At 60.2% G+C, this 56760-nt stretch carries 53 protein-coding genes, 2 pseudogenes and 1 riboswitch (2 of these 56 running past the window's edge); of the genes and pseudogenes, 28 read left to right on the plus strand and 27 right to left on the minus strand.

Going from position 1 to position 56760, the window contains the following annotated elements:
- Nucleotides 1–327: the 5' portion of an ethanolamine ammonia-lyase subunit EutB gene (eutB, locus tag ACSQ9D_RS07875; protein ID WP_436281767.1), read on the minus strand. Its footprint begins 2028 nt before the window's first position; 327 of the gene's 2355 nt are visible here — the first part of the coding sequence; it begins with the start codon at nt 325–327; its stop codon lies off the left edge, out of view.
- Nucleotides 328–444: 117 nt separating this feature from the next.
- Nucleotides 445–1467: an alcohol dehydrogenase AdhP gene (adhP, locus tag ACSQ9D_RS07880; RefSeq protein WP_436281768.1), complete on the minus strand. Its 1023-nt coding sequence runs from the start codon at nt 1465–1467 to the stop codon at nt 445–447.
- An 807-nt stretch (nt 1468–2274) separates the two neighbouring features.
- Here adhP and ACSQ9D_RS07885 point away from each other — a divergent pair.
- The 9 genes from ACSQ9D_RS07885 (at nt 2275) to ACSQ9D_RS07925 (ending at nt 11156) form a co-directional block, all read left to right on the plus strand.
- Nucleotides 2275–2646: a hypothetical protein gene (locus ACSQ9D_RS07885; RefSeq protein ID WP_436281769.1), complete on the plus strand. Its 372-nt coding sequence runs from the start codon at nt 2275–2277 to the stop codon at nt 2644–2646.
- A 98-nt stretch (nt 2647–2744) separates the two neighbouring features.
- Nucleotides 2745–4091 carry an extracellular solute-binding protein gene (locus tag ACSQ9D_RS07890; protein WP_037122064.1) on the plus strand — a complete coding sequence of 449 codons (1347 nt, stop codon included), beginning with the start codon at nt 2745–2747 and terminating at the stop codon, nt 4089–4091.
- A gap of 55 nt (nt 4092–4146) precedes the next feature.
- Entirely contained in the window at nt 4147–5448 is a 1302-nt protein-coding gene (locus ACSQ9D_RS07895; protein WP_436281770.1) for an ABC transporter permease subunit, read from the plus strand.
- 3 nt (nt 5449–5451) lie between these two features.
- Complete coding sequence (locus ACSQ9D_RS07900) at nt 5452–6294, plus strand: carbohydrate ABC transporter permease (RefSeq protein ID WP_037122068.1); 843 nt, start codon at nt 5452–5454, stop codon at nt 6292–6294.
- Complete coding sequence (locus ACSQ9D_RS07905; RefSeq protein ID WP_436281771.1) at nt 6294–7349, plus strand: ABC transporter ATP-binding protein; 1056 nt, start codon at nt 6294–6296, stop codon at nt 7347–7349. Before ACSQ9D_RS07900 ends, ACSQ9D_RS07905 begins: the two co-directional genes overlap by 1 nt.
- On the plus strand, nt 7349–8119 hold the full coding sequence (locus ACSQ9D_RS07910) for a glycerophosphodiester phosphodiesterase (RefSeq protein WP_436281772.1): 771 nt from the start codon (nt 7349–7351) through the stop codon (nt 8117–8119). Before ACSQ9D_RS07905 ends, ACSQ9D_RS07910 begins: the two co-directional genes overlap by 1 nt.
- Nucleotides 8103–9107, plus strand: a complete 1005-nt coding sequence (locus tag ACSQ9D_RS07915; protein WP_436281773.1) for a LacI family DNA-binding transcriptional regulator — start codon at nt 8103–8105, stop codon at nt 9105–9107. The genes ACSQ9D_RS07910 and ACSQ9D_RS07915 overlap by 17 nt, the downstream gene beginning before the upstream one ends.
- Entirely contained in the window at nt 9107–9922 is an 816-nt protein-coding gene (locus ACSQ9D_RS07920) for an inositol monophosphatase family protein (RefSeq protein ID WP_436281774.1), read from the plus strand. Before ACSQ9D_RS07915 ends, ACSQ9D_RS07920 begins: the two co-directional genes overlap by 1 nt.
- A 349-nt stretch (nt 9923–10271) precedes the next feature.
- Nucleotides 10272–11156: an MBL fold metallo-hydrolase gene (locus tag ACSQ9D_RS07925; RefSeq protein ID WP_436281775.1), complete on the plus strand. Its 885-nt coding sequence runs from the start codon at nt 10272–10274 to the stop codon at nt 11154–11156.
- A gap of 51 nt (nt 11157–11207) precedes the next feature.
- Here the strand turns inward: ACSQ9D_RS07925 and ACSQ9D_RS07930 are convergent, their stop codons facing one another.
- From ACSQ9D_RS07930 to ACSQ9D_RS07940, 3 genes are read right to left on the minus strand one after another with little or no spacing between them, the layout of a single operon-like run.
- Nucleotides 11208–11477 carry a hypothetical protein gene (locus ACSQ9D_RS07930; RefSeq protein WP_436281776.1) on the minus strand — a complete coding sequence of 90 codons (270 nt, stop codon included), beginning with the start codon at nt 11475–11477 and terminating at the stop codon, nt 11208–11210.
- A 47-nt stretch (nt 11478–11524) separates the two neighbouring features.
- Nucleotides 11525–12424 (minus strand): SDR family NAD(P)-dependent oxidoreductase, encoded by a 900-nt coding sequence (locus ACSQ9D_RS07935; RefSeq protein ID WP_436281777.1) that lies wholly within the window; start codon nt 12422–12424, stop codon nt 11525–11527.
- Nucleotides 12424–13506 (minus strand): alkene reductase, encoded by a 1083-nt coding sequence (locus ACSQ9D_RS07940; RefSeq protein ID WP_436283790.1) that lies wholly within the window; start codon nt 13504–13506, stop codon nt 12424–12426. The genes ACSQ9D_RS07935 and ACSQ9D_RS07940 overlap by 1 nt, the downstream gene beginning before the upstream one ends.
- A gap of 100 nt (nt 13507–13606) precedes the next feature.
- Here ACSQ9D_RS07940 and ACSQ9D_RS07945 point away from each other — a divergent pair, with 100 nt between their 5' ends.
- Nucleotides 13607–14482: a LysR family transcriptional regulator gene (locus tag ACSQ9D_RS07945; protein ID WP_436281778.1), complete on the plus strand. Its 876-nt coding sequence runs from the start codon at nt 13607–13609 to the stop codon at nt 14480–14482.
- A gap of 434 nt (nt 14483–14916) precedes the next feature.
- Here ACSQ9D_RS07945 and ACSQ9D_RS07950 read toward each other — a convergent pair whose 3' ends face one another.
- On the minus strand, nt 14917–16308 hold the full coding sequence (locus ACSQ9D_RS07950) for an amidohydrolase (protein WP_436281779.1): 1392 nt from the start codon (nt 16306–16308) through the stop codon (nt 14917–14919).
- 9 nt (nt 16309–16317) lie between these two features.
- On the minus strand, nt 16318–17541 hold the full coding sequence (locus ACSQ9D_RS07955; protein WP_436281780.1) for an MFS transporter: 1224 nt from the start codon (nt 17539–17541) through the stop codon (nt 16318–16320).
- A gap of 116 nt (nt 17542–17657) precedes the next feature.
- On the opposite strand from ACSQ9D_RS07955, the gene ACSQ9D_RS07960 reads away from it, so the two are divergent.
- The 11 genes and pseudogenes from ACSQ9D_RS07960 to sugE form a co-directional block, all read left to right on the plus strand.
- Nucleotides 17658–19589 (plus strand): helix-turn-helix domain-containing protein, encoded by a 1932-nt coding sequence (locus ACSQ9D_RS07960; protein ID WP_436281781.1) that lies wholly within the window; start codon nt 17658–17660, stop codon nt 19587–19589.
- Between the two features lie 347 nt (nt 19590–19936).
- The gene (locus ACSQ9D_RS07965; protein ID WP_436281782.1) at nt 19937–20083 is read left to right on the plus strand and encodes a hypothetical protein; all 147 of its coding nucleotides are present in this window, start codon (nt 19937–19939) and stop codon (nt 20081–20083) included.
- 430 nt (nt 20084–20513) lie between these two features.
- Complete coding sequence (locus ACSQ9D_RS07970; protein WP_436281783.1) at nt 20514–21392, plus strand: DMT family transporter; 879 nt, start codon at nt 20514–20516, stop codon at nt 21390–21392.
- Nucleotides 21393–21489: 97 nt separating this feature from the next.
- A complete protein-coding gene (locus ACSQ9D_RS07975) occupies nt 21490–22197 on the plus strand; it encodes a hypothetical protein (RefSeq protein ID WP_436281784.1) in 708 nt (235 codons plus the stop codon).
- A gap of 84 nt (nt 22198–22281) precedes the next feature.
- On the plus strand, nt 22282–24291 hold the full coding sequence (locus ACSQ9D_RS07980; RefSeq protein ID WP_436281785.1) for an acetyl-CoA carboxylase biotin carboxylase subunit: 2010 nt from the start codon (nt 22282–22284) through the stop codon (nt 24289–24291).
- 100 nt (nt 24292–24391) lie between these two features.
- The gene (locus ACSQ9D_RS07985) at nt 24392–25660 is read left to right on the plus strand and encodes a hypothetical protein (RefSeq protein ID WP_436281786.1); all 1269 of its coding nucleotides are present in this window, start codon (nt 24392–24394) and stop codon (nt 25658–25660) included.
- A 133-nt stretch (nt 25661–25793) separates the two neighbouring features.
- On the plus strand, nt 25794–26921 hold the full coding sequence (locus tag ACSQ9D_RS07990) for an S-(hydroxymethyl)glutathione dehydrogenase/class III alcohol dehydrogenase (protein WP_436281787.1): 1128 nt from the start codon (nt 25794–25796) through the stop codon (nt 26919–26921).
- Between the two features lie 104 nt (nt 26922–27025).
- Nucleotides 27026–27604, plus strand: coding sequence for an S-(hydroxymethyl)glutathione synthase (gene gfa, locus ACSQ9D_RS07995; RefSeq protein WP_436281788.1), 579 nt, complete (start codon nt 27026–27028; stop codon nt 27602–27604).
- Nucleotides 27605–27708: 104 nt separating this feature from the next.
- Nucleotides 27709–28176 carry a YaiI/YqxD family protein gene (locus ACSQ9D_RS08000; RefSeq protein ID WP_436281789.1) on the plus strand — a complete coding sequence of 156 codons (468 nt, stop codon included), beginning with the start codon at nt 27709–27711 and terminating at the stop codon, nt 28174–28176.
- A complete protein-coding gene (fghA, locus tag ACSQ9D_RS08005; RefSeq protein ID WP_436281790.1) occupies nt 28173–29006 on the plus strand; it encodes an S-formylglutathione hydrolase in 834 nt (277 codons plus the stop codon). Before ACSQ9D_RS08000 ends, fghA begins: the two co-directional genes overlap by 4 nt.
- Before the next feature lie 132 nt (nt 29007–29138).
- Nucleotides 29139–29450 (plus strand): annotated as a pseudogene (gene sugE, locus ACSQ9D_RS08010) (quaternary ammonium compound efflux SMR transporter SugE); the annotation flags it as partial.
- Between the two features lie 10 nt (nt 29451–29460).
- Here sugE and ACSQ9D_RS08015 read toward each other — a convergent pair.
- From ACSQ9D_RS08015 to crcB, 7 genes are all read right to left on the minus strand, one after another.
- On the minus strand, nt 29461–29847 hold the full coding sequence (locus ACSQ9D_RS08015) for a DoxX family protein (protein ID WP_436281791.1): 387 nt from the start codon (nt 29845–29847) through the stop codon (nt 29461–29463).
- A 126-nt stretch (nt 29848–29973) separates the two neighbouring features.
- The gene (locus ACSQ9D_RS08020) at nt 29974–31506 is read right to left on the minus strand and encodes an acyl-CoA carboxylase subunit beta (RefSeq protein WP_436281792.1); all 1533 of its coding nucleotides are present in this window, start codon (nt 31504–31506) and stop codon (nt 29974–29976) included.
- A 32-nt stretch (nt 31507–31538) separates the two neighbouring features.
- Entirely contained in the window at nt 31539–31994 is a 456-nt protein-coding gene (locus ACSQ9D_RS08025) for a hypothetical protein (protein ID WP_037069776.1), read from the minus strand.
- A 70-nt stretch (nt 31995–32064) separates the two neighbouring features.
- Nucleotides 32065–32850 (minus strand): ATP12 family chaperone protein, encoded by a 786-nt coding sequence (locus tag ACSQ9D_RS08030; RefSeq protein ID WP_436281793.1) that lies wholly within the window; start codon nt 32848–32850, stop codon nt 32065–32067.
- Nucleotides 32843–33511, minus strand: a complete 669-nt coding sequence (locus tag ACSQ9D_RS08035) for an HAD-IA family hydrolase (protein ID WP_436281794.1) — start codon at nt 33509–33511, stop codon at nt 32843–32845. The genes ACSQ9D_RS08030 and ACSQ9D_RS08035 overlap by 8 nt, the downstream gene beginning before the upstream one ends.
- Nucleotides 33508–34503 (minus strand): RluA family pseudouridine synthase, encoded by a 996-nt coding sequence (locus tag ACSQ9D_RS08040; protein WP_436281795.1) that lies wholly within the window; start codon nt 34501–34503, stop codon nt 33508–33510. Before ACSQ9D_RS08040 ends, ACSQ9D_RS08035 begins: the two co-directional genes overlap by 4 nt.
- A 90-nt stretch (nt 34504–34593) precedes the next feature.
- Nucleotides 34594–34971: a fluoride efflux transporter CrcB gene (gene crcB, locus ACSQ9D_RS08045; RefSeq protein WP_436281796.1), complete on the minus strand. Its 378-nt coding sequence runs from the start codon at nt 34969–34971 to the stop codon at nt 34594–34596.
- Nucleotides 34972–35090: 119 nt separating this feature from the next.
- On the opposite strand from crcB, the gene ACSQ9D_RS08050 reads away from it, so the two are divergent.
- From ACSQ9D_RS08050 to ACSQ9D_RS08070, 5 genes are all read left to right on the plus strand, one after another.
- Nucleotides 35091–35360, plus strand: coding sequence for a hypothetical protein (locus tag ACSQ9D_RS08050; protein ID WP_037119185.1), 270 nt, complete (start codon nt 35091–35093; stop codon nt 35358–35360).
- Between the two features lie 114 nt (nt 35361–35474).
- Nucleotides 35475–35566: riboswitch (glycine riboswitch) on the plus strand.
- 154 nt (nt 35567–35720) lie between these two features.
- Nucleotides 35721–36857 carry a glycine cleavage system aminomethyltransferase GcvT gene (gene gcvT / locus ACSQ9D_RS08055; RefSeq protein ID WP_436281797.1) on the plus strand — a complete coding sequence of 379 codons (1137 nt, stop codon included), beginning with the start codon at nt 35721–35723 and terminating at the stop codon, nt 36855–36857.
- Between the two features lie 24 nt (nt 36858–36881).
- A complete protein-coding gene (gene gcvH / locus ACSQ9D_RS08060; protein WP_436281798.1) occupies nt 36882–37244 on the plus strand; it encodes a glycine cleavage system protein GcvH in 363 nt (120 codons plus the stop codon).
- A complete protein-coding gene (gene gcvP, locus ACSQ9D_RS08065; RefSeq protein WP_436281799.1) occupies nt 37244–40108 on the plus strand; it encodes an aminomethyl-transferring glycine dehydrogenase in 2865 nt (954 codons plus the stop codon). The genes gcvH and gcvP overlap by 1 nt, the downstream gene beginning before the upstream one ends.
- 100 nt (nt 40109–40208) lie before the next feature.
- Complete coding sequence (locus tag ACSQ9D_RS08070) at nt 40209–40478, plus strand: DUF982 domain-containing protein (RefSeq protein WP_436283791.1); 270 nt, start codon at nt 40209–40211, stop codon at nt 40476–40478.
- Nucleotides 40479–40534: 56 nt separating this feature from the next.
- On the opposite strand, the gene ACSQ9D_RS08075 is transcribed toward ACSQ9D_RS08070, so the two are convergent.
- The 10 genes and pseudogenes from ACSQ9D_RS08075 to ACSQ9D_RS08120 form a co-directional block, all read right to left on the minus strand.
- Nucleotides 40535–41317 (minus strand): alpha/beta hydrolase, encoded by a 783-nt coding sequence (locus ACSQ9D_RS08075; protein ID WP_037119189.1) that lies wholly within the window; start codon nt 41315–41317, stop codon nt 40535–40537.
- Between the two features lie 629 nt (nt 41318–41946).
- Nucleotides 41947–42572 (minus strand): annotated as a pseudogene (locus ACSQ9D_RS08080) (NAD-dependent epimerase/dehydratase family protein); the annotation flags it as partial.
- A gap of 90 nt (nt 42573–42662) precedes the next feature.
- Entirely contained in the window at nt 42663–43280 is a 618-nt protein-coding gene (locus ACSQ9D_RS08085) for a LysE family translocator (protein WP_436281800.1), read from the minus strand.
- Between the two features lie 136 nt (nt 43281–43416).
- Nucleotides 43417–43809 (minus strand): Fe-S cluster assembly scaffold SufA, encoded by a 393-nt coding sequence (sufA, locus tag ACSQ9D_RS08090; protein ID WP_436281801.1) that lies wholly within the window; start codon nt 43807–43809, stop codon nt 43417–43419.
- Between the two features lie 135 nt (nt 43810–43944).
- The gene (locus ACSQ9D_RS08095; RefSeq protein ID WP_016554095.1) at nt 43945–44325 is read right to left on the minus strand and encodes an SUF system Fe-S cluster assembly protein; all 381 of its coding nucleotides are present in this window, start codon (nt 44323–44325) and stop codon (nt 43945–43947) included.
- An 11-nt stretch (nt 44326–44336) separates the two neighbouring features.
- Complete coding sequence (locus ACSQ9D_RS08100) at nt 44337–45578, minus strand: cysteine desulfurase (protein WP_436281802.1); 1242 nt, start codon at nt 45576–45578, stop codon at nt 44337–44339.
- Nucleotides 45579–45590: 12 nt separating this feature from the next.
- Entirely contained in the window at nt 45591–46865 is a 1275-nt protein-coding gene (gene sufD / locus ACSQ9D_RS08105; protein ID WP_436281803.1) for a Fe-S cluster assembly protein SufD, read from the minus strand.
- A gap of 23 nt (nt 46866–46888) precedes the next feature.
- Nucleotides 46889–47644, minus strand: a complete 756-nt coding sequence (gene sufC, locus ACSQ9D_RS08110; protein ID WP_436281804.1) for a Fe-S cluster assembly ATPase SufC — start codon at nt 47642–47644, stop codon at nt 46889–46891.
- 72 nt (nt 47645–47716) lie between these two features.
- Entirely contained in the window at nt 47717–49186 is a 1470-nt protein-coding gene (gene sufB, locus ACSQ9D_RS08115; RefSeq protein ID WP_368515040.1) for a Fe-S cluster assembly protein SufB, read from the minus strand.
- Nucleotides 49187–49329: 143 nt separating this feature from the next.
- On the minus strand, nt 49330–50496 hold the full coding sequence (locus tag ACSQ9D_RS08120) for a cysteine desulfurase family protein (RefSeq protein ID WP_436281805.1): 1167 nt from the start codon (nt 50494–50496) through the stop codon (nt 49330–49332).
- Nucleotides 50497–50701: 205 nt separating this feature from the next.
- Here ACSQ9D_RS08120 and ACSQ9D_RS08125 point away from each other — a divergent pair, with 205 nt between their 5' ends.
- Nucleotides 50702–51379 (plus strand): alpha/beta hydrolase, encoded by a 678-nt coding sequence (locus ACSQ9D_RS08125; RefSeq protein WP_018902229.1) that lies wholly within the window; start codon nt 50702–50704, stop codon nt 51377–51379.
- On the opposite strand, the gene ACSQ9D_RS08130 is transcribed toward ACSQ9D_RS08125, so the two are convergent.
- Both ACSQ9D_RS08130 and ACSQ9D_RS08135 read right to left on the minus strand, forming a co-directional pair.
- Entirely contained in the window at nt 51376–51900 is a 525-nt protein-coding gene (locus ACSQ9D_RS08130) for a GNAT family N-acetyltransferase (protein ID WP_436281806.1), read from the minus strand. The genes ACSQ9D_RS08125 and ACSQ9D_RS08130 overlap by 4 nt on opposite strands.
- Nucleotides 51900–53018, minus strand: a complete 1119-nt coding sequence (locus tag ACSQ9D_RS08135) for an anhydro-N-acetylmuramic acid kinase (RefSeq protein ID WP_436281807.1) — start codon at nt 53016–53018, stop codon at nt 51900–51902. Before ACSQ9D_RS08135 ends, ACSQ9D_RS08130 begins: the two co-directional genes overlap by 1 nt.
- 116 nt (nt 53019–53134) lie before the next feature.
- Between ACSQ9D_RS08135 and tyrS the strand changes: the two genes are divergently transcribed.
- The gene (tyrS, locus tag ACSQ9D_RS08140) at nt 53135–54391 is read left to right on the plus strand and encodes a tyrosine--tRNA ligase (RefSeq protein ID WP_436281808.1); all 1257 of its coding nucleotides are present in this window, start codon (nt 53135–53137) and stop codon (nt 54389–54391) included.
- A 52-nt stretch (nt 54392–54443) separates the two neighbouring features.
- Here the strand turns inward: tyrS and ACSQ9D_RS08145 are convergent, their stop codons facing one another.
- On the minus strand, nt 54444–56760 hold the 3' portion of the coding sequence (locus ACSQ9D_RS08145) for a hypothetical protein (RefSeq protein WP_436281809.1). 1076 nt of this gene lie beyond the right edge of the window; only the last 2317 of its 3393 coding nucleotides appear in the window; its start codon lies off the right edge, out of view — the gene reads right to left on this strand; its stop codon occupies nt 54444–54446.

Consider the following 56760-nt stretch of genomic DNA (forward strand, 5'->3'; position numbering starts at 1 on the left):
CTTCGTGTTTGCGAGGAGGGCGCGGGCGTTGCTTCGCGTCGCCTCGTTGTCGGCCCCCACACCGATCGCCTGATCTCCTTCCTTGAATTCGTTGGCAGCGCCGATCACCTGCTGGTAGGTCGTCTGATCAAAGCTGCCTTTGACCCTCTCGATGTAGGCAAAGACGTCCTCGTCCTGTCTGACCTCGTCGATCGTGAAGGTACCCGCGGTCGTCGCGGCCCCGGCGATACTATGATAGTTCGCGAGCGTGGCGGCGGCCCCCGCCGCCAGCAGGAGATTTCGACGGGATAGGCCGCCGGTGCGATCAGAGAACGGGCCCGTGTTCATGACGACTTCCTTTCTGATTACCGGGCGACGCTCGTCGCGTCTGTCAGCCAAGCGCTGCCGCGTACTGCGGTGATTGCTCGATGTCACATTCCGCCGAACGCCTGTTGGCGCAGTCTCCTACATCCTCAACACTATTCGACCATCGATCTTGCCCGCTTCCATGCGATGGAAAATGTCGTTGATGTCCTCGAGCTTCTCCCACGAGAAGTGCGGCGTCACCTTCCCTTCCGCCGCAAACTGCAGCGATTCCTCCAGGTCCTGGCGCGTGCCGACGATCGATCCCCGGACGGTGATGCGCTTCAGGACGGTTTCGAACACGGGCAGCGAGATCATGCCCGGAGGCAGGCCGACGAGCGCCATAGTGCCGCGCGATCGCAGGAAGCCGAAGGCCTGCTCCATGGCCGCAGGGGACACGGCGGTCACCAGAGCTCCGTGGACGCCGCCCGTGGCCTTCTGCACCTGCTCGACGGCGTCCTTGTCCTTGCCGTTGACCGTGACGTCAGCGCCTAGCTGCTTTGCCAGTGCCAACTTTTCGTCGAAAATGTCCGCGGCGACGACGTGCATGCCCATCGCCTTCGCGTATTGGACGGCCATGTGGCCGAGGCCACCCACGCCCGAGATGGCGACCCATTCGCCAGGACGGACTTCCGTTTCCTTCAATCCTTTGTAGACGGTCACGCCAGCGCACAGGACCGGAGCGGCGGGGCCGAAGTCTAAGCCATTCGGGAGATTGCCGACGAAATCGGGATCGGCGAGCCCGTATCCGGCAAACGTTCCATCCACCGAGTATCCGGTGTTTGACTGCGACGCACAGAGGGTTTCCCAACCGGTCCGGCAATGCGGGCAGTAGCCGCACGCGCTGTGGAGCCATGGCACGCCGACACGGTCGCCCTCCTTCACTCTCTTCACACCGCCGCCAACTGCTGCAACAAATCCGACGCCCTCGTGTCCCGGAACGAACGGAGGGTTCGGTTTCACGGGCCAATCGCCGTTGGCCGCGTGCAGATCGGTATGACAGACACCTGTCGCTTCATATTTGACAAGTATCTGCCCTGGGCGAGGAGTCGGCACAGCCATCTCCTCGATAACCAGAGGTGTCCGGAACTGTCGAACGACAGCCGCCTTCATCGCCTGCGCCATGAGTTGCCTCCAACTGCCAACACTCGAAGATGCGTTGCGAAATTCGATTGGATTGAAGATGCGTAGTAGTCCTGGAAGATGCGCGGGAGAGTCGAAGTGCCGCGCCTTGAACCGGGCAAAGAAAGCCGTAGGTAACGCCCCGATTTCAGAACAAAAGTATACCTGATTTATGCCAATCAACAACCATGAAGCGTCGTCCGCCCGCAACTATGCTGGTTCTTGCCACTCCGCAGCAATCGGAGCATCTTGGCGAGGGATGCAAACTCGGATCCGGTACAGATCCCGTGACGAGCGGTCGCCGTGGTTGTCCAAGAAACTTGCTCCGCTACATTCCGTCGGCAGGGTTGCTCGATTTTTTTCTCAGTTCATCGGCAGAGTATCGCAAGCCCCCAAGCATCCATGCTGATTCCGTTTGCGTCTCTGCTGCAGCCTGCGCGCTAGCAGGCGATCGGTGGAACCATGGAACGGAAATACGCGCACCAGGGCCCCTGGAACGAATGCGTATTGTTCGGACAGCAGGAGAAGGCCAATTGGAATTCATAGGCACCTCGAAGCGCGCCCGTGGCCCCCGAGGCGTGCCAAGACGGAAGGGACATGATTTGAACGAACGGGGGACAAAGGGACGATGTTGCAAGAACCATATCGCCTTGGACGATAGTTTTCGGCGCGATCTTTTCTCACGGGAAGCAGCAACAAGGCGCCGAAGTCCGCTGCGCGGCAGACGGCGCCCACGCAGGTTTCGATCGTCGCGGTCAGGCTCGGGACAATCCCCGTCGTCAGCGAGCTTCCGGCCGCATAGTGCCGACGATGATGACGGACGTCCGGTCACGGGTAACGGGGATCGTGCTGAAGCGGATCTTCCAGCAGGGTTCAAACGTGGAGCAAGGAGACGTTCTCTACCAGATGGATCCCGCGCCGTTCAGGGCCAAGGTCCTTTCAGCCGAGGCGATACTGGATTCGGCCGGGGCGGCTCAGAAGCTCGCCTCGCAGAAGGCTGACGGCCAGCTCCAGCTCCAGCGTGGCAACGTCACCACGCAGCAGGACACAGAGAGCGCGGCCGCCGTGCTGGAGCTGGTCCAAGGTATTCAATGGAGTGGGTTGCAATCTTTTCTCTGTCGCCATACACATTTTTGCACACGTGCTCAATTTTGTCATTCGGCCGTTACGTTGCCCCCCTAAAGCGGCACTCGTTCGCTTTTCACGGAGCTTGCGAAGCGGTCATCATCAGGTGATGGCCCGCCAAGAGGCTCACGCCGCTCTTCTAGGGAGACGAAGAAATGACTATTCTGCCGACATTGAAGTGCATGACGATTGCGGCCGCCATCCTGGCCTCGACGAGCGCCCTGTCCTTTGCCAAGGATGTCACCATCACCGTCTGGGCCGGCGGCACCGGGCCCAACGACGTCTATCGCCTCGACGCAATCGATATCGCCGCCCAGCAGCTTCAGCGTGAAGCTGCAATCAAGGGCGAAGACCTCAAGATCAAGGTCGAGAAGAAGGCCTATAGCGGTTGGGAGGACTTCAAGCAGGCGATGACGCTTGCCGCCGAGGCCAAGACCGCTCCGAATATCGTCGTTACCGGCCACGAGGACATCGGCCCATGGGCGCAGTCGGGCCTGATCGTGCCGATCGAGGACTACGTCGATCTCGACTCCTGGCCGCTCAACGACATCTATGAGAACCTCCTGGATATCGCCTCCTTCAATGGCACGGTCTACGGGATTCCGCAGGATGCCGAATCCCGACCAATGTTCTTCTGGAAGCCCTACATGAAGGCCATCGGCTACAGCGATGCCGATCTCGACGCGCTGCCGAAGAAGGTTCAGGACGGCGGCTACACGATGAAGAACGTGCTCGAAGACGCCAAAAAGATGCAGGACAAGGGCCTCGTCCAGGCGGGTTACGGGTTCTATCCGCGCAACTCCAACGGCCCTGATTACTGGCAGTTCTACACCAGCTTCGGCGGCACGATGGAAGAAGACGGCAAACTCGTCTTCGACAAGGCGGCGATGCAGCGCACCTACCAGTTCTTCGCCGATGCCGTGAAGGATGGCGTTACCAAGAAGAACCATATCGGCATGCCCGGCGACCAGTGGTGGAAGGAAGTGGCCTCCGGCAAGGCCGGCATCTGGCACGGCGGTACATGGCACTATGCTCGCTACGTGAACCAGGAAGGCCTGAAGGACTTCTTCGGCAACGTCGTATTCACGCTGATCCCGGCCGGTGACGGCGGCAAGGCCAATACGCTGACGCATCCGCTCGTCTACCTCCTGACCTCCGGTCACGACAAGGATTCGACCGACGTCGCCGCTCAGTTGATCAAGATCGCTTCAGAGCCGCGGATCAATGTGCTGCATGCGGTCAAGTCTGCGCACCTCGGCATTTCGAAAGCCGAAACCGAGATAGAGCTCTATTCCTCCGATCGCTGGACGCGTGAAGCCACCGAGCGTCTATTGCCCTACGCCGACGCGATGCCCAACAACGCCGATTTTGGCACTTACTGGAACATCATGTGGAAGGGCCTCGAAGCATCCTGGACAGGCGCCAAGACCCCAGATGCCGCCGTCAACGACGTCGAAAGCGAGCTGAAGAGCACGCTCGGCGACAAGATCGTCATCCGCTAAGCACAGGCAACGTCCGGGCGGGCCAGTCCGCCCGGATACTTTGCGGAGACTTTCGATGAGAACGTCCAGAACGCTCGGATTGGTGATGATTGCGCCTGCAGCGGTGATGATCGTGCTGTTTTTCCTGATGCCGGTCGTCCTGACGGCCGTCTTCTCCTTCACGAACATGACGACGGCCACGGGCATTTCGGGCGGCGCCTTTCAGATCGCGCCGAATGCGCTTGATGCGCTTAGGCGCGAAATGCCGGATGTCGCGCAACAACTGACCGAGCCGCGCTACGCGATCGACGAGGAAGGCATCAAGAGCGTTGAAGGCCTCGGGCTTGATCCCGGCATACCCCGGGAACTGCGCGAGAAGCATCTCGGCGAGGTCTTCCAATCGCGGCGCGACGCTGAGCGCATGATTAAGGATCTCCAGGACCGGCCCTCGACCCGAGATGTCAAGCAGATTTCCGAACAGTTCAACCGCTCCGCGGCAAACCTGCGTTTTGCGAGCAAGGACGACCTGTTCGCCTCTCTCGACAAGTTCGGCTTCAAGCTGACGGCGGGGCAGAAGGAGGGCCTGGCAAAGGCAACCTATACCGGCTGGAACTGGACGAGGGAGAACTTCTCGCGCATCGCCTCCTCTCCGGATATGGCGCAGATACTCCTCAACACGCTTCTCTACGTCGCCCTTGTGCTCGTGTTGTTCAACACGACCTACGCGATGGCGCTCGCGATCTGGACGCACTACATGCCGGACATGCAGGCGACGATCTTCCGGTCAATCTGGCTCCTACCCCGCATCACGCCTGTCGTCATCTACGTACTGATGTGGAAGTGGCTGGCATGGGATACCGGCTTCATTTCGGTGCTGATGGGCAAGTTCGGCTTCCCGCCGAAGAACTATCTTCTCGATAGCGCCTACCACGCCTGGTTCTTCGTGGTGCTGATCAACGGCTTCATCGGCGCCTCCATGGGCATGCTGGTCTTTTCATCCGCGCTGCGGGGGATTCCCAAGAGCCAGTTCTTTGCAAGCGAGGTGGATGGTGCCAGCCGCTGGCAACAAATCCGCTACATCATCCTGCCGCAGATGCGCTGGCCCATCCTCTTCGTCACCTGCTACCAGACGCTGTCGCTGCTCGCCTCCTTCAACGAAATCCTGCTTTCGACGCGCGGCGGCCCCGGCAAGGCGACCGAAGTCTGGTCGCTTGCCGCCTATCACACGGCGCTCAACAACTACGCCGGCAACCTGGAATACGGGCTTGGCGCAGCAATGGCGCTGGTCCTCGTGGTCATCGGCATCATTCTGTCGCTCGCCTATCTGCGCGTCTTCAACTACGCCACGCTGGTTGCGCGGCCGCTCATCGAGGACTGATCCATGGCGGAAAAATCGCAACCCTCTGCAAACTACCGCACCTGGCCGGTTATCCTGGCGCTGGCGATCGTCAGTCTGCCGCTGGTGCTGATGTATGGCTATCTCTTCATCGACACGATCACCGACAAGCAGCCCGCGTCGCTCATTCCGGATTCGATCACATTTCGCCACTGGTCGTTCCTCTGGCAGACGCCGCCCGCCAGGCCCAACATCTGGCTGGTGACGCTAAACACGCTGATCTTTACGGCAAGCACCACGGCTGTCGTGCTGCTTGTCTCGTCGATGGCGGGCTACGTGCTCTCGCGGCTGAACGTCCCCGCCCGCGGTTTCTTCCTCGCCGGTGTCATGGTGTTGCACGCCTTCCCGTCGGTGACGCTCATCATTGCGATCTTTATCGTGCTGCAGATGGTCGGGCTCTACAATTCTCTCATCGGCGTCATCCTGGTGAAGGCAGCCATAGATCTGCCGCTCGGCATCTGGCTGATGAAGGGCTTCTACGACGCTGTCCCCTGGGAGATCGAAATGGCCGGCGTCGTCGACGGTGCTTCGCGGTTCCGTGTGTGGCGCAGTCTAGTGCTTCCACAGGTGCGTCCGGCGATCATGGCGCTAGCGCTCTTTTCGTTCCTGTCGGCCTGGGGCGAGTTTATCCTGCCGCAGGTGCTTGCCCCAGGCAGCCAGGTCCAGGTGCTGTCGGTCTATCTTTCTGGGCTAATCGCCGACGACAACAATTTCAACTTCGGCACTTTCAAGGCAGTCGGCGTGTTTTACGTGATCCCGGTCCTGCTGCTTTACGGATTCTTCCACAAATATCTCATGAACATCTATGGCGGCGGGAACAAGGGCTGATGCGTATCCTCCTCGACAACTTCTCGAAAAGCTTCGGCTCCACAAAGGTGATCGAGAACATGAATCTCGAAGTGGCGCATGGCGAGATGCTGGCGCTGCTCGGCCCTTCGGGCTGCGGCAAATCGACGACGCTTTTCGCGGTGTGCGGCATCCATCGCCCGACCGGGGGCCGCATTATTTTCGGCGACCGCGACGTGACCGATCTTCCGAGCCAGGCGCGCAATGTCGGCGTGGTTTTCCAGTCGTACGCACTCTACCCGCACATGACGGTGGCCGAAAACATCGGCTTTCCGTTGAAGGTCAAGGGAACGGCCTCCGCTGATATCCGAAAGGAAGTGGACAGCATCGCTGGCCTCGTACAAATCGGCAATCTGATGGGCCGCCGCCCTTCCGAGCTTTCCGGCGGCCAGCAGCAGCGCGTGGCGCTCGCCCGCGCGCTCATCCGCAAGCCCGACGTCCTGCTTCTCGATGAGCCACTCGCTAACCTCGACGCGAAGCTCCGGCTGGAGATGCGCTCGGAAATCCGCCGTATCCAACGCGAGACAGGCATCACGGCGATCCTTGTTACACACGACCAAGTGGAAGCGATGAGCATGTGCGACCGGATCGCTATCATGAAAGAAGGCGAGATCGTCCAGATAGCAACACCGGCCGAGATGTACAACGATCCGCGCACTGCCTTCGTCGCCGGTTTCCTCGGCAACCCGCCAATCACATTCCTACACGGGGTGGCGTCGAACGGCGCCTTCTCCGTTCCCGGCAGCCAGATCGAAGTTCCGTTGCCGGCCTCGGTAAACGCCGGCGAAGGTACAAAGCTGATGCTCGGCGTGCGGCCGGAACACTATAGTCCGACAGGCGACGTCCATGTGACCGGAACCATAAACTTCGCCGAAACCCAGGGCCGCGAAAATCTCTATGACGTGCGGCTGGCAGGTGGCCCGCTGTTGCGGTCTATCCAGCCGGTGCGCCAAGACATCGCGGTCGGCGACGAGGTGACGTGGGCTATCGATAGTCGCAACGTGCTGGTCTTCGATGAAAGCGGAAGGAGGCTCTGATGCGGCGCGATTTCTCGATCTTCCTCGAGCGCTACCACTGGCCGACAGACAAGGGCCAAATCCCCTTCTGCATCGGACACCGCGGCGCCAGCGGGCGTGTGCGCGAGAACACGCTTGCCGCCTTCCGCCTGGCGGCCGAGCTTGGAGCCGAGATGTGGGAACTCGATACGCAGATCACGAAAGATGGCGTTGTCGTCGTCTCTCATGACGACCACCTCGAGCGCGTCTTCGGTGTGAACCGCCGCATCTCGGAAATAGCTGCGGCCGAACTTGCGGCATTGGACGTGGAGGTGCCGACCTTCGAAGCTGTCGCAGCTCTCGCGCGTGAGACCGGAACAGGCCTCTATATCGAGCTGAAGGCGCCGGGAAGTGGTCTACGCTGCTGGCATCACCTTAGGGAACACGACCAGCGTTTCGCCTGCCTCGGTTCATTCGACACAGCACAAGTCCGCGAGCTTCGCGAGGCGGGCTGCGATTATCCGCTTTCGGTTCTTGTCCGCGTCGGCGACGATCCGCATGCCAAGGGTGACGAGGCGCGTGCGGATATCTTGCATCTCTGCTGGGAACGCGCCAGCGATCAGCCGCAGGATCTCGTCACCCCGGCGCTGACAGACCGTGCGTTTGCCGAAGGCCGCGAAATCGTCCTTTGGCACGAGGAAAGGCGGTTGGTCCTGGATGATATAATGAAGCTGCCGGTTCTCGGTATCTGCACAGATTTGCCGGACATGATGCGAACGGTGGAGAGTTCGGAAAGTGTCAAACAGGGATAAGCCACAGCGCAGAGCGACCTCCTTCGATGTGGCGCGCGTGGCAGGCGTTTCACGCGCGGCGGTTTCGCGCGCTTTTTCTCCTGATGCAAGTGTTTCGCCGAAGACGCGCGAAAAGATCTACCAGGCCGCCAAGGAGCTTGGCTACCGCGTCAACTATGTTGCGCGCAGCTTGACGAACCAACGTTCCGATCTGGTGGGCCTCGTCGTTGCCGGTCTAGACAATCCGTTTCGAAGTCTCCAGATCGAACATTTGGCACGGGCGCTCCTTCTACGCAACTTTCGGCCGATCCTGTTGCCGACGTCAAAGGAAGCCGACACTTCAGCCGTGATCGGCCAGCTTCTTCACTACCCAGTTTCGGGGGTTATTGTGACGTCGGACGCCCCTCCGACGGAAATCTGCGAACAGTGCGCCGCAGAGGGCGTGCCAATCGTCTTGATCAACAAGGGCGACGATATTCCCTTCGTCGACCGTATCATTTCCGATGACCGCACCGCAGGCCATCTGGCCGCCGACCACCTGATCGACGTTGGTTGTAGGAGATTGGCAGTCATGGCGGCTTCGAGCGTGTCCTACACGGCCCGCCGGCGCAGCGATGCGTTTCTATCACGCAGCCGTCAACGAGGTGTCGAAGCGCAGCTCATTACAGTTCGAGTGAATGACTATCGATGCGGCTTCGATGCGGCTCCCGAGCTCGGCGCCTTGTCGGCGGACGGGGTCTTCTGCGCGAATGACTACATGGCCTGTGGTGTGATCGACAGGCTATCGCCAAATCGCGGCAGCCCTGATGTGCCTCCTATTCGCATTGTCGGCCATGATGATATTCCGCAGGCGCAATGGGATGCCTATGGACTCACGACGATCCTGCAGCCCTGCGGCCTGCAGGCAGAGCAGACTGTCGAAATGCTGGTCAGCCGGATGGCGAATTCCGATATGACGGCGCGTGTCGAGTTCACCCCCGTCGAGTTGATTAAAAGAAAGACTTCCTGATGAGCTCTAAATTCCATCCAGCTACGCTTGAAGCCCGCGGTGCCGCAGCGATAGAAATCGCTCGCCGCGTGGGTCGTGAGGCTGCCCGTTTTCGCGCAGAAATGGGGTCGCGATTGAATGTGGAGAACAAAGGTCTCCAGGACTTTGTAACGATTGCGGATCGCAATGCCGAGCAGACGATCTACAAGGAACTGCTTTCGCTGTTTCCGCAGGATACGTTCGTCGGAGAAGAAACTGGCGGGAAGGCTGGCGCGGCTGGAGCCTGGGTAGTCGACCCTATCGACGGCACCACCAACTATATCCGCGGATTCAGTCATTGGGGCGTCTCGATCGCCTTTTGTTTCGAAGGCCGGGTGGAGCTAGGTGTCGTGTATGACGCCGCCAAGGACTCGGTCGTGTCGGCAATCCGTGGCAGGGGTGCATTTCGTGAAGGCGTCTCATTGCAGGCCGCTTCGACCGTCGATCCAACCAATGCGATCTGTGTCCTCGGGCACTCTCGCAAGACAAGCTTCGACGAGCATCTCGTCCTTCTAAACCGTCTGCACGAACGAGGCATGGACTATCGCCGCATGGGCGCCGCCGCAATCGACCTCGTGCGCGTCGCCGAGGGAGCATCAGACCTCTTCTACGAACAGCATCTGAACGCATGGGACATGCTGGCAGGCGCTCTGATCGCCTCAGAGGCGGGAGCGATTGTGGCCATGCCGACGTTGACACAGCTTCTGTCGGAAGGCGGACCTGTCGTGGCCTACTCCCCGGGGCTTGCCCCGGAGTTCGAATTCATTCTTGAGATCGGGGGCCTGAAATCAGTTTAGGGCTGACTGACTCGTTCAGTGAATGCGCCCTCGGTCGCTATGGCTTCGTCCGTTGTCATCTGATCAGGCTTGAGGGCCATCAGAACTGAAAATTCCGCCACTCCTCGTCAGTGAACGTCGTCCGGTTCGGCCATGGTGAAGGTCCAGCTACGAGACGACATTCTGGCGTTCAAGGACCGGACCTTCCTTCGGGCAGATCTCTGCCGCATCATCCTTCATTCACGTGGGATCATTGAAACCCCGTTCACGCACCACATTCTCTTCACAAGAAATCGAGGTGACTGCGGTCGGATCCTGCGCGTAAGAATACGGCTGCCTAAAACCTTCATGTGATGAAAAGGAATTGGTCATGCTCACCCCCAGAGCTCACTCCGCCGTCTGCTTCGTCTTCGCCACCACGCTAGCCACTTCTGTGTCCGCGCAGATGCCCCCGCAGCAGCCAGATGCAAAAGCGTTCAAGCTCGGCTCATTCGACATTGTGGCCTTGCATGACGCTCAGTTTGTTAGACCGAACGACAGCAAGATATTCGGCGTTGGCCACAGCCCTGAAGACGTCGGAGAAGTGTTGAAGGCGGCTGGTGCGCCCACGGATACCGTGACGCTCAGCGTCGACGCGCTGCTGGTCAAGGGGCCGAAGCGGCTGATCCTCATCGACACCGGCGTGGGCGGTGCGCTTCAACAGTCTCTCGCTCAGGCTGGCTATAAGCCGGAGGACGTCACGGACGTGCTGATCACGCATTCGCATCCCGATCACATCGGCGGCCTCGTCAAGGACGGCAAGCTTGCTTTTCCCAAGGCCACCATCCGCATGTCGTCGCCCGAGTGGGCGTTCGCCAAGAAGAACGACCAGCTCGCAGATATCGTCAAGACAATCGACGGCCACGTGAAGACCTTCAAGCCGGGCGCCAATGTCGCCTCCGGCATTACCTCGGTCGGATTGAAAGGGCATACGCCCGGCCATGTCGGCTACCAGATCGTATCCGGCAAAGAGAAGCTGTTCGACATCGGCGACACCGTCCACAGCTCGATCATTTCGCTTGCCAAACCGGGATGGCCGGTCAGCTTTGACAACGACGTGGCCGGCGGTGAAAGGAACCGGATCGATACTTTGAAGAAGCTCGCGCAAACGAACGAGCTCATCTTCGCCCCACACTTTCCGTTCCCAGGCGTCGGCCATATCCAGTCCGACGGCGACCACTTCAAATGGGAGCCGACCCTGACCTCGGGGCAGTGACAAGCACCGGGCGCGGCGCGCTTGCCGTCGCCGCGTCCTCTGCCACATCGATCAAAGGAATCCCTTTGCGGCCATTTGTGCCCTCGCCTCGTCGCTCTTCTCCGGCGAAACGCCGAGGGCGTCGAAGTGCCGGCTCGTGTCGGGAGGTCGCGACCTGTCCCGGCTCAGTGCGAGGAACTGGTCGCCCATATCGATGAACGCCATATCCTTGTCTCCAGAGTCGTCCCTATGTGTTCCCCGCAGTTCGAACGAGAAGACCTTGTCATGGAAGCGGAGCGCTTCGTCGATATTTCCAACTTCAAGGGCAAATGTGGTTGACACCAACGGCTCTTGGCTTCTGATCTTTCATCGGGTTCTCCCCGCGGTACCTACGTTCGTCGATCGGTCGTCAGGATCGATCCCACCAGTCTGTCCGACGCGCCGACAACGGCGCGGATGTAGGATGGGTCGGCGACGTTCTTGCTCGGTAGGATCGCCTCCGCCTGGTTGTTGAACATCGCCGCGCTAAGCCCTTCCAGATCCGGCGACACGAGCATGGGTGCAATTCTTGTCGAGTAGACCTCCGGGTCGATCGTCATGAAGCCGGTCAGTCCCTCGATGATCTTTAGAATAAGCTTGTTGGACCCGAAGAGGTTCCCCCGGATGCCCGTTTTTACGAAGCCTGCGTTCAGTCCGAAGACGTCGATGTCGGGAAAGCGCCGTGCAACGTCCAGCACCAAAGCCTCGTTGCCTGCGACCGTGTTCATATGGGCCTTCATGCGGCCGTAGCGTTTCTCCGAATTCAGGTCCGCCTCATCGGCCGACTGGCCCGAACCGGGAAAGCCCATAACGAACACCCGTGGCTTCATGCCCGGTTGGGAGCGAGCCTTCCCAAGGCGTGGGGCGATCGCGTTGAGGATGACGTACCGGCTGAGGTAGCTGACTGCCAGGTCGCGTTCTATGCCCTCTGCCGTGACCTCTCTCTTCGGGCCGGCCATGATCCCCGTCGTCATGACGACGAGGTCAAGCTTCTCGACTGGCATTTCATCCGCGACACGCTTCGCGTCCACGAGGAGACTGAGATCGGCCTTCAGAAAGCTGATGTTCTTCGTCTTCGCGTCCCTGAAAGTCTGTCCCACGACCAGAACATCGCCGCCCTGCTTGGCAAAGTCCTGGGCCAACGAGCGGCCGATACCGCCTGTCCCCCCTATGACGGCCACGTTAAGTCCAGTCAGATCCAGGGAATTCTTCTCGACGCGACGCCACGTGATCGAGCTGTCGCGCTTCATCAGACGGCCTCCTGCGCTGCGGCATCGGCCAAGGTGGGGTAGTCCGTGAAACCTGTCTCCGTCCCACCGAAGTACGTGCTACGGTCAGCCTCGTTCATCGGCGCGCCAACCTTCAGACGATCGATGAAGTCCGGATTCGCCAACACCATCTGGCCATAGGATTCGAGATCGGCCAATCCTGTGGCTATGTCTGCGCCGATCTGATCCCGAGGACGTCCGGGTCTATTGATGATCAGGGGCCGATGCCAAAGTCCGCGGACGTCCGCCAACTGCTCCTCGGCGCCGCTGTGCATGATGTGGAGGTATGCCAGTCCTAGCGTGTCGAGTTCGCCGACCAAGTGCTGGTAGAGGGCGGGTCCTTCGACGCCCTCGTCGATACCCCACATCGTGATGCCGGGCGACAGGCGGATGGCGGTGCGGTCGGCGCCGATCTCTTCCGCGATCGCTTTCGCGACCTCCACTGCGAAACGGGAACGGTTCTGGATGGAGCCACCGTATTCATCGGTGCGGGTGTTGGCGCTGGGGGCTAGAAACTGTTGAATCAGATAACCGTTCGCGCCATGAATTTCGACGCCGTCCGCTCCGGCCTCGACCGCGCGACGGGCGGCGAAACGGAAGTCGGCCACAGTCTGACGAACCTCATCCGTTGTCATGGACCGGGGTGCAGGAATGTCCTGCATGCCCGTGGGCGTGAACATGGGAACGCCCGGTGCAATGGCCGACGGCGCTACTCCCTGACGATGATGCGGCGTATTGTCGGGATGCGACATGCGGCCCGCATGCATGAGCTGAACGAAGATGCGTCCACCCTTGTGACGGACGGCGCCGGTGACCTTCCTCCATCCTTCGACGTGGGCGTCCGTGTAGATGCCCGGCGTCGTAAGATAACCTTGCCCATCGTCGGAAGGTTGCGTGCCTTCGGTGACGATCAGGCCCGCGCTTGCCCGCTGCGCGTAGTACTCGGCGGCCAGTTTGCTCGGGGTCCCGTCGGCGTTCGCACGTGACCGGGTCATGGGAGCCATGACGAGTCGGTTCTGAAGTTCAATGCCGCCCAGGGTGACCGGTGTAAAGATATCGCTCATTGCCGTTTTTCCTTCGTTGGTCACCCTCATATGGACTTGCTCATCCAGCGGGATAACCATAAGAAAATGAGAATCATTATCCATCCAGTGGAGCAATGTTTTGGATTACCTGAACGACATGGCGCTGTTCGTCGAGGTGGTGAAGACACGGAATTTCCGCCGTGCTGCCGACGCTCTTGGAATGCCGAACTCGACCCTTTCGCGTCGGATCGCTCTCCTCGAGGAAGGCATCGGACTGAGGTTGCTCAACCGAACCACCCGCAAAATCGAACTTACCGAAGCCGGGCAGCTCTACTACGAGCGCTGCAGCCGCATCGTGGAGGAAGCTCGAATTGCCTATGAGGAGTTGGGCGACATGGTCGCGCAGCCTACGGGCGTTCTGAAGGTTTCGTTGCCGGTAGATTTCGCGACGACGTACATCGCGCCGTTGCTACCGGAGTTCGCGGCGCTCTACCCTGGGATCAGCTTCGACTTCGATCTGACCCCGCGCAATGTCGACCTCGTCGGAGAGCCGTTCGATCTGGCGATCCGAATGAGAGCGCCCGAAAACGCAACGCTCATCAGCCGCGTTATCACGCGGATCTCCGCACAGTTCTACGCTGCACCCGGATATCTTCAGGTCAACGGCGAACCCTCGACACCCGCTGATCTCGAGCAGCACCAGTGTCTGACGATGCCCACCATGCCTCGCTGGCCCGTACATTCCGCTACGGGCACCGCCGATCCCAAGGTCGGCAGCCGCTTTCGTGTGAACAGCGTCTCGATGATCAGGCAGCTAGCGGTTCTGGAGATGGGAGTTGCATTCCTTCCCGAACGGATTGTCGCCGACGACGTTGCTGCTGGAAGACTGCAGCGAATCTTGCCGGAGTGGCAGGGCATGGCGCAACCGATCTACGCGGTCACGGAGACACGGTTGCTACCTGCGAAGACCCAGCGCTTCATAGACTTCGTCAAGGAAAGGCTTCGGGAAATCTGACCGGGATGGCGTCGGCCAATACCATATGTCGCCGATCTCCGACCGTAGCGGGCAGAAAGTGTTGCAAGGGGTCGACGTCGGCGGCACGAAATTGCCGCGGCTCTCTCGCAACCACCGGCAACGAATAAAATCGGAACAACGTCCTAGCTCTTTTTCAAGCAGCACGAAGGTCCAGTACCGTTCGTCCTCGCCGAAGTGGAGAAAGACCAGACGATTGAGCTAACGACCTCGCATCCGGATGCGGGAGAGGAGAAACTCGAACCTGACGAGTACGGACTTGTGGCAGACAGTCTCGTTCGGCTCCGGGTGGAAACTCACCGATAAATTAGGAGGACGAATGATGAATAGAAAAATGTGGCCGTGGTCGCGACGACGGCGGTTCTCGCAGGCTGCAGGTGGTTTCGGGCTCCTACTCGTCAGTATGGCCCATCGTTTCAGCGCAGACGTTGCGGTGTTGCGTCCGCGGGAATTAGCGGGACATAGCTCGCCGCGCCCACTTGCTCGCGATGCTCGACCTTGGCGGCCGAGATCAATAGCGGATCGGTGAGCGCCCGCAGCGCGGACGCCGCCAGCACCTTACCAGCCTGCAGCATTCCCTTGTGGGCATAGCCGGAGGTCCCCTGAGCCACGATCTGCCACGTATGCGGCGGAGTGCCATATGCCTCCGTCGCGACATAGACCTGCCCGGTTGGAACCAGCCAGCTCACGTCGCCCACGTCCGTCGACCCGTGCAGGAACGTCGGCTTCTCCTGAAAGGCATTCAAATCCTCGGACATGATCTTTCCGCGATTGGCGATCCGCGCCTGCACCTCTGCGGAGAAGGTCTGCTGAATGGCCGCCGCGAAATCCTTCTCACTGTTCGAGAAGCTGACGACGCCGATCTTCTCGAATTCCTCGTGCATCATCCTGGCGAGGGTGACGTTCGGGACGAGGTCGGCCGAGGCCGCATCAAAGGTGATTGCCAGTTCGGTTCCCGTCATCAACGCGGCACCGCGTGCGACGTCCTTCACCCTTTCGGTGATGTCGCGAACCTGGTCCATTCGAGGCGCGCGAACCTTGTAGAGCACCTGAGCGTTCGACGGGACCACGTTGGGCGCGCGCCCGCCCGTGTCCGTGATCGCATAATGGATGCGGCCATCCTGAATGATGTGCTCGCGCAAATAGTTGCAGCCGACGTTGGTCAACTCGACCGCATCCAGCGCGGAACGACCCAAGTGTGGCTCAAACCCTGCGTGGGCGCTTGTGCCCTTGAAGGTGAAGTAAACCTGGTTGGTGGCCAGCATCCTCGCGTTGTAGGCGAGGTTCTCGTCCCATGGATGCCAAGTGAAAGCCACGTCAACATCCGAGAACAAACCCGCCCGCGCCATGAACGCCTTGCCTCCACCGCCCTCTTCGGCCGGGCAGCCGTAGTAGCGAATGGTGCCTCCAAGATTCAGTTCGTCCTTGCAGGCTTTGAGCGCCAGCACCGCGGCTAGCGCTCCTGTGCCCAGCAGGTTGTGACCACAGCCGTGCCCATTTCCACCTTCGACGATGGGATCGTGACTTGCGACGCCACCCTTCTGGCTGAGCCCGGTCAGGGCGTCGAACTCGCCGAGGATCGCAACGACAGGATGGCCCTCCCCGTAGCTGGCGACGAATGCAGTTTCAATGTTGCCAGCGTTCCGGCTAACGACGAAGCCGGCCTTCTCCAGTTCGTCGGCCAGAAGCGTCGCGGATTTCGTCTCCTCGTAGCGGATCTCCGCGAACGACCAGATCGCGTCCGATACGGATGTCAGGTTGGCGGCGTGCGCGGCGATTGCCCGCTCGATAATGTCGATATAGGTCATGGTCTTCCTTTAGGCGGTCTGTTCGACTGGCTTCTTGCCTTGGATGGCTGGAAACGTGGCGGCAATGGCGCAGACGATCACTGCGCAGCCGACGAGGACCGAAAACGCGATGCCGTAGTTCTGGCCGGTCGCCGACAGCACCGCACCGATGAGCATTGGCGAGATGAACGAACCGAGCTGAGCCAGCGAGTTGATGAGGCCCGTGGCCGTGCCAACGGAGTTCTGCGGGAAATGCTTCATGATGCTCACGAACACGCTGATCGAAATCGCATTCAGGAAGACGTTCGAGACTGAAAGGTAGGCGAAAGCCAGCGGAATGGATTGCGCGTTCGCCATCAGGTAGATGAACACTGCGGACACCGCCGAACCGATGCAAATGAGATATTTCTCCTTCTGGTGGAAGAAGCGGTCCAGGAGCCAGCCGCAGGTGAGGAACGAGACGAACCCGAGCGCCGGCGGGATCATGGAATAGGCGCCCATCTCCACCATGCTCATGCCCTTCACCTTCACCCAGTAGGAAGGCAGCCAGGACTGGAGGCCCCAGAACACGATGTTGGTGAAGAAGTAGACTGCGGTGACCTTCCAGGTCAGGGAATTCCTCAACAGCGCGCCTACGCGCTTCTTTTCCGAGACCTTCTGCCTTGCGTCCTTCGCGACCCTGGGCGCGGATACCGGCTTCATGATGATGTAGAGTGCGGCGGAGAGGACAAGTCCGACGACGCCAAGTACGAAGAACATCATGCGCCAGCTATGAGCCGCGATCAGTGCGGTGATGACGATCGAGCCGACGGCGAAGCCAACCGAGGCTCCCGATTGCAGCACCGACTTCGCGCGAGCCATCTGCGATTTCTCAAAGTGCTCAGTGATGGCAACCGATCCGCCTGCGGGGAATACCGCTTCGCCGGCGCCAGTCGCGGCACGTGCAGCCGCCAATCCGATGGCATTGGTTACGACGCCGGACGCCATCGTACCCAACGACCAGATTGCGACGGCCGAACTAAGGACTCGGCGAGAACCGAACCGGTCCACCAGATAGCCGCCGATCAACTGGGTCATCGAGTAGGTCAGGAAGAACGCGCTGATGATCATGCCCTGGTGGTCGGAGCTAAGGCCGAACTCTTCGCTGATTGGAATAATTGCGATGTTGATCGCAGTCTTGTCTATGAAGCCGACGACCCAGCAGACAAACAGCATTCCTATGATGATGTGGCGTCGTTTTATGCTTGATAGCATGACGTAGTTCCCCTTTTTGATCTTTACGCCTTTGTGACACCACCTCCCAAATATCCTATGTTGAAGTACACATATTTGTCGGAAATAAAGTGTGTTCTCTTCCATGGAGGATCGCATTGAGGATCGATCTGCTTTCACACCCGGAATTATCTGAACTCGCACGGCCATACGGGTTGCGCGTGCAGGATGTCGAGGCCGACGCGGACGATGCGCCCGCCTCGATCAGGCACTCAATAGAACGCGTCGGCGACGTACTTCACCTGGTCGTCGATCATTCCTATTTCACGGCAAGACGATCGAAGTTCGAAATCTGCGACGATGAAGGAGATCGGGCGGCTGTGCGTATTCTACAGGCCGTCCAAAGCGCCGTGATCGAGCTTCAGACCGAGACCTTCAGGAAGCTCGCATCGGTCAATTCTGCGGTGATCAATTCACTGGACGAGAACGAGATCGTCCACAACGTGCTTCGCGAAGTGATGAATGTGCTACCGCATTGCGATGCCGGCGTCTTTCGGTTGTTCGACGAGGAAAGCGGCTATCTTGTTCCCGTCTCGCATGAAGGCCTGTCTGAGGACTACACGCACTATCGCCTACAGCCGAACGAATCCGTTTCTGGCGAGGTGTTCACGACCGGTCGGCCCGCCCTGCACAACGGCAGGCAAAACATCATCGATGCCCATCGCGTAATGCGTCCGGAAAGCCAGTCCTTCATGGAGCGGTCCCAGATCGCGAACGCGCTACTCTGTGTGCCGGTGGTAGTCGAAGGGAAATGCCTGGGCACGTTGACGACACTATCCTTCTCACAAGACGGAGCCTTTTCGGCCTTCGATCGGACCGTTCTTGAATCCCTTGCAGCGCAGATCGCAGTCGCCTATCAACGCTCGCTGGCCTATAAGAACGCCGTCGAAACGTCGCGTCGACTCGAACAGATGCGCAGCGATCTCGCACGAAAGAACGCAGAATTAGATCGCGCCGTCGAGTTGCACGAGGCGCTGCTGCGCATCTTTTCCACCGGCGACGGACTGATGGAGCAACTCCGCGCCGTGTCCGAACTGTTCCATCTAGAGTTCCGGTTTGAGAACGTGCTGGGCGTCGACTATCGATCCCCCGATTGGACCGACGGGGATGAAACGCTGTGCCAATCGGTGGAAGTCGCGGAGGCGCCGGTCGGCCACTTCCACTTTCGACATTCAGGAGATTCAGGCTTTCATCGCGCGCTTTTCGGTACGCTGGGTGCATTCGTCGCGCTGGATTTCGTGCGGGACATGTCGCGGATGGACATTTTGAACGCGCGCAAGAAAGCGCACTTCGAGGCCCTGTCGACTGGGCTGGAGTCCGAGGGTCGCGGGACTCATTTCGGGTTCAGGCTTGACCGCCTCCACCAGATCTTCGTCGCTCCGGCCCCTCGAATAACGGATCAGACCAACACCGTCTTATCGTTGTACAAGCTGGAATCCGATCTGCAGCAGGCGATGACCACACCGAATGCGCTGATCTTCCACGAGAACGAACAGGTGGTCATGCTTGTCTCCGCGTCCACCACCGCAGCGCTCGAACGCAATCTCAACGCAGTCTCGAACGTGGCGACCGGGCTGTCGATCTCCATTGGAGCGAGTGAGATCTATGACGCAAACGAGCATCATTTCAATTCGCAGGACCTCGCCTCGCAGGCCGCCGAAGCGCTTTCACGCCGTGGCCGTGCAGGACTTCTCCGATACCGCGAAATGGGACTGGAGCTACTTCTGAAAGGACAGGCGCGGCAGGACGTCCTTGCCTTCGCCCACAACATCCTAGCGGCCCTCGTTTCGGACCCGAGGCATCGCGTCCTTCGTGAAACCCTTTTGCGTTACGTTCAGGAGGGAAAGTCGGTAACGCGTAGCGCTCAGGCTTTGGGCATTCACCCGAACACCCTCTATCAACGCCTTCAGCGTATCGAAGCGGTCACGGGCCGCAACATCGCCGATGCGAGCGACTTCACGCTACTCAGTCTCGCATGCCAAATCCACGCCGAATATTTAGGGGAAACGACGTCTCCCGAGAGCGCATAGTGCCTAGGTGCGGCGGAAGGCGACGTGGTTTGAAACGCCCTCAGGCTCAGGCAACGGCACCGGATCGCGTTGTCGCTCGTCTTAAATCCCTCGAAGAAAGGGCGGCTGTCGATCCTCGAGACCGGCAGGGTCCGACCTATTTGCAACGGGCGTTACAAGTCGATGCCGCTGATATGTGTCGAACACGTTCCCGGCCGCAATTCCCCGGGTCAAGGGCCGAGATCGCGCAGGCTTTCACCGACGTCCTCGAAAGCTCGCCGGTATAAAGCCCGTCTGCAGAGGTGCAGCCTCGCGATTGGGTTGTCGCAGGCAAGCATGTGGCGCGCAGGCGCCGAAGGAATGACCGGATGACCGGCGGCTCCGACAGATCGACGCCGATCTGCTGCGAAGAGCCGAAATCGCTGCTCGCCAAGATCTTCGTTCGCTTCGGTGTGTCTCAAGCGAACGCGGCATCCTCGCAGCGAACTTTGCAGGACGCGAGCGCGACGGCCTAGCCACGGTGGCCGTTGACCTCGCAGACGTACAACGCGGCGTTGGTCACCTTGGGAATACTCTGCCGTCAAACAGCTTCCGCGCCGTTCTTACCGTGCCCGCTGCCGGACTGCACCTATCGATTGATCTGAATTTGTAACGCGAACATCGCGTGTCATGGCTTGACTGACTTGCAGGGAATTTCCCTCCGTTTGCATCGAGGCCCTAACCAAGGCGATACTGCGACGCTCCATCAGGCGTTTGTTATTGTCGCTCCGGGAAGGCTCCACCCGACATCCGCAGGGGGACTATGCACCCGGCTTCGGTTCCTTCGGCTGATTCCGCCCCTTCACCAAGCGGGTGACTTTCGGTATAGCCCCCTGAACCGAATGTAGAATCTCACCGATGCGCAATCCTCCGGAACACCAAAATCCTCTTCAGGGAATGGCCCTGATGGTGGGCGCGATGCTCGTGCTGCCGGCGATGGACGCAATCGCCAAATACATGGCGACCTTCGAGGCAATGTCGCCCGGCCAGGTGACATTCTACCGGTTCTTTTTCCAGCTCGTCTGCACCCTGCCGTTCCTGTTCTTGATCTTCGGCCGTAAGGCACTGCATGCAAAGCGGCCCTGGATGAATCTTCTGCGCGGGGTCCTCCACGGAGCAGCCAGTCTCCTCTTCTTCGTTGCCGTGAAATACATGCCGCTCGCGGACGTCTTCGCGATCTATTTCGTCGAGCCCCTCATGCTCACCGCGCTGTCGGCGATCTTCCTCGGCGACAAGGTCGGCTGGCGTCGGTGGATGGCGATCGCCGTCGGTTTCGGTGGCGCAATGATCGTCATCCAGCCGAGCTACGAGATTTTCGGCCTGAAAGCACTCTTGCCTGTTTTCTGTGCCTTCCTCTACTCGCTTTATCTCTTTCTGAATCGGGCGATCGGCGATGCCGATTCACCGCTGACGATGCAGACGATGGCGGGTATCGGCGGCACCGCCTTCATGGCCGCCGCATTGACCATGGGCAATGGGCTCGGCGTCGGCGATTTTCACCCCTCCTTGCCTTCCTCTACGTGGGCGCTTGCTTTGCTGCTGATCCTTGGGACCATTTCGGGCTATGCTCATATGGTCATCGTACGAGCTTTCCGGCTGGCACCGCTGTCGCTACTCGCACCCTTCCAGTATTTCGAAATCATTTCCGCAACGGTGCTCGGCTACGCGCTGTTCGGCGATTTTCCGAACTTTTCGAAGTGGATCGGTATCCTGATCATCGTCGCTTCCGGTCTCTTCATCATCTGGCGGGAGCGCGTGCAGGCGCGATCGTTAAAAACGTCGTGACTGATTGAGCGCGCCGTTAACACTGCTTCTTGAGGGATCATCAATTCGCTCGCGGTAGAAGGGCCTTCGGCCTCATGATGAGGTTTGGAGACAAAAGATGAGCGAATTCCGTCTTGCTTTTCCGGCATGTGTGATTGCCGGGAAGCATCGGCTGACGGCCGAAGACATAAGTCTGCTGCGCAAGCACACCTTCCCGGAAGGCATCCGCACCGCGGACGACGTGGTCGCCATGTTGGCGCTGAACAATTCCTGCCCCGAAAAATGCCCGGAGTGGAACTCCTTCTTTGTGGAGCAGCTCGCCGGTTTCATCGTCAACTACACCTATCCTCAAGGGTCTCTCGACGAGATCAATGTGGCCTGGCTCATGCGCATGGTCGCAACCGATGGCGTGGTCAATTCGGCGATCGAGCTCGAATTGGTTCTGCACGCAATGGAGATCTCGGCGAACGTGCCGGATGAGCTGCGCGCCTTCGCGCTCGACCAGTTGCGTCTTGCCCTGGTGGAAAACATCGGTGGCTACAAGCTATCTCGTGCGATCGATCGAAAGGGCATCACCCGCCAGGACATCGACTACGTGATGCGGGTTCTGCGCGGCGTAAGCGATGCCGGCGTCATCAAGGCACCGCCCCTCACCTGGAGCGTCCTGATGCAGGTCGCCGAGGCGACGCTGCCCGTCGGTAATCACCCGCGTTGGGCAGACATTCTCTCGGCGCTACAACTCGTTGACTATGCCGAGCCCCCCCGCCGCAGCCGCTGGCTCAGGATCGTGGATGATAGCTTCGAAAGCGAAACCGCGGTCGCCTGATGCCCGCCGATATTTTTTCGGCTGATTGTGCGTTCCGGTGTTTATGCGTAAAACTCCGGAACGCATGTTTTGGGTGGAGTCTCCATGTTCAAGAAAATCCTGATCGCGAATCGCGGCGAGATCGCTTGCCGCGTTATCAAGACCGCGCGCCGTATGGGAATTGCGACGGTCGCGGTCTATTCGGATGCGGATCGGGATGCACTCCATGTGGAAATGGCTGATGAGGCCGTTCATATCGGACCTGCGACGGCCGCCGAAAGCTATCTTGTGACGGATAAGATCATCGCTGCCTGCAAGCAGACGGGTGCGGAAGCCGTCCATCCCGGCTACGGCTTTCTGTCTGAACGGGCATCGTTTTGCGAGGCACTCGAGAAGGAAGGCATTGTCTTCATCGGTCCAAAGCCGAAGGCCATCATGGCGATGGGCGACAAGATCGAGTCGAAGAAGTTTGCCAACGCCGCCAAGGTCTCCACCGTCCCTGGCTACCTCGGCGTGATCGAGGATGCATCGCACGCCGAAAAGATCGCCGCCGAGATCGGTTATCCCGTCATGATCAAGGCGTCGGCCGGCGGCGGCGGCAAGGGCATGCGCATTGCCTGGAACGAGGCGGAAGTGCGCGACGGTTTCGATCGGGCTCGTTCGGAGGCGAAGAGCTCATTCGGCGACGACCGCGTCTTCATCGAGAAATATGTTGTCGAACCCCGTCACATCGAGATCCAGGTACTCGCGGACGCACACGGCAATGTGGTCTATCTCGGTGAGCGCGAGTGCTCGATCCAGCGCCGCAACCAGAAAGTTGCCGAAGAGGCACCCTCGCCCTTCCTCGATACTAAGACCCGCACGGCGATGGGTGAGCAATCCGTCGCACTCGCCCGCGCTGTGGAATACCAAAGCGCCGGCACCGTGGAGTTCATCGTCGATCGTGACCGCAATTTCTATTTTCTGGAAATGAACACGCGCTTGCAGGTCGAGCATCCAGTCACCGAACTGGTTACCGGCATCGATGTGGTCGAGCAAATGATCCGCGTTGCTTCCGGTGAGAGGCTTCCGTTTGCGCAAAGCGACATAAAGCTGAACGGCTGGGCCGTCGAGAGCCGTTTGTACGCCGAGGATCCCTACCGCAATTTCCTGCCGTCTATCGGGCGCCTGACGCGATACCGACCGCCTGCTGAAGGCAAATCCGGAAGCGCCATTGTGCGCAACGACACCGGCGTCTTCGAGGGTGCCGAGATCTCGATGTATTACGATCCGATGCTCGCAAAGCTCTGCACCTGGGCGCCGACGCGCCTGGAGGCGATCGAAGCGATGGGCGAGGCACTCGACGGCTTCGTTGTCGATGGGATCGAACACAACGTCCCCTTCCTTGCTGCACTGATGAAGCATCCTCGCTGGCGCGAAGGACGTCTGTCGACTGGTTTCATCACCGAGGAGTACCCGGACGGCTTTGCCCCGGTGGCGCCGAATGCGGGTCAGGAGGCCCTCCTGGCGGCAGTCGCTGTTTCAGCGTCTCTCATTGAAGCCAACCGCAGGGAGCGTTTCGCCGACAGGTTGCGCCCCCCGTCGGGCGCGAGCCGGGCGGAATGGACCGTCAGGCTCGGTGACAGCTACGTGGATGCGCGTTTGGTGGACGGGCTCGTGACGATCCCGTTCGACATGGACATCGAGATCGGCGGCAAGATTTTTAACGTCGTCACCGACTGGAGACCTGGCGACGCCGTGTGGCGCGGCAATGTCGCGGGCCAGAGCGTGGTTGCGCAGATCCGTCCTATTCTCAACGGTCTTCGGCTGGACTGGCAAGGAATATCCCTGAAAGCCAAGGTGCTGACGCCGCGTCATGCCGCGCTCGAGAGACTGATGCCGGTCAAGCTGCCACCGGATACGTCGAAGCTGCTGCTCTGCCCGATGCCCGGTCTCGTCGTTTCCATCGCCGTAGTCGAGGGGCAGGAAGTCAAAGCCGGTGAAACGCTTGCCGTGGTCGAGGCCATGAAAATGGAGAATGTTCTCCGCGCCGAACGCGATCTCGTCGTCAGCAAAATAAACGCCAAGCCGGGAGAGAGCCTAGCTGTCGATGCCGTGATACTCGAGTTTGCGTGACGAACGCCGATACTGCCGGCAGTCGCGCCGGTTAAGTTTTGTTAACCGCTGATTGCCTATCGTTGCACCTCCCCGGTCGGATGCTGGATGGAGGTAGCAAATGTCGGCGCTGCAATCGGCGGTCCTCTTGCTGATCATAAATCTTGGCCTTCTCTGGCTTTTGATGCGCGCTCCGCTGGGGCGTAGAACCATCTGCCTTGGCCGGATCTATCGATGCTCCCCCGATATACTCTGGAAGGCGATGAATCCCGCCGGTCCCGATGCATCCTGGCACCACTCGGTCATCAGCAGTCGCGCGCTCGCCAATCGCCGTGGCATTGTGGAGCAAACCTACCGGCATCTCGACAAGAACGGCGCGCCGTCACGCAGACTTCTCGCACTTGAACCGCTGCCATACGTCGCGAAGAACGCCCGCGGGTTCCAGTCTCGCATCATTGATGACAGCACGCTGGACCCCGCATTCTGGAATGACTACCGGGAGCGGCGCATCATTCGACCGACATCGGATGGTGCCTTGCTGGAGGTCGAGCAGACCGACCGCTATCGCGGACTGGCTTTCCTGATGTTTCGCTATTTTGTCCTGCGCCGTGAAATGCAGGCGCTGGACGGATGGTTGAAGACGGGCGAATCCCTGCCGCAGGGTTACTTCGAGCGACCGCTGGTCCAGGGCGGTCTTGCGGTTCTGTCGAGTCTGCTGCTCTGGCCGTTCTTCGGGCTCAATGCGAGTGGCCTGATGCTGTCGACGTTCCTGACGATGGTCATAGCGCTGCACGAGCTGGGCCATATGGCCGCTTATCGCATGTTCGGCCATGCATCGGTCAGGATGATCTTTGTGCCGCTGCTTGGCGGCATTGCGATCGGCGGCAGGCCGTACCGGTCGTTGTTCGAAGTGGCAACCTGTGCGCTGATGGGCGCGGGAATGTCGGCCTTCCTGGTCCCGATCCTTGCCGTCGCCACGCAGCTTTCGGACGCGGGCCTGCTGCCTTCGCCATCACGGCCGCCTCTGCTCGTTTTCATGTTGATCCTCGGTGCTTTCAATCTGCTGAATTTACTGCCGATGCATCGCTTCGATGGAGGCCAGGTCCTCCGGCAGATTTTTCGTACGCCAAGGTCGCAGATAGCCGCCAGCTTCGTGGTAACGCTCTGCATTCTCGGCATCGGATTCGAGATCGGTTTGCCCGCGAAAATGCTGTCGACGGGCTTGCTCGTCTTCACGCTTGTCAGTCTCGTCAGCGGCGGCTCGGTCAAACCGCGCCAGATGCTCGACGAGATGAAGGATGGCGAGCGCATGCTCGTTGCCTTCGGTCTCTATGCGGCTATTGCCATGCATGGCTATGCCATTATTTTCGCAACCGAAAAGCTCTTCTGACGCAAGCCGCGCAGTGGCTGGCGCAATCAGCGTATTCGAGGCTGAAACTCTCGCTCCCGGACAGTTTTTCCTTGAGCCGGCAGCGCCGTGCGTGCAAAGGTCCGCGCAATCAAATCAGCAGGAGACACCTGACATGGACGTTCGCGCCGCCGTTGCCGTACAGGCTGGCAAACCGCTCGAAGTGATGACCGTGCAGCTGGAGGGACCGCGGGCCGGCGAAGTGCTGGTCGAGGTCAAGGCGACGGGCATCTGCCACACCGACGACTTCACGCTGTCTGGCGCCGATCCGGAAGGTCTGTTTCCGGCGATCCTCGGCCATGAGGGCGCCGGCATCGTCGTCGATGTCGGTCCCGGCGTCACCTCGGTGAAGAAGGGCGACCATGTCATTCCGCTCTATACGCCGGAATGCCGTGAATGCCCCTCCTGCCTGTCGCGCAAGACCAATCTGTGCACCGCGATCCGCGCCACCCAGGGCCAGGGCCTGATGCCGGATGGCACCTCGCGCTTCTCGATCGGCAAGGACAAGATCCACCACTATATGGGCTGCTCGACCTTCGCCAACTACACGGTGCTGCCGGAGATTGCCGTTGCCAAGGTCAATCCCGACGCTCCCTTCGACAAGATCTGCTACATCGGCTGCGGCGTCACCACCGGCATCGGCGCGGTGATCAACACTGCCAAGGTCGAGATCGGCGCGACCGCCATCGTCTTCGGTCTCGGCGGCATCGGCCTCAACGTCATCCAGGGACTTCGCCTTGCCGGCGCCGACATGATCATCGGCGTCGATCTGAACAACGACAAGAAGGCCTGGGGCGAGCGCTTCGGCATGACGCATTTCGTCAATCCGAAGGAGGTCGGCGACGACATCGTTCCCTATCTCGTCAACATGACGAAGCGCGGTGCCGACCAGATCGGCGGTGCCGACTACACCTTCGACTGCACCGGCAACACCCGCGTGATGCGCCAGGCACTGGAAGCTTCGCATCGCGGCTGGGGCAAGTCGGTCGTCATCGGCGTTGCCGGTGCCGGCCAGGAGATCTCCACCCGGCCGTTCCAGCTGGTCACAGGCCGCAGCTGGATGGGCACGGCCTTCGGCGGCGCCCGCGGCCGCACCGACGTGCCCAAGATCGTCGACTGGTACATGCAGGGCAAGATCGAGATCGATCCGATGATCACCCACACGATGCCGCTCGAAGACATCAACAAGGGCTTCGAGCTGATGCATTCCGGCGAAAGCATCCGAAGCGTGGTACTTTATTGACGAGAAGACGACGGAATGCGGCGCGACTTTGAAATGGCCCGCGGCTTTTTCGCAAATTGATCCTGATTTGGGAGCCGTGGGCAGCTAAGGAGGAGGAGCTGAACATGCCAAGTCAAGTATCGATACACCCCGCCCTCGACGGCGGCGTGAAGAGAGGCCAGGCAAATTTCAATGGCGGCACGCTGGTCTGCGCTTGCACCGACCGCCCCGTGAAGGTCGCGATCAAAGGCACCATCGCCCATAATCACGCCTGCGGTTGCACGAAATGCTGGAAGCCGAAGGGAGCGGCTTTTTCAGTCGTCGCCGTGACCCCGCATGAAAACGTCACCGTGCTGGAAAATGGCGACAAGCTGCACGTCGTGGATCCGGATGCATTGATCCAGCGCCACGCCTGCAAGGCCTGCGGCGTCCACATGTACGGACCGGTGGAGCGCGACCATGCGTTCAAAGGGCTCGACTTCATCCATCCGGAACGCTTCCAGGAAGGCGGCTGGCCGGAGCCGACATTTGCGGCCTTCGTCTCCTCGATCATCGAGTCGGGCACGCCGCCTTCGGCGATGGCAGGCGTACGCGGCCGCCTCAACGAACTCGGCCTCACGCCCTATGACTGCCTGAACCCGACGCTGATGGACGTCATCGCAACCTGGGTGGCGAAGAAGGCAGGCACGCTGACGGAAGCCTGACGTCTTGAACGCATGGCAGCCGTCAGATTATGAGACCCGAACGAACCGCCGCTACGCGCCCGTCAGGTGCCGCGTAGCGTTTCAGCCAAAGCAGATTGAAATTCATGATTTATGTCGATGCAGACGCCTGCCCAGTGAAACCGGAAATCCTCAAGGTCGCCGAGCGCCACGGCATCGAGGTGACCTTCGTTGCCAATTCCGGCCTGCGCCCCTCGCGCGACCCGATGGTGCACAATGTCCTCGTCTCGGCCTCCTTTGATGCCGCCGACAACTGGATTGCCGAGCGTGCCGGCGCCGGTGACGTGGTCGTCACCGCAGATGTCCCACTCGCGGTCCGCTGCGTGGCGACCGGCGCGCTTGTCAGCGGTCCGACGGGACGGGTTTTCGATGACACGAATATCGGCATGGCCAGTGCCATGCGCGATCTCGGTGCTCACTTGAGAGAAACCGGCGAAAGCAAGGGTTACAATGCCGCCTTCAACCCGAAGGATCGCTCGCGGTTCCTCGAAACTTTCGATCGCCTGTGCCGCAGGGCCAAGGCGCTAACTCCAAAAACGAACGGTAAAGAATGAACATCATTTCACAGACGACCGCCTTTGGCGGCATGCAGGGTGTTTTCACGCACGAATCCGAAGCCTGCAAGTGCGATATGACCTTTGCAGTCTTTGTTCCGCCGAAGGCAATCAAGGAGCCTTGCCCGGTTGTCTGGTACCTCTCTGGCTTAACCTGCACGCATGCCAACGTTATGGAAAAGGGCGAGTATCGGCGCATGGCCGCCGAACTCGGTCTGATTATCATCTGCCCGGATACAAGCCCGCGCGGCAATGATGTCCCCGATGAGCTCACCAATTGGCAGATGGGCAAGGGCGCCGGCTTCTACCTCGACGCGACCGAAGAGCCCTGGTCCGAAAAGTACCAGATGTACACCTACATTACCGAAGAGCTTCCAGCGCATGTCAGCCAACACTTCCGCATGGACATGAGCCGCCAAGGCATCTTCGGCCACTCGATGGGCGGCCATGGCGCTATGACCATTGCGCTCAAGAATCCGGACCGTTTCAAGAGCTGCTCGGCTTTCGCACCGATCGCGGAGCCATCGACCGCCGATTGGTCGGCTCCGGCGTTCGAAAAATACCTTGGCCCAGACCCTGCGGCCTGGCGTAAATACGATGCTTGCGCCTTGGTAGCAGACGGCGCACGTTTTCCCGAGTTTCTGATCGACCAGGGGAAGGCCGATGGTTTCCTGGAGAATGGCTTGCGCCCTTGGCTCTTCGAAGAAGCCGTCAAGGACACCGATATCAAGCTCACCCTGCGCATGCATGAGCGCTATGACCATTCCTATTACTTCATCTCGACGTTCATGGACGACCATCTGAAGTGGCATGCGGAACGGCTTGCCTGAAGGGCGCGCAAGAAACGGGTGGTAGCGCCGCCATGTGGTTTCCTACCTGAATTGAACCGCTATCCCAAGTCAGCGGCGCCCTATCTGGAGCTCGCTGCATGGGGGACGTCTTCGCTCGGGATGGAGATAACGATGGCTTGGTTTCTGCTTTTTCTCGCCGGCCTTTTCGAGTGCGGCTGGGCAATCGGCCTAAAATACACCGATGGATTCACGCGCCCGCTACCCACGACGTTGACTGTCATTTCGATGGTTGTCAGCGTCGTGCTGCTGGGCATCGCCGTGAAGACGCTGCCAATCGGGACGGCTTATGCTGTTTGGACCGGTGTCGGTAGTGTTGGCACCGTGTTGCTCGGCATTTGGCTGCTCGGCGATGCTGCCACCGCCTCGCGTCTGCTCTGCATTTCACTGATTGTCGCCGGGATTGCCGGTTTGAAGGCTACGGCGTTTATCGCTGTTAGGCGGTGGCCTTGCGCTGGTCGACCGATAGAGCACCAGGTCCGGCGAAGAAGATGAACAGGAAGATGAAGCAGAACAGAATCGCTGCGTCGCCACCGTTCAGTGCCGGCCAGAAGGCTTTCGACCCGTGCGCCATGAAGTAGGCCACGGCCATCTGTCCCGACAGAATGAAGGCGACCGGACGCGTGAACAGGCCGATCAGGACGAGAAGGCCACCGACGACTTCGATCAGAGCGGCGACCAGCAGCAATGGCGGCAGCGGCCCCTCCATTTGTGCGGCCGGAAACGCGAAAAGTTTCATTGTTCCGTGTTCGATGAACAGCAGCGCTGCAATGACGCGCAGGGCGGCAAGCGCGTGGGGCTGGTATGCGCTCAGTCGTTCCATGTAGACTCTCCTTTTGAGTAAAGACAGCGGAGCGTTAGCCGCTTCGCCAAAAGGAATGAAGACACGGATCGCTGACGGGCGATCACTTCCTGTTGATTTTTCTTAGCTTTCCCCACTCTAGTCTCCTCAAAGCGGAATATTGTCGTGCTTCTTCCAGGGATTGCTCAGGTCTTTATTGCGAAGCATCTTGAGGCCACGTGCCAGCCGCCTGCGCGTAGAATGCGGCATGATCACTTCGTCCACATAGCCGCGCTCGGCAGCCACGAAAGGTGAAAGGAATCGGTTCTCATACATTTTCGTGTGCGCGGCGATCTTTTCGGGATCGGCGATGTCCTTCCGGAAAATGATTTCGACGGCCCCCTTCGCGCCCATCACAGCGATTTGAGCCGTCGGCCAGGCATAGTTCAAGTCACCCCTTAGATGCTTCGATGCCATGACATCATAGGCACCGCCGAACGCCTTGCGCGTGATTACCGTCAGCTTCGGCACCGTCGCCTCCGCGTATGCGAACAACAGCTTTGCACCGTGCTTGATCAGCCCGCCATATTCCTGCGCAGTTCCCGGCAGGAAGCCTGGCACGTCCACGAACGTCACGATCGGGATGTTGAAGCAGTCGCAAAAGCGGACGAACCGTGCCGCCTTTCGCGACGCATCGCTGTCGAGCACGCCGGCGAGCACCATTGGCTGGTTTGCCACGAAGCCGACTGTCGATCCCTCGATCCGCCCGAACCCGCACACGATGTTTTTGGCGAAGCTCGCCTGGATCTCGAAAAAATCGCCCTCATCCACCGTCTTCAATATCAATTCCTTGATATCGTACGGCTTGTTTGCGTTCGCAGGCACCAGCGTATCCAGCGATGCATCTGTGTCTGTCACCGACTGGTAACATTCGATTTGCGGCACCGGCGAGGTGTTCGATTGCGGCAGAAGATCAATCAGCCGGCGGACCTGCAACAACGTCTCGACATCATTGTCGTAGGCGCCGTCGGCAATCGAGGATTTGGTCGTATGCACCGATGCGCCGCCGAGCTCGTCCGCGGTGACGGTCTCGTTGGTCACTGTCTTCACCACATCCGGGCCGGTCACGAACATGTAGGACGTGTCGCGGACCATGAAGATGAAATCGGTCATCGCCGGCGAATAGACGTCGCCGCCGGCGCATGGCCCCATGATGACGGAGATCTGCGGAATGACGCCGGACGCCAGCACATTGCGCTGGAACACCTCGGCGTAGCCGCCAAGCGCAGCAACGCCCTCCTGGATGCGAGCGCCGCCGGCATCATAGATGCCGATGATCGGCGCCCTGTTTTTGAGCGCCATATCCTGCACCTTCATGATCTTCTCGGCATGCGCCTCGGAGAGCGAGCCGCCGAACACCGTGAAATCCTTGGCAAAAACGAAGACGGTTCGTCCGTTCACCGTTCCCCAGCCGGTGACCACGCCATCGCCGGCAATTCGGGTCTTGTCCATCCCGAAGTCGTTGGACCGATTCTCGACGAACATGTCGAACTCCTCAAAGGAATCTTCGTCGAGGAAAAGATCAATTCGCTCGCGCGCCGTCAGCTTGCCGCGCTGATGCTGGGCATCGATACGGGCCCTGCCTCCGCCAAGCCTTGCAATGCCGCGGCGACGTTCAAGTTCTTCGAGAATTTCCTTCATGGGTACCCCTTGCCGCGGATCCCGCGGCCGGTTCAAGCGCGTCCGGCGCGCAGCGAGAAAGCGGAACGAATGCGGGCGGCGATATCCTCGGCAAGGATCTCGTCGGCTGCCGTGGGACTGTTGGAGAAGCTGGTCACTTCGAACGAACTGACAGCGATGACCGATCCATCCTCGACGGAAGCGGCGTCGATGCTGACCTTCGCGACATTCCGGCTCTTGTCGAAGCCCTGGCCCTTTTCGACGTAAAGGATCCGGATCGTCAAAACGACACGCGGATAGACTTCGGTTCGCACCGTAGCGTTGATGGCGGCATTTACGCGATCACCGACGCCGGCAAGGATTGCCGGCGGTATCTTCTGTGGGCTGACAACGACGGCGCTTCGCACGTCATAGAGGGGTCCGGCCTGCTCCTTCGCGAAGATCGAGCACGAGGCCAGGGCGATGCAGATAAGCGCAACCCGAAAAAAGCACGACTTGAGCCAGTTCATTCAGAAAATCCGCGTCCGCCCCCGATAGAGTCGCAGATTTTCGCGATAACCAGTCTCAAAGCAATATGTTTCAGCCTTTCATGGCCAAAAAAACGTCAGCGGCTGCATTGAAGTCCTCGAAGCGCTTCTCGCGCCGTTCCTCGGATTCTTCGTCGCTTCCCCAATGCTCGATCGTCCAGTCTTCGTCGAGATGCGCGAGCGACCAAACCTTCTTTGCCGGCAGGACGCCTTCGGCAAAGGCAAGCGCTAACAGCGCGGAGCCGGTCAACGTCGTGATAGTATGCAGGGCAGCCAGGACAGTCGCATTGTCGTGCCGTCGCAATGCCGCGGAAAACGCGGAAATAGCTTCGCGCGGCTGGTCGCGATGCATGACGCCCTCGATCAGGATGAAGCGCGCGCCGAGAGAATTGCCAGCCCAATCGAGCACTGGATCCCAAAGCTCCTTCTGACGCTCGACGAGAGCTTGCGGCGCATCGGCGCGATAGCAGATGAGATCGCTCGAAGAGAAGCGTAGAATGTCTTCGAAGACGGCCTGCTTGTCGGGTGCAACCCCATCGATAGCGGTGTTGACGAGCCGCGTCACGGGCATGGTCGAAGGGTCGATGAGGTCGGCCTGCGCATCCCATTCTCGAACTAAAAGTTCCGCAAGCGGCTTCGTCGCGACGACCAGCAGCTTGCGGGCTGGCGTGCGGATAGCCTTGCCGTCCAGCTCGATGGCAAGGCCTTCGTTGAGTTCCCCGACTGTGACCGTCTTATAGAAGCGCTTCGGCAATGGCTTCTTCATCTGGATCTGGGCGCGACGGATCGGGTCGGGATGGCTCAATCCCTCTGCTATGTCGTTCAACAGATCACGCATGCTTCACCTCAGGAAAGTGCTTCAAAACATCGCTCGGGTGGCAAACAATGCTGTCGGCACCCGCACCCACCAGGTCGTCCACACTGGCATAGCCCCACGAGACACCGACGGCCTTGGCACCTGCGGCTTTCGCCATCTGCATATCGTAGACGGCATCGCCGATGACGATGGCATCGGCGGGACTCATGCCGGCCTCGCTGCAGCACTCCATTACCATAGCTGGATGTGGCTTCGATGGGCAGTCGTCTGCAGTGCGCGAAACGATAAAATGTGGTGCAAAACCGTGTGTTTCGAGAACGTGGACGAGACCGCGACGCGACTTGCCGGTTACCGCACCGATCAGAATGTCATCATTCCGCGCCAACTCATCGATCAGCGGCTTGATGCCACTAAAGAGCGGTACGTCCATTCCAGGTTCGTCACGAACGCCGACATAGATCGCCTTGTAGTGCGCCGTCATTGCGATCGCTTCGTCGTCGACGTGAGGCTTGCCCTGCATCCGCGCAATCGCGATATCCAGCGTCAGTCCGATGATCGACTTCGTCAACGAGACATCAGGCCGGTCATAGCCGAAATGCACGAATGTCCGCGCCATCACCTCATGGATCAGCGCGGCGCTGTCGACCAGCGTCCCGTCGCAATCGAAGAGTGCGAGCCTCATTCTTCGTCTTCCCTTTCCTGGGATGCGAGATCGAGGCCGAGCAGGTTCCAGGTCTGCACCATATGCGGCGGCAAAGGTGCACTGACGCGCAGTCGGCCGCCGGAGGGGTGCGGAATGTCGATCTTGCGCGCATGCAGGTGCAGCCGCTTCTGGATACCGCCCGGGACATCCCAGTTCGGATCCTCGATGAAATACTTGGGGTCGCCAATGATCGGGTGACCGATATGAAGCGCGTGAACGCGAAGCTGGTGCGTCCGTCCGGTATAGGGTTCCATCTCAAGCCAAGCGAGGTTCTGCGCGGCGGTTTCCAGGACGCGATAGTAGGAAATCGCGTGATCGGCTCCGTCTTCGCCGTGCTTGGCAACACGCATCCGGTCGCCATCGGCGGTCGCTTCCTTCACCAGCCAGGTCGAGATTTTGTCCTCGTGCTTGCGCGGAACGCCTCTTACCAGCGACCAATAGGTCTTTTTGGTATCACGCTCGCGAAACGCTGCCGTCAGTTTCTGTGCGGCGCCTCGGGTGCGGGCGATGACAAGGACGCCGGATGTATCGCGGTCGAGGCGATGCACCAGCCTCGGCTTTTCGCCCTTCGGGCTGGTCCATGCTTCGAGCATCTTGTCGATATTCCGCGTCACACCAGACCCGCCCTGCACGGCTAGACCGGCCGGCTTGTTCAGGACGATCACCTTGTCGTCTTCATGCAGCACCATGCGCTGCAGAAGCTCGTAATCGCCCCCGTGTTTCAGATCATGGCCGGCGATCGGCGTGTTTTTCGACTTGGCGTCGACATCGAGCGGCGGCACGCGCACCACCTGCCCTGGCTGCACGCGGGTATCGCTTTTCACGCGTCCGCCATCGACGCGGACCTGACCCGATCGCAGAAGCTTCTGGAGTGGGCCGAAACCGAGCCCCGGGAAATGCACCTTGAACCAGCGATCGAGCCGCATGCCCGCCTCGTCCAGCTCCACTTTCTTGTGTTCGATACCCGCCATACGTCATCTTTCGGAAAATGGTCTTAGGCGCGCTGTGCGGCCTTTGCGGCTGGCTTTAGAGCATTTTCGCTGAAAACGGAAACCGTAATCTCACAAGGTTGCGCGCATGAGCGCCAGTCCGGCGATCACCGCGGCCATCGACAGGCCGACGCTGGCGACGATATAGACTGCGCCGGAGACCGCCGCGCCACGCTCGAAGAGCGAAATGGCATCCAGCGAGAATGCCGAGAAGGTCGTGAATCCGCCGAGAAAGCCAGTGATCAACAGCAAGCGCATCTCCGGCGACGCATCGAAGCGCCGCACTATCATCTCCGCGAACACGCCGATGACAAAGCATCCGACGACATTGACTGTCAGCGTCCCCCACGGAAAGGCCGGGCCAGCAAGCCTGAGGGCCCATTGGCCGACATAATATCTGAGGACGGAACCGATTGCGCCGCCGACGGCGACAAGGAGGGCTTGAATCATGGATTTGCTCTAAAGCATCTCACGGAAAATTCCAGTCATCCACAGGGAAGATCCAGATGCATAAAATGCTGGCAGTTAATTTAGCCAGTTAAGAACATCCGACGTTTTATTCTGGCCTCATGACAGTCCTGGTCGGCACCATTTCCGCGAGCACCGCCGCCGCAGCGTTCGAAACGCTCCGGATTCCGCAGCGTGTGTCCGCAAGCACGGCTGCAAAAGAGGCGCGCCGGACTGCCGACCGTCAAACCAGGGTTGCGAGCGGCCAAGATGTGGAAGAGCCGGCCAATATCATCCAATCGACGGAAGTCGCTTTGGACCTGATGACGATGGGGCAACGGCAGCCGCAGGCCGGGTTGAAACAGGCACTGGAACTCTATAGCGACAGCTAAACGTCGCCCGGTTCCTCTCACCCGTAGCCGTCTATCCTCAAGACCACGCGACAAAAATTTGTTCGGCGGCGACATTCCCCCTTGCCAAGTACAGCCATGGCCAGATAATTGCCCCCGACCTTGTTGGGAGAAGCTGGTCATCTGCGACCAGTGCCGAAGGAGCAACCGCCCCGGAAACTCTCAGGCCAAAGGACCAGCAAGGGGCAGACGGAACTCTGGAGAGAAGCGTTCTCGAAACGCTCGCCGAAGGGATAACAATCTCAGGCACAGGGACAGAGGGGGCTCGAAATGCAAGGCGCAACCGCGTCTGAAGATTTGAGCCCGCGCATGGAATTCCAGGCGCAAACCCCGGAGGCGTCGTTGGACGATACTACTGCCCTCAAGAAAACTCCGCTTCACGCGCTGCATCTGTCGCTCGGCGCCCGCATGGTTCCCTTCGCAGGCTATGACATGCCGGTGCAATATCCGGCTGGCGTCATGAAGGAGCACATCCAGACCCGCACGTCGGCCGGCGTCTTCGACGTGTCCCACATGGGCCAGGTGGTCATCAAGGCAAAATCGGGAAAGTATGAGGACGCCGCGCTTGCGCTGGAACGCCTCGTTCCGGTCGATATCCTCGGTCTTGCGGAAGGTCGCCAGCGCTACGGTTTCTTCACCGATGACAACGGCGGCATTCTAGACGACCTGATGATCACCCATCTCGACGATCACCTCTTTGTCGTCGTCAACGCCGCCTGCAAGGATGCCGATCTTGCTCACCTACAGAAGCATATCGGCGACACCTGCGACATCATCCTGCTCGATCGTGCGCTGATCGCCCTCCAAGGACCGCGCGCCGTCGAAGTGCTTGCGGAACTCTGGGCCGATGTCGCCGCGATGAAATTCATGGACGTGCGCCATTGCCGGCTGCACGACGTATCCTGTCTGGTTTCTCGCTCCGGCTATAGTGGCGAGGACGGCTTCGAGATCTCGATCCCGACCGACAAGGCCGAGGATGTCGCCAAGCGGTTGCTCGAGCATCCGGACGTACAGCCGATCGGGCTCGGTGCCCGCGACAGCTTGCGCCTCGAAGCTGGCCTCTGCCTTTATGGCAACGACATCGACACCACGACGACGCCCGTGGAAGCAGCGCTTGAATGGGGCATGCAGAAAGCCCGCAAGGCAGGCGGCGCAAGGGCCGGCGGTTTTTTCGGCGCAGACCGCATCTTGGCGGAGCTGGAAAAGGGTGCAGCTCGTCGCCGCGTCGGTCTGAAGCCTGAGGGTAAGGCTCCGGTTCGCGGCCACTCGAAGCTTTTTGCGGATCCAGAAGGCAAGTCTGAGATCGGCGAAGTGACTTCGGGCGGCTTCGGCCCCTCCGTCGAACATCCCGTCGCAATGGGCTATGTCAAGGTCGCCCAGGCGGCCGTTGGAACGCAGGTTTACGCCGAGGTGCGCGGCAAGTACCTGCCCGTCACCGTCAGTGCCCTTCCCTTTATTACACCGACCTACAAACGCTGAAACATTTTTCCGGAGAGAACAATCATGCTGAAGTTTACCGAAGAACACGAGTGGCTGAAGATCGAGGGCGGCGTCGCGACGGTCGGCATCACCACCTACGCCGTTGAACAGCTCGGCGATCTGGTTTTCGTCGAACTGCCGGAAGTCGGTGCCACCTTCTCCAAGAACGACAATGCCGCAACCGTCGAATCCGTGAAGGCTGCCTCCGACGTCTATTGTCCGCTTGACGGCGAGATCACCGAGGTCAATCCGGCCATTGCTGCCGATCCGTCGCTGGTCAATTCGGACCCGCAGGGCGCCGGCTGGTTCTTCAAGCTCAAGCTTGCAAACGCCGCCGATGCCGATGGCCTGCTCGACGAGGCGGCCTACAAGGAGCTCACCGCGTAATGACGACGCCGACAGAATTCCAGTTCACCGACTACCAGCCCTATGACTTCGCCAACCGTCGTCACATTGGCCCGTCTCCTGCCGAAATGACGGATATGTTGAAGGTCATCGGCTATAACAGCCTCGACAACCTGATCGACGCCACCGTGCCGCCGTCCATCCGCCAGAAGGCGCCGCTCGTCTGGAGCGCGCCGATGACGGAACGCGAGGCGCTCGACAAGCTGCGCGAGACCGCCAACAAGAACAAGGTCCTCGTCTCGTTGATCGGCCAGGGTTACTACGGCACGATCACACCGCCGGTCATTCAGCGCAACATCCTAGAAAATCCGGCCTGGTACACGGCGTATACGCCTTACCAGCCGGAAATCTCCCAGGGCCGACTGGAAGCGCTGCTGAACTACCAGACGATGATCTGCGACCTCACCGGCCTCGACGTCGCCAATGCCTCGCTTCTCGACGAAGCGACTGCGGCCGCAGAAGGCATGGCCATGGCCGAGCGCGTCTCCAAGTCGAAGGCCAAGGCCTTCTTCGTCGACGCCGCCTGCCATCCGCAGACGATCGAGCTGATCAAGACCCGCGCCGAGCCGCTCGGCTGGAGCGTCGTCGTCGGCAACCCCTTCACCGATCTCGATCCGGTCGACGTATTTGGCGCCATCTTCCAGTATCCGGGCACGCACGGCCACGTGCATGATTTCACCGGCCTGATCTCGCGTCTGCACCAGACCGGCGCGATCGCCATCGTTGCCGCCGACATCCTGGCACTGACACTCTTGAAATCGCCCGGCGAAATGGGCGCCGACATCGCCATCGGCAATTCGCAGCGCTTCGGCGTTCCGGTCGGCTACGGCGGCCCGCATGCGGCCTACATGTCGGTCAAGGACGCCCACAAGCGCTCCATGCCCGGCCGTCTCGTCGGCGTCTCGGTCGATGCCCGCGGCAACCGCGCCTATCGCCTGTCGCTGCAGACCCGCGAGCAGCACATCCGTCGCGAGAAAGCCACGTCGAACATCTGCACCGCGCAGGTGCTCCTCGCCGTCATGGCCTCCATGTATGCCGTCTTCCACGGCCCGAAGGGCATCAAGGCGATCGCCCAGCAGGTCCATCAGAAGGCCGTGCTGATGGCCAAGGGCCTAGAAAAGCTCGGCTACACCATCGAGCCGAAAACCTTCTTCGACACCATCACCGTCGATGTCGGCCACATGCAGGGCGTCATCCTGCGCGCGGCCGTCGCCGAGGGTGTGAACCTGCGCAAGGTCGGCGCCACGAAGATCGGCATGAGCCTTGACGAGCGCACCCGCCCGGCAACGCTGGAAGCCGTCTGGCGCGCTTTCGGCGGCAACTTCGCCGTTGCCGATTTCGAGCCGAGCTATCGCCTGCCGAAGGGCCTCGCCCGCACCAGCGAATACCTGACGCATCCGATCTTCCACATGAACCGCGCCGAAAGCGAGATGACCCGCTATATTAGGCGTCTGTCGGACCGAGATCTGGCGCTCGACCGCTCGATGATCCCGCTCGGCTCCTGCACGATGAAGCTGAATGCCACGGCCGAAATGCTGCCGATCACCTGGCCCGAGTTTTCCGACATTCACCCCTTCGTGCCGCCAGACCAGGCGCTCGGCTATCGCGAGATGATCGACGATCTCACCGAAAAGCTCTGCGCCGTCACCGGCTATGACGCCTTCTCCATGCAGCCGAACTCCGGCGCGCAGGGCGAATATGCGGGCCTCTTGACGATCCGCAACTACCATATCGCCAACGGCAATGGTCACCGCGACGTCTGCCTGATTCCGACCTCGGCCCACGGCACCAACCCGGCCTCGGCCCAGATGGTCGGCATGAAGGTCGTCGTCGTCAAGGTTCGCGAAAACGGCGATATTGACCTCGGCGATTTCCGCGCCAAGGCCGAGCAGTATGCGGACAATCTCTCCTGCTGCATGATCACCTACCCCTCGACGCACGGCGTCTTCGAGGAAACCGTCAAGGAAATCTGCGACCTCGTGCACAGCCACGGCGGTCAGGTCTATCTCGACGGCGCCAACATGAACGCCATGGTCGGCCTGTCCCGCCCTGGTGACATCGGCTCCGACGTTTCCCACCTCAACTTGCACAAGACCTTCTGCATCCCGCATGGCGGCGGCGGTCCCGGCATGGGCCCGATCGGCGTCAAGGCACATCTGGCGCCCTACCTCCCCGGCCACCCGGAAACGGACGGACGCTCAGGCGCGGTCTCGGCGGCGGCCTTCGGCTCGGCCTCGATCCTGCCGATCTCCTGGAGCTACTGCTTGATGATGGGCGGCGAAGGGCTGACGCAGGCGACCAAGGTGGCAATCCTAAACGCCAACTACATCGCGGCACGGCTCAAAGGCGCCTATGACGTGCTCTACAAGTCCGAGGCCGGACGTGTGGCGCATGAGTGCATCATCGACACCCGCCCGCTGGTCGAAAGCGCCGGCGTCACCGTCGACGACGTCGCCAAGCGCCTGATCGATTGCGGCTTCCATGCGCCGACCATGAGCTGGCCGGTTGCAGGCACGCTGATGATCGAGCCGACGGAATCGGAAACCAAGGCCGAACTCGACCGCTTCTGCGAAGCGATGCTGGCCATCCGCCAGGAAGCCCGCGACATCGAGGAAGGCCGCTCCGACAAGGCCAACAATCCGCTGAAGAACGCCCCGCACACCGTCGAAGACCTCGTCGGCGAATGGGATCGTCCCTACAGCCGCGAACAGGCCTGCTTCCCGCCCGGCGCCTTCCGGGTGGACAAGTACTGGTCCCCGGTCAACCGCGTCGACAACGTCTTCGGCGACCGCAACCTGATCTGCACCTGCCCGCCGGTCGAAAGCTACGCGGAAGCGGCTGAATAACGACACCTCTCGGTCCCCTTCCCCTTGTGGGGAGGGGTTGGGAACGCGTAAGCATCGGCACCACCGAAAACCCGCGATGCAAACACAGGTCACCCACCCCATGGCAAAATCCGACAGCGATATCACCCAGGCACTCTGGCCAGAGCCAGTGCTCTTGGCGCTGGAAGAACCCGGCCAGTACGTGACCATTCAGACAACTCAGGCCGCCTCCTGGGCGATGATCGAGGACTGGCCGACCGAAGACGGGCCGGCACTCGACAAGGCCCTACTGGTCTGCGCCGACGTCATCAAGGGCAAGCGCACCAACGAGGATGCCCGCAAAGCCTTCATCGCCGCCGCTGTCGAGGCCGGCATCGACATGAAGAGCTGACCGCTCGGTTGCGCTTTCATTGTGTCGGCGTTCGGAGGCGGCAGCGGAGATCTTCGCTATGCCTTCTGTTGGCCCGCTGCCGCCAGGATCAACCCTGCAATGGCGTCCGGGTGCGAAATCAACGATAGATGGCTGGATTTCAGCTCGATGGTGTTGGCGCCCATACGCTTGGCCATGAAGCGTTCGAGGTCTGGATCAATCGTTCGGTCTTCGGTGGAAACGGCATACCAGCTGGGTTTTGAGCGCCATGCAGCCTGCGTCGTCTTACCCGTGAGTAGCGCCTTGTGGAACGGCTCCTGGACCGCATAGAGCACTTTCGCCTTCGCCTCAGGAAGATCTCCCGCAAAGTCACGCAGGAATGCCGCTTCAGTCAGTCGTCCCTCGTCTCCATCGAAAACGATGCCTGCGGAAGCTGGTGGTGTCGGAAATGTCTTGGCAAGGGTCGTGTAGTCTTCGCCGGCATCAGGTGCACGCGCAGCAACATAAACAAGTGCAGATACGCTCGGATGCACGCCCGCTTCGGTCACCAGCATGCCGGAGAAAGAATGCCCGACCAGAACCGTCGGACCATCCTGCCGGTCGAGTACGCGCTGCACTGAGGCGACAGCCTCCGGCAGTGTCGTCAGCGGATTCTGCACAGCCGTGGCATTGAGCCCCGCGGCCTGCAGGCGCGCAATGACCTCCGTCCAGCAGGAGCCGTCGGCAAACAGCCCGTGCGCCAAGACGACGTTTCGTGCCTTCGCCGGCGCGGCGGGCGCGGCCATGCCACGGGTGGAGATGAGGGAAGCGGCAGCGCCTGCAACGAGTGCCGCTGAGAAAGTCCGTCGGTTCATCATCATGATCGGTGTTCCCTGAGCGTTGAACAATCAGTTATGCGCGCGCAAGCCTCCGGCTCCGCACAAAGCTGGCTTGTGAAAATCTGCGTGGTTGGCTTTCCTGTCGTTGCCCCTGTAGCGTCACTGGCGCGCTGTGCGGCCTTACAAAACGACCAGTTCACAAGGCGCTCCACAAGTGCTTTGCGCATGGGGGTCGTTTCACAGATGAATCTATTCGCCACCCGCCGCCCGGTCAATCGGGCACGCGCTACACATAGGTATAGGTGGCGTAAGGAAGGGAATAGAGTTTCCGCGCAAGGCATTCGATGGCCCAACCGACGGGCGCTACCGCCGGTTCCTGCGCCGACGACAGGTAAGCCGCCCTGCCCCGCAGGAGGCGGTAGCAATGGCGTCTGCCGGTCTGGCTTTTTGGCGCCGCTCGCCATATGGATTGGATACCAGGCATCGGCTGCAGCGCGACATCGACATGACATTCTCGCACATCTTCCTCCGCCTATCGATCTCAAGGAAACGATGACGTACGCTACTAGCCTCAAGCCGTTTCGCCTCTATAACACGTGGAAGGTCGGTCCATATTTCAGGCGCGAGTTCGAACGCGTTGGCGCTGGGTCGCCACAAATCCGTATCGCCTATCGCGTTCCATCGCCATAGATCGTGATATCGCGGCCCGATAGTGCCTGAACGATAAAGGTCGCAACGACCCGACCATCGGCCGGATGCATATGGGGACCGTAGGTATTGAATATGCGAACGACTTTGATCGGTAGCTTGTACTGCCGGTGATAGTCGAAAAACAAAGTCTCGGCGTTGCGTTTTCCTTCATCGTAGCAGGCGCGCGGTCCAATGGGGTTGACGTTGCCCCAGTAATCTTCGGACTGCGGATGGACATGCGGATCACCATATACCTCCGATGTCGAGGCCTGCAGGACCGGGATGTTCGTCCGCCTTGCCAGTTCGAGCACATTCAGCGCGCCTATGACACTTACTTTAAGTGTGCCGATCGGATCGGCCTGATAGTGAACAGGCGAGGCCGGACAGGCAGATTGTAGATTTGGTCGACACCAACGGCGACAGCCTCGGTGACATCATGCTTCAAGAGGGTAAAGGCCGGATCGCCGAGAAATGCTTCTATGTTGTCCACGGAGCCCGTGGAAAAGTTGTCCATACACACAACGCGGTTCCCCTCGTCGAGCAGTCGCTTGCAGAGACGTGAACCCACAAACCCTGCGCCGCCGGTAACAAGAATGCGTTTAGTCATAATGGCTCGCACCGTTTCCCAAAGCCTGCACGCATATCGCGAATGTTTTCTATCTTCAATCTGCCACAGCCGTGGGCTACAGAGGCGTATTTAAAGGAGCGAATAGCCTCCGGAAGCGAGCGCTACGAGGCCGAAGAGGATCAACAGGTAGCTTGTTCCCCGTACGAGCTTTGTTGTGAAATCCCTTGGCAATTTGTTCCTGGCAAGGCTGACCGTTCCGCTCAGAAAGAACCACCAGGCAAGCGATCCGCTGAAGACACCACCTACGATGACGGCCGAACTGAAGCGCCGTGTCTCTTCTGTCAGACCGAAACCCGCAAACAGCGCACCGAAGGAGAGGATCGTGGCCGGATTGGAGACCGTCAGCAAAAACGTCGCCAGCGTTGTGCCGATGAGGCCGGCCGACCTGATATCGGCCGCCTGGACCGGATCGTGCGTCAGTCCTCGATAACCCAGCGCGAGAAGCAATAGACCTCCGACGATCGCCAAGGGCAGTCTCGCTGCCGACATCGTCTCCTCGAAGACAGCGATGCCGGTGACCGCTGCCAGCGCATAACTGGCATCGCCGACCGCGGTCCCAAGGCCGCAGGAAAGACCCGCAGGAAAGCCGCGCTCCAGTGTGCGTTTGATACAGAGCATTCCGATCGGCCCGAGTGGCGCGGTGATAATGACACCCAGCAGAGCGCCCTTCGCAAACAGCAGTAGCATCGTTCAGTCGATTCCCTTCCGCAGGGGCAATCCCGCGGACTTTCAAAGAGAGCCCTTAAGGCGCTATCGCGATGAGGTAAAATGAAAAGGCCGCCGAAACCGGCAGCCTTCTCGAGAATTCGAACGATTGTGACAATCAGTGCGCGGGAATGACGGCGTTGCCCTGCGCGGCGAGCGCCGCAAGATCCGCCGGCTTCAGTTCGACGGATTCACCGCAGCCGCAGGCCGAGGTCTGGTTCGGATTGGTGAAGGTGAAGCCGGAGCGCAAGGTCGTGCTCTCGAAGCCCATTTCTGTGCCGAGCAGGTAGAGCACCGCGGACGGTTCGACCCAGACCTTTGCGCCTTCGCGCTCGATCAGGTCGTCCTTCGCATTCGGATCGGTCACGAGGTCGATGGTATATTCCATCCCTGCGCAGCCGCCCTTCTTGATCCCGACGCGAATGCCCTTGGCCTCCGGTCCGGAGTTTTCGACGATCGCTTTCACGCGGTCCGCTGCAGCTACCGTCATGCTCATGATTGCAAAGCCCATCGGCTTCTTCTCCTTCCGCGCGCGGATTCAAGGTCCGGCGTTTCACGATTCAAATGTAGTGCCAGCAGCTTAACCGATCAATACCAGCCTGCACTATGAGCCTGTCGGAAAAGTCTGCAACTTTTCGCCGTCATGCTAGTACCAGCCGACGGCGACCTGCGCCTCTTCCGACATGCGGTCCGGCGTCCACGGCGGATCGAAGGTCATTTCGACCTCGACACCGGATACACCCTCGACCGCGCCGACAGCATTCTCGACCCAGCCGGGCATCTCGCCGGCTACCGGGCATCCGGGCGCCGTTAGCGTCATCATGATCTTCACCATACGGTCGTCTTCGATATCGATCTTGTAGATCAATCCAAGTTCGAAGATGTCGGCCGGGATCTCAGGGTCGTAGACGGTCTTGAGCGCCGAAATCACATCGTCGCTGAGCCGCGCTAGTTCATCGGCCGGAATGCTGGAATGCACGATGCCTTCGCGCACGTCGATCTTCTGTTCGCTTTCGTCCAGGCTCATTCGGACACTCCTTAAGCAAAGAACTTGCGCGCATATTCCAGCGCATCGGCCAAGGCATCGACCTCGGCGCGTGTATTATACATCCCGAAGGATGCCCGGCATGTGGAGGTGACGCCGAAGCGTTTCAAGAGCGGCATGGCGCAATGCGTGCCTGCGCGCACTGCAACACCCTGGCGGTCGATCACCATCGACACGTCATGCGCATGCAGACCGGCTAGCTCGAAAGAGAAGATGCCGCCCTTGCCCGGCGCCGTGCCGAAGACCCTCAGCGAGTTGACCGCCTGTAGGCGCTCTGCGGCATAGGCGGCGAGATCCGCCTCATGGCGGGCGATCGCCTCGCGGCCGACCTTGTCCATGTAGTCGAGCGCATAGCCGAGCCCGATCGCCTGCACGATCGGCGGCGTCCCGGCTTCGAAGCGATGCGGCGGATCATTGTAGGTAACGGTGTCTTCCGTCACCTCGAAGATCATTTCGCCACCGCCCTGGAAGGGCCGCATCTCGCGAAGCCGCTCCTTCTTGCCGTAGAGCACGCCGATCCCGGACGGGCCATAGAGCTTGTGGCCGGTCATCACGTACCAGTCGCAATCGATGTCTTGTACGTCGACAGGCATATGGACTGCTCCCTGCGACCCGTCGACCAGAACCGGAATGCCACGCTGATGCGCGATGCGGCAGATTTCCTTGACCGGAACCACGGTGCCGAGCGCATTCGACATATGCGTGATGGCGACGAGCTTCGTGCGCTCGGTCAGGCTCTTTTCGAAATCCTCGATATGGAAGGCGCCCTCGTCATCAACAGGCACCCAGACCAGCTTGGCGCCCTGCCGCTCCCTGATGAAATGCCAGGGCACGATGTTGGAGTGATGCTCCATGATCGAGATGACGATCTCGTCGCCCTCTCCGAGCTTCGGCATGCCCCAGCCATAGGCGACCGTATTGATTGCCTCCGTCGACGACTTCGTGAACACGATGTCGTTGACATCAGGCGCGTTCAGGAAGCGCCGCACCTTTTCGCGTGCGCCCTCATACGCGTCGGTCGCAACGTTCGAAAGGAAATGCAGACCACGGTGAACGTTCGCATATTCACTCGAATAGGCGTGCGAAATCGCGTCTATAACCGCCTGCGGCTTCTGCGCGGAGGCACCGTTGTCGAGATAGACCAGCGGCTTGCCGTAGACTTCCTTCGCAAGGATCGGAAAATCCTTGCGAATGGCTTCGACGTCGTATGAGGTTGCCGGAACTATCTTGTCCATGACGCTATCCGATCAGGCGTGTTTTTCGAGCCAGGCCGAAATGACGCTTTCCAGCGACTCGACCAGGGCTTCATCATCGAGTTCTTCGACGATCTCGGCGACGAAGGCATTGACGAGCATTGCACGCGCCTTGTTCTCCGGAATGCCGCGCGCCATCATGTAGAAAAGATGGTTGTCGTCGATGTCGGTAACCGTCGCACCGTGGCCGCACTGAACGTCGTCAGCGAAAATCTCGAGCTCCGGCTTCATCGAGAATTCAGCGTCGTCGGACATTAGCAAAGTGTTGCACGCCATCTTGGCGTCGGTCTTTTGCGCATCGGGGGCGACACGGATCATGCCTTGGAAGATGCCCTTGGCACGGTCGAAGACGACGTTGCGAATCACGTCGGTGGAGCCCGTATGCGGAACGTTATGGCCGACAACCATGGTAACGTCGGTATGGGTTTCAGCGCCAAGCAGGTTGATGCCACGAAGCGTCAGGTCGGCGCCCTCGCCCGTTACCTTGATGTGCAACTCCTGGCGAACCAGCTTGCCGCCGGCATTGATGACGAAAAGCTTCAGCTTGGCCTCCGCGCCGAGATCGACACGGATCTGGCCGAGGTGCGTATCCGCTGCGCCCTGCTGCTGGATAATGATCCAGGTGAGTTCCGTACCCTCGCCAACCGTGACGTCACTGACGTGAGACACGAAGGCGGCATCGGAGGTCACTGCAAGGTGACGTTCAATCACCGTCGCCTTCACGTTTGCCCCGAAGCTCACCGGCAGGCGTGTATGCGTCTGGCCGCCAGCGTGAACGAACTGGATCTCGAGTGGTTCCTCAAGCGCAGTTTCGGCGGCGACGTCAATGACGTAGCCATCCCGCACGAAGCTGCCGTTGATGCGGCCGATCGCATCGTCACTGCCGAGGGCACCGAGGCCGGTGGCAGCCGTGCCGTTCGAAAGCTGGGCCGCGTAGCCCGAAATGTCGAGGCCATCGACCGAAGCCTTCAGATCCGGCACACCCTGAATAACCGAAAGAACCGAGGATTCCTCAACCAGCGGGTCGCGGGCTTCTGAGCCGGCGTCGCCTGCCTGTTCCGGAATGGCGCGCAACAGCGTCTTGAGGTCGGTATAGTGCCAGGCCTCGATGCGGCGCGTCGGCAGGCCGGCCTTCTTCAGGTCGTCAAGCAGCCTGTCTCGGATGGCGATGACCGAACCGTCGCCCGGCAATTCGCCGATCTGGTTGTTGAAAGCCTCGATGAGCGCCGCTTCCGCGGCGGTCTGGCGGCTCGTCGTCTGCATGTTCATGAGACTCGTCCTTTCCGCCTAGATCAGGCTGCGGCGCCGATGATGTCGGCGTAGCCGTTGGCTTCCAGCTCATGCGCCAGTGTCTTGTCGCCCGACTTGATCACCTGCCCCTTGTAGAGAACGTGAACCGTATCCGGAACGATGTAGTCGAGCAGGCGCTGGTAGTGGGTGATGACGATGACGGCGCGGTCCGGCGAACGCAGCGCGTTGACGCCGTCGGCAACGATCTTCAGTGCATCGATGTCGAGACCACTGTCGGTTTCGTCGAGAACGCAAAGCTGCGGCTGCAGCAGCGCCATCTGCAGGATTTCGGCGCGCTTCTTCTCGCCGCCGGAGAAGCCGACGTTCAGTGGACGCTTCAGCATTTCGGTGTTGATCTGCAGCTTGCCGGCAGCGTCCTTGACGAGGCGCATGAAATCAGGCGTCTTCAGCTCATCTTCGCCGCGTGCCTTGCGCTGTTCGTTCATCGCGACTTTGAGGAACTGCATGGTGGCAACACCGGGAATTTCGACTGGGTACTGGAACGCGAGGAAGATGCCCTTGGCGGCACGCTCGGCAGCATCGAGTTCCAGGATGCTTTCGCCGTTGTAAAGGATGTCGCCTTCGGTGACTTCGTAGTCTTCGCGGCCTGACAGGATGTAGGAGAGCGTCGACTTGCCAGAGCCATTCGGGCCCATGATGGCGGCAACTTCGCCAGCCTCTACCGTCAGGTCCAGGCCGCGGATGATCTCCGTGCCGTCTTCAGCGATGCGGGCGTGCAGGTTCTTAATTTCAAGCATGGTGTTGTCCCATAAAAAGCAATCGGAAAAAGGCGCGATCCACGCGCCCTCGCGCATTCATATCGTGTTGCGTCAGCCGACGCTGCCTTCGAGCGAGATGCTGATTAGCTTCTGCGCCTCGACGGCGAATTCCATCGGCAGTTCCTGCAGGACTTCCTTGACGAAGCCGTTGACGATCAGGGCGATCGCCGCTTCGGTCGGGATGCCTCGCTGCAGGCAATAGAAAAGCTGGTCCTCGGAGATTTTCGAGGTGGTTGCTTCGTGCTCGAACTGCGCCGTCGAGTTCTTCGCTTCGATGTATGGCACTGTATGCGCGCCGCACTTGTCGCCGATCAGCAGCGAGTCGCACTGCGTGAAGTTGCGAGCGTTCGACGCCTTGCGGTGAGCCGAAACCTGGCCGCGATAGGTATTCTGCGACACGCCGGCAGCAATGCCCTTGGAGACGATGCGGCTCGAGGTGTTCTTGCCGAGATGGATCATCTTCGTGCCGCTGTCGATCTGCTGATGGCCGTTGGACACAGCGATCGAGTAGAACTCGCCGCGGCTGTCATCGCCGCGCAGGATGCAGGAGGGATATTTCCAGGTGATCGCCGAGCCGGTTTCGACTTGCGTCCATGAGATCTTCGACCGGTGACCACGGCAATCGCCGCGCTTGGTGACGAAGTTGTAGATGCCGCCCTTGCCCTGTGCGTCGCCCGGATACCAGTTCTGCACCGTCGAATACTTGATCTCGGCGTCATCGAGTGCAACGAGTTCGACTACCGCGGCATGCAACTGGTTCTCGTCGCGCTGCGGCGCGGTGCAGCCCTCGAGGTAAGAAACGTATGCCCCCTCCTCGGCGATGATCAGCGTGCGCTCGAACTGGCCGGTGTTCTTCTCGTTGATGCGGAAGTAGGTGGACAGTTCCATCGGGCAGCGAACGCCCTTTGGAACGAACACGAACGAGCCATCGGTAAAGACAGCCGAGTTCAGCGTCGCATAGTAATTGTCGCTCGTCGGAACAACCGTGCCGAGATACTGCTTCACGAGATCAGGATGCTCGCGGATCGCTTCCGAGATCGACATGAAAATCACGCCGGCTTTCTTCAGCTCCTCTTTGAAGGTCGTGACGACGGAGACTGAGTCGAAGACCGCATCGACGGCAATCCGCGGTTTCTCGACGCCAGCGAGTATTTCCTGCTCCTTGAGCGGAATCCCGAGCTTTTCGTAAACCTTGAGGATTTCAGGATCGACTTCATCAAGCGACTTCGGGCCAGGCGTGCTTTTCGGCGCGGCGTAGTAATAGATGTCGTTGAAATCGATCTTCGGATAATTGACGCGCGCCCAGGTCGGTTCTTCCAGGGTCAGCCAGCGCTTGTAGGCCTCGAGACGCCATTCGAGCATCCATTCCGGCTCCTGCTTCTTGGCGGAAATGAACCGGATGATGTCTTCGGACAGACCCTTGGGTGCCTTGTCCATTTCGATGATGGTCTCGAAACCGTATTTGTACTGATCGACGTCAATCTCGCGGACGCGATCGACCGTTTCCTGGACGGCGGGCATGTCATTCTCCAATCTCGCCGGAGAAAAGGTCCGGCAGCTTGTCGTTCGGGCAGTATCGTTTGCCCTGTATGTAGGTGGCCAAAAGGGACTTTTCAGCCCGAATGGCAAGCGGAAATTTGCGTTTCCGCAAATTTATGAAGCGGTCACGCCGCCTCCCCGGCCGGCTTGCGCCGAGCGGCTATTTTCGCAAAGACGGAAATCGCCTTGTCGATCTCCTCTTCGGTCGTGGCAAAGCCCAACGAAATGCGCAAAGCACCGAGCTTGGGGTCACGCCCCATGGCAACCAGAACCTGGCTTTCCCCGACCTTGCCGGAGGAGCAGGCGGAACCTGCCGAGAGCGCCACCCCTTCGAGATCGAAGGCGATCTGTCCCGTCTCGGCCTTCAGCCCCGGAAGGGTGAAAAAGGTCGTATTCGAGACGCGTTGACCCGCGGCGCCGTAGATGACGACGTCAGGCGCAGCCCCTCGCATTCCGGTTTCCAATCGATCACGCAGTGCCGAAACGGCCTCATTGCGCTGATCGAATTCCGCAACGGCGGCTTCGGCGGCGGCGCCGAACCCGATCACCGCAAGTGAATTCTCTGTCCCCGAGCGGTGACCCTTCTCCTGGCCGCCGCCATGGATCAGCGGCCGCGGCATCAGGACTTCGCCACGGGTGATCAGCGCACCGGTACCTTTCGGGCCGCCGAGCTTATGCGACGAGATGATCATGAAATCGACGCCGAATGCGTGGAGATCGAGCTTCAAACGACCCGCTGCCTGCACAGCATCGACGACAAGCAGACCACCATGCGCCTGCACGATCTTCGCAACGTCGGCGATCGGCTGGACAATGCCGGTCTCGTTGTTAACAAGCATAACCGCGACCATCGGCAAGCCACTCGATTTGTCATGCGCAGCGAGCAAAGTGCCAAGCGCATCGAGATCGACGACACCGGCCTCGGTAACAGGAATTTCCGTCGTTTGTTCCTTCGGGAACCGGCCGCCTTCACGCACCGCGGGATGCTCGACGGCCGAGTAGTAGAGCTGGCCGATTGCGAGCGGCGTCCGCCCCATCCTGAACTCGGGCGTCAGCACCATATTGGCCGCTTCGGTTGCGCCGCTCGTGAAGATCACATGCGCAGGATCGGCGCCCGTAAGCGTCGCCACTTGGCGCCGCGCACGTTCGATGGCCGCGCGCACAGTCCGGCCTTCGCCGTGAACCGAGTTCGGGTTGCCGAACAGATCCATCGCGCGCAGAACAGCCTCGCGCGCATGCGGATGCAGTGGCGAAGTCGCGTTCCAATCGAGATAAAGGCGTGGCGGCGCCATGATCTTTCGTCCTGCGCTAAAATCCTTGCGAGGCGGCTCGGCTCATTTTCCTTGAAATTTCGGCCGGGCTTGCCTTATGACACATCCCACAACGCGTGGATTGCCATGCAAGTTTCGAATTGTTCTAAACTGCGTTTTAGAAAAGCTGACAACGTTCGTCAAGTCTGCGCAGCGTGAACGCGAAGAAATAAACGCCGGAGTACAGATGCCCGAAGTCATTTTCAACGGCCCCGCAGGCCGCCTTGAAGGCCGCTACCAGCCCTCCAAGGAAAAAAGCGCGCCGATTGCCCTCATTCTGCACCCGCACCCCCAGTTCGGCGGCACGATGAACAACCAGATCGTCTACCAGCTCTTCTACATGTTCCAGAAGCGCGGTTTCACGACATTGCGCTTCAACTTCCGGGGAATTGGTCGCAGCCAGGGAGAGTTCGACCATGGTGCCGGCGAGCTTTCGGATGCCGCATCTGCGCTCGACTGGGTGCAGAGCCTGCACCCTGATTCGAAGACCTGCTGGGTCGCGGGCTATTCCTTCGGCTCCTGGATCGGAATGCAGCTCCTGATGCGACGGCCGGAAATCGAAGGCTTCATGTCGATCGCGCCGCAGCCGAACACCTACGACTTCTCGTTCCTCGCGCCCTGCCCGTCCTCCGGCCTCATCATCAACGGCGACGCCGACAAGGTGGCACCCGAGAAGGATGTCAACGGCCTCGTCGAGAAGCTGAAGACGCAGAAGGGTATCTTGATCACGCACCGCACGGTGCCGGGCGCCAACCACTTCTTCAACGGCCAGGTCGAGACGCTGATGGGCGAATGCGAGGATTACCTCGATCGCCGCCTGAACGGCGAACTGGTACCGGAACCGGCCGCCAAGCGGATTCGCTAGGCTGACCGCATCCCGGCGGTCAATTCGAACGTCGGGCAAGACAATCCGTCAACGATCATCGGCATGCGGCCTCGCATGCCGATTTTCGTTAGGACATGCTGGGATGCGGTATTGTCCGGATGGGTGAAGGCGATAAACCGCGACGCGAAGTTCCGCGCGAAGAACCAGTCCGCCAGCCCGCCCGCAATCTCCGTCGCATAGCCCTTGCCCCATTCCTGCTGTCGAAGCGAATAGCCGAGTTCCAATTCCTGCCGCTCACCGCCGAAAAGCGAGAACCCCGCGCGGCCAATGAAGCGATCGTCCTCGCGGCCGAGGATCTTGTATTTCGTAATTCCGTCCCGCGCTTGCTCGCCGAACCAGTTGCGTAACCGTTCCTCCGACTTCTCGCGCGACCACGCAGCAGCACCCGAAAGATATTGCGTCGTCTCGATGGTCGAGTGAAGCTCCTGGATTAGGCCCGCATCGTCCGGTTCCCACATGACCGCGACAAGGCGCGGTGTCTCCAGAATGACCGGCTGCATCACGGCTTCACCACAACACCGCCGCTCACCGGCGCACGCACGCCCGTTGTCCCGGGAAACGTCAAGGGCAAGCCGTCCAACGACCTCACCGCGAGATAGGCCCAGGCTTCCGCCTCCATTGAATCTCCGTTGAAACCAGCCGCCTCCGCAGAAATCACTTGGGCGCCCTGGCGGCGGGCGATATCTCTCAAATCCAGCATCAGGACGCGATTGAGGCGACCACCGCCGCAGACGATGTAAAGCGTCGGCGTCACCGGCAGGTGACCGGCGGACTTGATAATCGAAGCGGCAGCGACGTAGGCAAGTGTGCGCGCACCATCGGCAAGTTCTGCATCTGCGCCCGACGGCGGCGGAAAGTCGTTGCGGTCGAGCGAGCGCCGCTTGTCCGCGGCAAAGAACGGGCTGTTCAAATAACGATCGGCCAGCTCCGCGATGATCCGACCCTCCGAAGCGATCATGCCGCCCTGATCGAACGGCACACCCGCATGGGTCTCGACCCACTGGTCGATCAGCGTATTGCCGGGTCCGCTGTCGTAGCCGACGATGACGCCGTGTGCGCCGATATAGGTGAGGTTGGAAATCCCGCCGATATTGACGAAGCAGACCGGCAAAGCCGCGTTCGTGAGGTTGGCGGCAAGTGCTGCATGATAGACCGGAACCAACGGCGCACCCTGGCCGCCATGCACCATGTCGTTGGCACGGAGGTCGTAGGCCACCGAAATGCCCGTCTCCCGCGCCAGCAGTGCCCCATCGCCGATCTGCACGGTCAACGCCTCGTCCGGCCGATGTAGCACCGTCTGCCCGTGAAAGCCGATGACATCGATCGAGGCCGCATCGAGCGCATTGGCGGCCAGAAATTCCCTAACGGCAACTACATGACGTAACGTCAATTCGCGCTCGATAGAGGCCAGATCGCCACGCCGTTGCTCACGTTGGGTAATGGTCTTCGCCTGCTCCAGTGCCAGCTTCAAACGATCCCGGAAGGCCGGATCATAGGGAACGCCGAGGAAAGGCCCGCGTTCGACGACGGCCCGGCCATCCGTGCGCAGCAGCGCCACGTCGATACCGTCCATCGATGTTCCGCTCATCAAGCCGATCGCGGTCCTGACCTTCTCCATGACCCCTCGCTGGAAGATTCCTGCCAAATGGTGACTGTTCGGCAAAACAGTGCTAAACGCGCCGCGTCACTTCAACAATAGCCAATCCGAAAATCCGCACCCGAGAGCAAAAGGTCATGTCCGAGTTCAAATCCGATTTCCTCCGCACGCTGAAAGAACGCGGCTTCATTCATCAGATCTCCGATGAATCGGGCCTCGACGAACTCTTCGCCAAGGAAACGGTAACGGCTTATATCGGCTTCGACCCGACGGCGCCCAGCCTGCATGCGGGCTCGCTCATCCAGATCATGATGCTGCACTGGCTGCAAGCAACCGGTCACCGCGCCATTTCGCTGATGGGCGGCGGCACCGGTATGGTCGGCGACCCCTCCTTCAAGGACGAGGCACGCCAGTTGATGACTATTGACACGATCGAGAGCAACATCGCCTCGATCAAGCGCGTCTTCTCGAACTACCTGACCTACGGCGATGGCCCCAAAGATGCACTGATGATCAACAATGCCGAGTGGCTGCGTTCGATCAATTACCTCGAGTTCTTGCGCGACGTTGGCCGGCATTTCTCCGTCAACCGGATGCTGTCCTTCGACAGCGTCAAGACGCGCCTTGATCGCGAGCAGTCGCTGTCGTTCCTCGAATTCAACTACATGATCCTGCAGGCCTACGACTTCGTCGAACTGGCCAAGCGCTACGACTGCCGTCTGCAGATGGGTGGTTCGGATCAGTGGGGCAACATCGTAAACGGCATCGACCTCGGTCACCGCATGGGGACGCAGCAGCTCTACGCGCTGACCTCGCCGCTGCTGACGACCGCTTCCGGTGCCAAAATGGGCAAGTCCGCGACCGGCGCCGTCTGGCTCAATGCCGACATGCTGTCGGCCTACGACTTCTGGCAGTACTGGCGCAACACCGAAGACGCCGACGTCTCGCGCTTCCTGAAGCTCTACACGACGCTGCCGATGGACGAGGTCGCACGCCTGTCGGCGCTCGCCGGCTCGGAGGTCAACGAGGTAAAGAAGATCCTGGCGACCGAGGTGACCGCGATCCTGCACGGCCGGACGGGTGCCGAACAGGCTGCCGAAACCGCCCGCAAGACCTTCGAGGAAGGCGGCCTTGCCGAAAACCTTCCCTCGGTCGAGGTCCCGGCTGCCGAACTGGATGACGGTATCGGCCTGCTGTCGCTGATTGTCCGGGCCGGCCTTGCCGCTTCGAATGGCGAGGCGCGCCGCCATGTCCAGGGCGGTGCGGTGCGCATCAACGACCAAGCCGTCAGTGACGAACGCAGGATCATCGGCAGCGGCGAGATCACCGCCGATGGCGTCATCAAGCTTTCGCTTGGCAAGAAGAAGCACATCCTGATCCGCCGCGCCGCGTAAGGGCTGCCAGGATCGGAAAAAGGAAGGCCGGCCTCGCGCCGGCTTTTCGTTCCTATTGGAATTCGAAAATGTTGCGGAAGACGCCGGGCGCGATGATCGACAACGGATTGATGATCATATCGGGCGATTCCAATTTCCCTGTCAGCTTGAACGTGATGCCGATCAGGCCGCGGTCCGTGCCATTGCCGAGGATAATACCGATCAGGGGCAATTCGGCGAAGAGCCGGTTCAGCCCATAGGCGGGCATGAAGGTGCCCGTCATGTCCATACTTCCGCGCTGGTCGCGCACCATGCCTTGGAACACCGCGCCGACCTGATCGCCACGCACGACGCCGTTCTCAATGCTGATCACGCCGTTCTTCGAAACGATCCGGGCAAAGCCGCGCTGGAAGCGCTGTGCAGAGGTGTCGATGTTCCGCTTGACCGCCGAATTCAGGCTCCGTTGCTCCTGACCGACCGGCGTCGAAACGATCGAGTGCAGGCGCTGCTCATTGACGAGGGAGAAGCGCCTGATGTCGATCGACCCGTCCCAGCTGTCGCCCGCGCCGAGGCGGATCTGCAGATTGAGCAAGCCGCCCATCATGTGCTGATAGAGATCGGCGAAGCGCGAGACGGAGCCCGCATCCCCGCTCGTGATATTGATGACGCCACTGCCCTTCGTCTGGGCGACGAACGCCTCGCCGCTGTCGGTGACACCGGTTAAATTCAGTGACTGCAGCCTGCCATCCGCCGAAACGTAAAGCATGTCGACATTCCGCATCTTCTCATCGTTGAAGCCGACGATGCGACCGAGCTTGGCCCGTATGGATACGCTACCGCTCTGGTCGTCGTCGCTTCCGCCATTGCTGCCAGCCTTCAATCTGGAGATGATCGGACGGGCATCGGCACTATTGCCTGATACGGAGACATCAAGCCCTCCCTTGTTGCGCTTCACCGAAACGGCAAAATCGTCAAGAGAAGATAGTTTGACGCTGTCGAGATCCGCCTTCACCAGGTTGCCCTTGCCGATGACGAGAGAGCCGTTCGCGCCGAATCCGTCGCCCTTGAGGACGAAGTTCTTCAACTGCGTATTGTCGGCTGGGCCGGATGCTTCGAACGTAGCCGTCGCGCCGATACCGCTTCCCTTGGACCATCCGATCCATGGCAGCGATAGGCGGGCCCTTCCAAGGTCGATCGTGACCCCTTGCCGGTCCTGATCGATGCGATTGAGTTCAACGTCGATGCTGCCATCGATGATGTTGTTGAGGCCGGGTAGCCACTTTTCCCGCTGATCGTTGTTGAGCGTAGCGGTAATGTTCTGCTGCGGCTGAACGCCGGACGATTTATCCGTCGGCTCGACAAGCTCGATACCGGCGGGAATGCGGTCGATCAGCCCTTTTCCGTCGAGGCTCACCTGCTTCGGATCGGCGCGCAGCACCCCGTCGAGGCCCGTGATCTTGCGGCCCGAAATCGGCTTGGCGATATCGAGATCCTGAAGCTGTAGCACCGCCTTCCATTCGGCCGGCGGAGGATTTTGCGATGAGATCAGCCCGAGGCGTGCCTGCACGTTCGCCGACACCTTGCCGGTGAGATCCTCAGGCACGAGGCCCGCACGCTGCAATACCTGGATGGGCTTGTAGGTCAGCAATTCACCGACCGCGTCCGCCGCGCCGGAAATGGGAAGATTGAGTTCGGCCATGAGCGGCTTGTCGTAGGTCGACGGAAGGACAAACGTACCCTCGCCGACGTTTACCGATCGTCCCGACGGGAAGAACGCCGTCCCGCTCTTGATCGAGATCGTCGCGCGCGGACCGCTCAAATCAAAATGCGCATTCGTATCGCGGATCGGCGGGATGTCGCCGACCACGTTCATCCGCGTACCAGCGATGTCGAACGCAATGCGGATCTGGTTCTCGTCGAGTTTCAGCCCCTTGCCGACCGCCTCGTCCAAGCGTCCGAACGGAATGAAGACGGAGATTGAAGCGTCGCTGACTGTGCCCCCGAAGAGGTTGCGTTCAACCCACTCTCGGCCCTTCGACGCCATCCAGAACGGCCATAACTGCTTGACTGCCGTTGTCTGCAGCTGCTGTGACTGACCGGCAAAGCTGATCTCCGGTGAGACGTCTCCGAAGCGGACATGCAAGGAGCCGAAGAGGCCGCCGGCCGGGCTCGAAACCCGCATATTCTCGAATTGCAGTTCGCGGCTGGCAACGAGGTACCGACCGGTCGCCTGGATATCGAAGGCAAGGGGTTGCTCTCCCGATCCAGTTGGCGCCGCCGTGCCGCCACTCACAAGCAGATCGATACCGAAGCCCTTTCCTGCGGAGGCATCGATCTTGTCAAGATCGATAAGGGCACCGGTGAGCGGTACAGACGTCGCGCCGAACTGA

It is taken from the genome of Rhizobium sp. LjRoot258 (genome assembly GCF_964254185.1).
Classification (GTDB): Bacteria; Pseudomonadota; Alphaproteobacteria; order Rhizobiales; family Rhizobiaceae; genus Rhizobium.

Excerpts from the sequence above, each read along its gene's own strand:
- adhP (WP_436281768.1), bottom strand. The coding sequence starts at position 1,467 with ATGGCGCAGGCGATGAAGGCGGCTGTCGTTCGACAGTTCCGGACACCT.
- ACSQ9D_RS07885 (WP_436281769.1), top strand. The coding sequence starts at position 2,275 with ATGATGACGGACGTCCGGTCACGGGTAACGGGGATCGTGCTGAAGCGG.
- ACSQ9D_RS07890 (WP_037122064.1), top strand. The coding sequence starts at position 2,745 with ATGACTATTCTGCCGACATTGAAGTGCATGACGATTGCGGCCGCCATC.
- ACSQ9D_RS07895 (WP_436281770.1), top strand. The coding sequence starts at position 4,147 with ATGAGAACGTCCAGAACGCTCGGATTGGTGATGATTGCGCCTGCAGCG.
- ACSQ9D_RS07900 (WP_037122068.1), top strand. The coding sequence starts at position 5,452 with ATGGCGGAAAAATCGCAACCCTCTGCAAACTACCGCACCTGGCCGGTT.
- ACSQ9D_RS07905 (WP_436281771.1), top strand. The coding sequence starts at position 6,294 with ATGCGTATCCTCCTCGACAACTTCTCGAAAAGCTTCGGCTCCACAAAG.
- ACSQ9D_RS07910 (WP_436281772.1), top strand. The coding sequence starts at position 7,349 with ATGCGGCGCGATTTCTCGATCTTCCTCGAGCGCTACCACTGGCCGACA.
- ACSQ9D_RS07920 (WP_436281774.1), top strand. The coding sequence starts at position 9,107 with ATGAGCTCTAAATTCCATCCAGCTACGCTTGAAGCCCGCGGTGCCGCA.
- ACSQ9D_RS07925 (WP_436281775.1), top strand. The coding sequence starts at position 10,272 with ATGCTCACCCCCAGAGCTCACTCCGCCGTCTGCTTCGTCTTCGCCACC.
- ACSQ9D_RS07935 (WP_436281777.1), bottom strand. The coding sequence starts at position 12,424 with ATGAAGCGCGACAGCTCGATCACGTGGCGTCGCGTCGAGAAGAATTCC.
- ACSQ9D_RS07940 (WP_436283790.1), bottom strand. The coding sequence starts at position 13,506 with ATGAGCGATATCTTTACACCGGTCACCCTGGGCGGCATTGAACTTCAG.
- ACSQ9D_RS07950 (WP_436281779.1), bottom strand. The coding sequence starts at position 16,308 with ATGACCTATATCGACATTATCGAGCGGGCAATCGCCGCGCACGCCGCC.
- ACSQ9D_RS07955 (WP_436281780.1), bottom strand. The coding sequence starts at position 17,541 with ATGCTATCAAGCATAAAACGACGCCACATCATCATAGGAATGCTGTTT.
- ACSQ9D_RS07965 (WP_436281782.1), top strand. The coding sequence starts at position 19,937 with ATGACCGGCGGCTCCGACAGATCGACGCCGATCTGCTGCGAAGAGCCG.
- ACSQ9D_RS07970 (WP_436281783.1), top strand. The coding sequence starts at position 20,514 with ATGGTGGGCGCGATGCTCGTGCTGCCGGCGATGGACGCAATCGCCAAA.
- ACSQ9D_RS07975 (WP_436281784.1), top strand. The coding sequence starts at position 21,490 with ATGAGCGAATTCCGTCTTGCTTTTCCGGCATGTGTGATTGCCGGGAAG.
- ACSQ9D_RS07980 (WP_436281785.1), top strand. The coding sequence starts at position 22,282 with ATGTTCAAGAAAATCCTGATCGCGAATCGCGGCGAGATCGCTTGCCGC.
- ACSQ9D_RS07985 (WP_436281786.1), top strand. The coding sequence starts at position 24,392 with ATGTCGGCGCTGCAATCGGCGGTCCTCTTGCTGATCATAAATCTTGGC.
- ACSQ9D_RS07990 (WP_436281787.1), top strand. The coding sequence starts at position 25,794 with ATGGACGTTCGCGCCGCCGTTGCCGTACAGGCTGGCAAACCGCTCGAA.
- gfa (WP_436281788.1), top strand. The coding sequence starts at position 27,026 with ATGCCAAGTCAAGTATCGATACACCCCGCCCTCGACGGCGGCGTGAAG.
- ACSQ9D_RS08000 (WP_436281789.1), top strand. The coding sequence starts at position 27,709 with ATGATTTATGTCGATGCAGACGCCTGCCCAGTGAAACCGGAAATCCTC.
- fghA (WP_436281790.1), top strand. The coding sequence starts at position 28,173 with ATGAACATCATTTCACAGACGACCGCCTTTGGCGGCATGCAGGGTGTT.
- ACSQ9D_RS08015 (WP_436281791.1), bottom strand. The coding sequence starts at position 29,847 with ATGGAACGACTGAGCGCATACCAGCCCCACGCGCTTGCCGCCCTGCGC.
- ACSQ9D_RS08020 (WP_436281792.1), bottom strand. The coding sequence starts at position 31,506 with ATGAAGGAAATTCTCGAAGAACTTGAACGTCGCCGCGGCATTGCAAGG.
- ACSQ9D_RS08025 (WP_037069776.1), bottom strand. The coding sequence starts at position 31,994 with ATGAACTGGCTCAAGTCGTGCTTTTTTCGGGTTGCGCTTATCTGCATC.
- ACSQ9D_RS08030 (WP_436281793.1), bottom strand. The coding sequence starts at position 32,850 with ATGCGTGATCTGTTGAACGACATAGCAGAGGGATTGAGCCATCCCGAC.
- ACSQ9D_RS08035 (WP_436281794.1), bottom strand. The coding sequence starts at position 33,511 with ATGAGGCTCGCACTCTTCGATTGCGACGGGACGCTGGTCGACAGCGCC.
- ACSQ9D_RS08040 (WP_436281795.1), bottom strand. The coding sequence starts at position 34,503 with ATGGCGGGTATCGAACACAAGAAAGTGGAGCTGGACGAGGCGGGCATG.
- crcB (WP_436281796.1), bottom strand. The coding sequence starts at position 34,971 with ATGATTCAAGCCCTCCTTGTCGCCGTCGGCGGCGCAATCGGTTCCGTC.
- ACSQ9D_RS08050 (WP_037119185.1), top strand. The coding sequence starts at position 35,091 with ATGACAGTCCTGGTCGGCACCATTTCCGCGAGCACCGCCGCCGCAGCG.
- gcvH (WP_436281798.1), top strand. The coding sequence starts at position 36,882 with ATGCTGAAGTTTACCGAAGAACACGAGTGGCTGAAGATCGAGGGCGGC.
- gcvP (WP_436281799.1), top strand. The coding sequence starts at position 37,244 with ATGACGACGCCGACAGAATTCCAGTTCACCGACTACCAGCCCTATGAC.
- ACSQ9D_RS08070 (WP_436283791.1), top strand. The coding sequence starts at position 40,209 with ATGGCAAAATCCGACAGCGATATCACCCAGGCACTCTGGCCAGAGCCA.
- ACSQ9D_RS08075 (WP_037119189.1), bottom strand. The coding sequence starts at position 41,317 with ATGATGATGAACCGACGGACTTTCTCAGCGGCACTCGTTGCAGGCGCT.
- ACSQ9D_RS08085 (WP_436281800.1), bottom strand. The coding sequence starts at position 43,280 with ATGCTACTGCTGTTTGCGAAGGGCGCTCTGCTGGGTGTCATTATCACC.
- sufA (WP_436281801.1), bottom strand. The coding sequence starts at position 43,809 with ATGGGCTTTGCAATCATGAGCATGACGGTAGCTGCAGCGGACCGCGTG.
- ACSQ9D_RS08095 (WP_016554095.1), bottom strand. The coding sequence starts at position 44,325 with ATGAGCCTGGACGAAAGCGAACAGAAGATCGACGTGCGCGAAGGCATC.
- ACSQ9D_RS08100 (WP_436281802.1), bottom strand. The coding sequence starts at position 45,578 with ATGGACAAGATAGTTCCGGCAACCTCATACGACGTCGAAGCCATTCGC.
- sufD (WP_436281803.1), bottom strand. The coding sequence starts at position 46,865 with ATGAACATGCAGACGACGAGCCGCCAGACCGCCGCGGAAGCGGCGCTC.
- sufC (WP_436281804.1), bottom strand. The coding sequence starts at position 47,644 with ATGCTTGAAATTAAGAACCTGCACGCCCGCATCGCTGAAGACGGCACG.
- sufB (WP_368515040.1), bottom strand. The coding sequence starts at position 49,186 with ATGCCCGCCGTCCAGGAAACGGTCGATCGCGTCCGCGAGATTGACGTC.
- ACSQ9D_RS08120 (WP_436281805.1), bottom strand. The coding sequence starts at position 50,496 with ATGGCGCCGCCACGCCTTTATCTCGATTGGAACGCGACTTCGCCACTG.
- ACSQ9D_RS08125 (WP_018902229.1), top strand. The coding sequence starts at position 50,702 with ATGCCCGAAGTCATTTTCAACGGCCCCGCAGGCCGCCTTGAAGGCCGC.
- ACSQ9D_RS08130 (WP_436281806.1), bottom strand. The coding sequence starts at position 51,900 with ATGCAGCCGGTCATTCTGGAGACACCGCGCCTTGTCGCGGTCATGTGG.
- ACSQ9D_RS08135 (WP_436281807.1), bottom strand. The coding sequence starts at position 53,018 with ATGGAGAAGGTCAGGACCGCGATCGGCTTGATGAGCGGAACATCGATG.
- tyrS (WP_436281808.1), top strand. The coding sequence starts at position 53,135 with ATGTCCGAGTTCAAATCCGATTTCCTCCGCACGCTGAAAGAACGCGGC.